The sequence below is a fragment of the Halostagnicola kamekurae genome (assembly GCF_900116205.1).
In the GTDB taxonomy this organism is placed as follows: domain Archaea; phylum Halobacteriota; class Halobacteria; order Halobacteriales; family Natrialbaceae; genus Halostagnicola; species Halostagnicola kamekurae.
Genome location: NZ_FOZS01000004.1, coordinates 1 through 57457 on the forward strand (window position 1 = coordinate 1; position 57457 = coordinate 57457).

General features: G+C 60.0%; 55 protein-coding genes and 1 pseudogene (1 of these 56 cut by a window edge). 23 read left to right on the top strand and 33 right to left on the bottom strand.

All coding sequences use genetic code 11. The features are described 5' to 3' along the window. Window positions 1–358: 358 nt before the first annotated feature. From BM348_RS16265 to BM348_RS16275, 3 genes and pseudogenes are all read right to left on the bottom strand, one after another. Window positions 359–790: pseudogene (locus BM348_RS16265) on the bottom strand (fumarylacetoacetate hydrolase family protein); the annotation flags it as partial. A 601-nt stretch (window positions 791–1391) separates the two neighbouring features. Continuing rightward, window positions 1392–1949 (bottom strand): hypothetical protein, encoded by a 558-nt coding sequence (locus BM348_RS16270; protein WP_092906469.1) that lies wholly within the window; start codon window positions 1947–1949, stop codon window positions 1392–1394. A 180-nt stretch (window positions 1950–2129) separates the two neighbouring features. After that, entirely contained in the window at window positions 2130–2735 is a 606-nt protein-coding gene (locus BM348_RS16275; RefSeq protein ID WP_092906471.1) for a hypothetical protein, read from the bottom strand. 696 nt (window positions 2736–3431) lie between these two features. On the opposite strand from BM348_RS16275, the gene BM348_RS16280 reads away from it, so the two are divergent. From BM348_RS16280 to BM348_RS21475, 7 genes are all read left to right on the top strand, one after another. Further along, a complete protein-coding gene (locus BM348_RS16280; RefSeq protein ID WP_092906473.1) occupies window positions 3432–4511 on the top strand; it encodes a PstS family phosphate ABC transporter substrate-binding protein in 1080 nt (359 codons plus the stop codon). Between the two features lie 119 nt (window positions 4512–4630). Further along, window positions 4631–5698 (top strand): phosphate ABC transporter permease subunit PstC, encoded by a 1068-nt coding sequence (gene pstC, locus BM348_RS16285; RefSeq protein ID WP_245779507.1) that lies wholly within the window; start codon window positions 4631–4633, stop codon window positions 5696–5698. Then, a complete protein-coding gene (pstA, locus tag BM348_RS22575; RefSeq protein WP_175507226.1) occupies window positions 5695–7884 on the top strand; it encodes a phosphate ABC transporter permease PstA in 2190 nt (729 codons plus the stop codon). The genes pstC and pstA overlap by 4 nt, the downstream gene beginning before the upstream one ends. A gap of 11 nt (window positions 7885–7895) precedes the next feature. Beyond that, window positions 7896–8807, top strand: a complete 912-nt coding sequence (pstB, locus tag BM348_RS16295) for a phosphate ABC transporter ATP-binding protein PstB (RefSeq protein ID WP_092907194.1) — start codon at window positions 7896–7898, stop codon at window positions 8805–8807. A gap of 5 nt (window positions 8808–8812) precedes the next feature. Continuing rightward, a complete protein-coding gene (phoU, locus tag BM348_RS16300) occupies window positions 8813–9490 on the top strand; it encodes a phosphate signaling complex protein PhoU (RefSeq protein ID WP_092907198.1) in 678 nt (225 codons plus the stop codon). A gap of 1 nt (window position 9491) precedes the next feature. Beyond that, window positions 9492–10559: a phosphate signaling complex PhoU family protein gene (locus BM348_RS16305; RefSeq protein ID WP_092906478.1), complete on the top strand. Its 1068-nt coding sequence runs from the start codon at window positions 9492–9494 to the stop codon at window positions 10557–10559. 139 nt (window positions 10560–10698) lie between these two features. Next, window positions 10699–11379, top strand: a complete 681-nt coding sequence (locus tag BM348_RS21475; protein ID WP_175507227.1) for a DUF4013 domain-containing protein — start codon at window positions 10699–10701, stop codon at window positions 11377–11379. Window positions 11380–11432: 53 nt separating this feature from the next. Here the strand turns inward: BM348_RS21475 and BM348_RS16315 are convergent, their stop codons facing one another. From BM348_RS16315 to dgoD, 5 genes are all read right to left on the bottom strand, one after another. Further along, window positions 11433–12602 (bottom strand): ABC transporter ATP-binding protein, encoded by a 1170-nt coding sequence (locus BM348_RS16315; protein ID WP_092906482.1) that lies wholly within the window; start codon window positions 12600–12602, stop codon window positions 11433–11435. A gap of 40 nt (window positions 12603–12642) precedes the next feature. Continuing rightward, on the bottom strand, window positions 12643–13554 hold the full coding sequence (locus BM348_RS16320) for a carbohydrate ABC transporter permease (RefSeq protein WP_092906484.1): 912 nt from the start codon (window positions 13552–13554) through the stop codon (window positions 12643–12645). Next, window positions 13551–14519, bottom strand: coding sequence for a carbohydrate ABC transporter permease (locus BM348_RS16325; RefSeq protein WP_092906485.1), 969 nt, complete (start codon window positions 14517–14519; stop codon window positions 13551–13553). Before BM348_RS16325 ends, BM348_RS16320 begins: the two co-directional genes overlap by 4 nt. A gap of 12 nt (window positions 14520–14531) precedes the next feature. Continuing rightward, a complete protein-coding gene (locus BM348_RS16330; RefSeq protein WP_139231217.1) occupies window positions 14532–15803 on the bottom strand; it encodes an ABC transporter substrate-binding protein in 1272 nt (423 codons plus the stop codon). Between the two features lie 141 nt (window positions 15804–15944). Next, window positions 15945–17099 carry a galactonate dehydratase gene (gene dgoD, locus BM348_RS16335; protein WP_092906488.1) on the bottom strand — a complete coding sequence of 385 codons (1155 nt, stop codon included), beginning with the start codon at window positions 17097–17099 and terminating at the stop codon, window positions 15945–15947. A gap of 183 nt (window positions 17100–17282) precedes the next feature. Between dgoD and BM348_RS16340 the strand changes: the two genes are divergently transcribed. Together BM348_RS16340 and BM348_RS16345 are read left to right on the top strand one after the other, a co-directional pair. Then, entirely contained in the window at window positions 17283–17996 is a 714-nt protein-coding gene (locus BM348_RS16340) for an IclR family transcriptional regulator (protein WP_092906490.1), read from the top strand. Window positions 17997–18634: 638 nt separating this feature from the next. Next, entirely contained in the window at window positions 18635–19741 is a 1107-nt protein-coding gene (locus BM348_RS16345) for a tyrosine-type recombinase/integrase (protein ID WP_092906492.1), read from the top strand. A 103-nt stretch (window positions 19742–19844) separates the two neighbouring features. On the opposite strand, the gene BM348_RS16350 is transcribed toward BM348_RS16345, so the two are convergent. The 10 genes from BM348_RS16350 to BM348_RS16395 form a co-directional block, all read right to left on the bottom strand. After that, window positions 19845–20168, bottom strand: coding sequence for a hypothetical protein (locus tag BM348_RS16350; RefSeq protein WP_092906494.1), 324 nt, complete (start codon window positions 20166–20168; stop codon window positions 19845–19847). A 124-nt stretch (window positions 20169–20292) separates the two neighbouring features. Then, window positions 20293–22119: a Na(+)/H(+) antiporter subunit D gene (locus BM348_RS16355; protein ID WP_092906496.1), complete on the bottom strand. Its 1827-nt coding sequence runs from the start codon at window positions 22117–22119 to the stop codon at window positions 20293–20295. Further along, the gene (locus BM348_RS16360; protein WP_092906498.1) at window positions 22116–24038 is read right to left on the bottom strand and encodes a proton-conducting transporter transmembrane domain-containing protein; all 1923 of its coding nucleotides are present in this window, start codon (window positions 24036–24038) and stop codon (window positions 22116–22118) included. Before BM348_RS16360 ends, BM348_RS16355 begins: the two co-directional genes overlap by 4 nt. Then, a complete protein-coding gene (locus tag BM348_RS16365) occupies window positions 24038–25579 on the bottom strand; it encodes a proton-conducting transporter transmembrane domain-containing protein (protein ID WP_092906500.1) in 1542 nt (513 codons plus the stop codon). The genes BM348_RS16360 and BM348_RS16365 overlap by 1 nt, the downstream gene beginning before the upstream one ends. Beyond that, window positions 25572–25943: a cation:proton antiporter subunit C gene (locus tag BM348_RS16370; RefSeq protein WP_092906502.1), complete on the bottom strand. Its 372-nt coding sequence runs from the start codon at window positions 25941–25943 to the stop codon at window positions 25572–25574. Before BM348_RS16370 ends, BM348_RS16365 begins: the two co-directional genes overlap by 8 nt. After that, on the bottom strand, window positions 25936–26430 hold the full coding sequence (locus BM348_RS16375; RefSeq protein WP_092906504.1) for an MnhB domain-containing protein: 495 nt from the start codon (window positions 26428–26430) through the stop codon (window positions 25936–25938). The genes BM348_RS16370 and BM348_RS16375 overlap by 8 nt, the downstream gene beginning before the upstream one ends. After that, the gene (locus tag BM348_RS16380; RefSeq protein ID WP_092906506.1) at window positions 26430–26969 is read right to left on the bottom strand and encodes a DUF4040 domain-containing protein; all 540 of its coding nucleotides are present in this window, start codon (window positions 26967–26969) and stop codon (window positions 26430–26432) included. The genes BM348_RS16375 and BM348_RS16380 overlap by 1 nt, the downstream gene beginning before the upstream one ends. Beyond that, entirely contained in the window at window positions 26966–27319 is a 354-nt protein-coding gene (mnhG, locus tag BM348_RS16385; RefSeq protein ID WP_092906508.1) for a monovalent cation/H(+) antiporter subunit G, read from the bottom strand. Before mnhG ends, BM348_RS16380 begins: the two co-directional genes overlap by 4 nt. Then, window positions 27316–27597, bottom strand: a complete 282-nt coding sequence (locus BM348_RS16390; protein WP_092906510.1) for a cation:proton antiporter — start codon at window positions 27595–27597, stop codon at window positions 27316–27318. The genes mnhG and BM348_RS16390 overlap by 4 nt, the downstream gene beginning before the upstream one ends. Continuing rightward, the gene (locus tag BM348_RS16395) at window positions 27594–28625 is read right to left on the bottom strand and encodes a monovalent cation/H+ antiporter subunit E (RefSeq protein ID WP_092906512.1); all 1032 of its coding nucleotides are present in this window, start codon (window positions 28623–28625) and stop codon (window positions 27594–27596) included. The genes BM348_RS16390 and BM348_RS16395 overlap by 4 nt, the downstream gene beginning before the upstream one ends. Before the next feature lie 310 nt (window positions 28626–28935). Between BM348_RS16395 and BM348_RS16400 the strand changes: the two genes are divergently transcribed. Both BM348_RS16400 and BM348_RS20745 read left to right on the top strand, forming a co-directional pair. Then, on the top strand, window positions 28936–30000 hold the full coding sequence (locus BM348_RS16400) for a quinone-dependent dihydroorotate dehydrogenase (protein WP_092906514.1): 1065 nt from the start codon (window positions 28936–28938) through the stop codon (window positions 29998–30000). Window positions 30001–30095: 95 nt separating this feature from the next. Next, window positions 30096–30299 (top strand): hypothetical protein, encoded by a 204-nt coding sequence (locus BM348_RS20745; protein WP_139231218.1) that lies wholly within the window; start codon window positions 30096–30098, stop codon window positions 30297–30299. A 94-nt stretch (window positions 30300–30393) separates the two neighbouring features. On the opposite strand, the gene BM348_RS16405 is transcribed toward BM348_RS20745, so the two are convergent. Both BM348_RS16405 and BM348_RS16410 read right to left on the bottom strand, forming a co-directional pair. Further along, window positions 30394–30834, bottom strand: coding sequence for a hypothetical protein (locus tag BM348_RS16405; protein ID WP_092906516.1), 441 nt, complete (start codon window positions 30832–30834; stop codon window positions 30394–30396). A gap of 62 nt (window positions 30835–30896) precedes the next feature. Next, window positions 30897–31649 (bottom strand): HFX_2341 family transcriptional regulator domain-containing protein, encoded by a 753-nt coding sequence (locus tag BM348_RS16410; protein WP_092906518.1) that lies wholly within the window; start codon window positions 31647–31649, stop codon window positions 30897–30899. Between the two features lie 99 nt (window positions 31650–31748). Between BM348_RS16410 and BM348_RS16415 the strand changes: the two genes are divergently transcribed. After that, a complete protein-coding gene (locus tag BM348_RS16415) occupies window positions 31749–32087 on the top strand; it encodes an ArsR/SmtB family transcription factor (protein WP_092906520.1) in 339 nt (112 codons plus the stop codon). A gap of 81 nt (window positions 32088–32168) precedes the next feature. Here BM348_RS16415 and BM348_RS16420 read toward each other — a convergent pair whose 3' ends face one another. From BM348_RS16420 to BM348_RS16435, 4 genes are all read right to left on the bottom strand, one after another. After that, window positions 32169–32924 carry a helix-turn-helix transcriptional regulator gene (locus tag BM348_RS16420; RefSeq protein ID WP_092906522.1) on the bottom strand — a complete coding sequence of 252 codons (756 nt, stop codon included), beginning with the start codon at window positions 32922–32924 and terminating at the stop codon, window positions 32169–32171. A gap of 179 nt (window positions 32925–33103) precedes the next feature. Then, window positions 33104–34117 (bottom strand): phosphatase PAP2 family protein, encoded by a 1014-nt coding sequence (locus tag BM348_RS16425; RefSeq protein WP_092906524.1) that lies wholly within the window; start codon window positions 34115–34117, stop codon window positions 33104–33106. A 2-nt stretch (window positions 34118–34119) separates the two neighbouring features. Beyond that, window positions 34120–35847 (bottom strand): ABC transporter substrate-binding protein, encoded by a 1728-nt coding sequence (locus tag BM348_RS16430; RefSeq protein WP_245779508.1) that lies wholly within the window; start codon window positions 35845–35847, stop codon window positions 34120–34122. A gap of 296 nt (window positions 35848–36143) precedes the next feature. Next, entirely contained in the window at window positions 36144–36362 is a 219-nt protein-coding gene (locus BM348_RS16435) for a hypothetical protein (RefSeq protein WP_092906528.1), read from the bottom strand. Between the two features lie 96 nt (window positions 36363–36458). Here BM348_RS16435 and BM348_RS16440 point away from each other — a divergent pair, with 96 nt between their 5' ends. Both BM348_RS16440 and msrA read left to right on the top strand, forming a co-directional pair. Beyond that, window positions 36459–37121 (top strand): 2,5-diamino-6-(ribosylamino)-4(3H)-pyrimidinone 5'-phosphate reductase, encoded by a 663-nt coding sequence (locus BM348_RS16440; RefSeq protein WP_092906530.1) that lies wholly within the window; start codon window positions 36459–36461, stop codon window positions 37119–37121. Between the two features lie 113 nt (window positions 37122–37234). Then, window positions 37235–37762 (top strand): peptide-methionine (S)-S-oxide reductase MsrA, encoded by a 528-nt coding sequence (msrA, locus tag BM348_RS16445; RefSeq protein ID WP_092906532.1) that lies wholly within the window; start codon window positions 37235–37237, stop codon window positions 37760–37762. A 147-nt stretch (window positions 37763–37909) separates the two neighbouring features. Here msrA and BM348_RS16450 read toward each other — a convergent pair whose 3' ends face one another. Then, complete coding sequence (locus BM348_RS16450) at window positions 37910–38458, bottom strand: hypothetical protein (RefSeq protein ID WP_092906534.1); 549 nt, start codon at window positions 38456–38458, stop codon at window positions 37910–37912. A gap of 196 nt (window positions 38459–38654) precedes the next feature. Between BM348_RS16450 and BM348_RS16455 the strand changes: the two genes are divergently transcribed. The 4 genes from BM348_RS16455 to BM348_RS16470 all read left to right on the top strand — a co-directional run bounded on the left by BM348_RS16455 (window position 38655) and on the right by BM348_RS16470 (window position 42845). Beyond that, on the top strand, window positions 38655–39068 hold the full coding sequence (locus BM348_RS16455; RefSeq protein ID WP_092906537.1) for an acyl-CoA thioesterase: 414 nt from the start codon (window positions 38655–38657) through the stop codon (window positions 39066–39068). Between the two features lie 426 nt (window positions 39069–39494). After that, complete coding sequence (locus BM348_RS16460; protein ID WP_092906539.1) at window positions 39495–40469, top strand: M48 family metallopeptidase; 975 nt, start codon at window positions 39495–39497, stop codon at window positions 40467–40469. Window positions 40470–40715: 246 nt separating this feature from the next. Next, entirely contained in the window at window positions 40716–41870 is a 1155-nt protein-coding gene (gene pdhA / locus BM348_RS16465; RefSeq protein WP_092906541.1) for a pyruvate dehydrogenase (acetyl-transferring) E1 component subunit alpha, read from the top strand. Between the two features lie 6 nt (window positions 41871–41876). Further along, entirely contained in the window at window positions 41877–42845 is a 969-nt protein-coding gene (locus BM348_RS16470; RefSeq protein WP_092906543.1) for an alpha-ketoacid dehydrogenase subunit beta, read from the top strand. A 24-nt stretch (window positions 42846–42869) separates the two neighbouring features. Here BM348_RS16470 and lpdA read toward each other — a convergent pair whose 3' ends face one another. The 4 genes from lpdA to BM348_RS16490 form a co-directional block, all read right to left on the bottom strand. Further along, complete coding sequence (gene lpdA / locus BM348_RS16475) at window positions 42870–44291, bottom strand: dihydrolipoyl dehydrogenase (RefSeq protein ID WP_092906545.1); 1422 nt, start codon at window positions 44289–44291, stop codon at window positions 42870–42872. Continuing rightward, window positions 44291–45967: a 2-oxo acid dehydrogenase subunit E2 gene (locus tag BM348_RS16480; RefSeq protein WP_092906547.1), complete on the bottom strand. Its 1677-nt coding sequence runs from the start codon at window positions 45965–45967 to the stop codon at window positions 44291–44293. The genes lpdA and BM348_RS16480 overlap by 1 nt, the downstream gene beginning before the upstream one ends. Before the next feature lie 469 nt (window positions 45968–46436). Continuing rightward, window positions 46437–47195 (bottom strand): IclR family transcriptional regulator, encoded by a 759-nt coding sequence (locus BM348_RS16485; protein ID WP_092906549.1) that lies wholly within the window; start codon window positions 47193–47195, stop codon window positions 46437–46439. 120 nt (window positions 47196–47315) lie between these two features. Continuing rightward, window positions 47316–48779 (bottom strand): YjiH family protein, encoded by a 1464-nt coding sequence (locus tag BM348_RS16490; RefSeq protein WP_092906551.1) that lies wholly within the window; start codon window positions 48777–48779, stop codon window positions 47316–47318. Window positions 48780–49767: 988 nt separating this feature from the next. Here BM348_RS16490 and BM348_RS16495 point away from each other — a divergent pair. After that, window positions 49768–50043 carry an MTH865 family protein gene (locus BM348_RS16495; protein WP_092907200.1) on the top strand — a complete coding sequence of 92 codons (276 nt, stop codon included), beginning with the start codon at window positions 49768–49770 and terminating at the stop codon, window positions 50041–50043. A 334-nt stretch (window positions 50044–50377) separates the two neighbouring features. On the opposite strand, the gene BM348_RS16500 is transcribed toward BM348_RS16495, so the two are convergent. Next, complete coding sequence (locus BM348_RS16500) at window positions 50378–50749, bottom strand: winged helix-turn-helix domain-containing protein (protein ID WP_092906553.1); 372 nt, start codon at window positions 50747–50749, stop codon at window positions 50378–50380. Between the two features lie 225 nt (window positions 50750–50974). Between BM348_RS16500 and BM348_RS16505 the strand changes: the two genes are divergently transcribed. Further along, on the top strand, window positions 50975–51664 hold the full coding sequence (locus BM348_RS16505; protein WP_092907202.1) for a cob(I)yrinic acid a,c-diamide adenosyltransferase: 690 nt from the start codon (window positions 50975–50977) through the stop codon (window positions 51662–51664). A 118-nt stretch (window positions 51665–51782) separates the two neighbouring features. After that, window positions 51783–53408 carry a cobyric acid synthase gene (locus BM348_RS16510; protein ID WP_092907204.1) on the top strand — a complete coding sequence of 542 codons (1626 nt, stop codon included), beginning with the start codon at window positions 51783–51785 and terminating at the stop codon, window positions 53406–53408. A gap of 64 nt (window positions 53409–53472) precedes the next feature. Here BM348_RS16510 and BM348_RS16515 read toward each other — a convergent pair whose 3' ends face one another. Beyond that, complete coding sequence (locus tag BM348_RS16515) at window positions 53473–53874, bottom strand: CopG family transcriptional regulator (protein ID WP_092906555.1); 402 nt, start codon at window positions 53872–53874, stop codon at window positions 53473–53475. Between the two features lie 181 nt (window positions 53875–54055). Between BM348_RS16515 and BM348_RS16520 the strand changes: the two genes are divergently transcribed. Both BM348_RS16520 and BM348_RS16525 read left to right on the top strand, forming a co-directional pair. Beyond that, window positions 54056–54307: an MTH865 family protein gene (locus BM348_RS16520; protein ID WP_092906557.1), complete on the top strand. Its 252-nt coding sequence runs from the start codon at window positions 54056–54058 to the stop codon at window positions 54305–54307. A 285-nt stretch (window positions 54308–54592) separates the two neighbouring features. Continuing rightward, window positions 54593–56587 carry a bacterio-opsin activator domain-containing protein gene (locus BM348_RS16525; RefSeq protein WP_092906559.1) on the top strand — a complete coding sequence of 665 codons (1995 nt, stop codon included), beginning with the start codon at window positions 54593–54595 and terminating at the stop codon, window positions 56585–56587. A 147-nt stretch (window positions 56588–56734) separates the two neighbouring features. On the opposite strand, the gene BM348_RS16530 is transcribed toward BM348_RS16525, so the two are convergent. Together BM348_RS16530 and otsB are read right to left on the bottom strand one after the other, a co-directional pair. Next, window positions 56735–57082, bottom strand: a complete 348-nt coding sequence (locus tag BM348_RS16530) for a winged helix-turn-helix domain-containing protein (RefSeq protein WP_092906561.1) — start codon at window positions 57080–57082, stop codon at window positions 56735–56737. Window positions 57083–57269: 187 nt separating this feature from the next. Then, window positions 57270–57457: the end of a trehalose-phosphatase gene (otsB, locus tag BM348_RS16535; protein WP_092906563.1), read on the bottom strand. The gene runs 664 nt beyond the window's last position; only the last 188 of its 852 coding nucleotides appear in the window; its start codon lies off the right edge, out of view; its stop codon occupies window positions 57270–57272.

Consider the following 57457-nt stretch of genomic DNA (forward strand, 5'->3'; position numbering starts at 1 on the left):
ACGACGAGCGAAACGAACGCCGGGAGGTCGAGGATGACCAGCATGAGTACGATTACCACAATGCCCGCTACGAGCGAGACAAGTGGTGCCTGTCCGCCCAATTGTAGTACTGTGTTACCAAACATCATGCGGACATAGATAACTATCACACTTTACTGTTTCTATAGTCTCACAATAATGAATCTACAGCGCCCCGTCACCGCGGCCGCTACTCGTAGACGAGCGTTCGAGACAGGTCCACAACTCCCTGGAGATGCGACCGAAAGTGGCCGAATAACGGGTCAGGATAGCGGTTCGGGAGCAGTTTCGTTCGGTCATTCCACGGCGATAACGGAACGAGTTGGGACATTGAGTCCGTCTAGACTTCGACGACCGGGTTCGTGAGTTCGCCAATTTCGTCGATCGCGATATGTACCTCGTCGCTCGGCTCGAGGGTGAAGCCATCATCCGGAACCAACGAGGTGGCGGTAAGCAAGACGGCGAGCTCGGAAACGACATCGGGATCGCGCCAATATGTAACGAGTTCGTCGCAGCTGCGGGCCATATTACCGGTCGAGGTCTCGTCCTCGTAGAGTATCTCGCCGTCACGGCTGATCTCCATCGAGATCGTTAGCTCGTAGGGATCGTCGATAGAGCCGACGGAAGCGACCACGGGCCCGATCGAACAGCACCGCTCGTACGTCTTCGCTTGCGGAAGGTAGAGCAGGTTGTCGCCCTTGATCGCTCGACTGCTCACGTCGTTGCCGACGGTGTACCCGACGATCGATCCGTCGTAAAAGACGATTCTGAGTGTGTAGTAGCGAAAGCTGTATACACTCGTTTCAGCTCTCACCGATAAGTTGCTGAAAATTTAACTAATGATATAAATGAGAGTGAGGAGAGTGGGGAAAAGACAGAATGTCGTATATCGGAAAGAGACGATATAACGGCGATACACCGGCACAGAGGTGGTAACGGAATATAAATACTACAGTCAGTAATACTATAGTCAGTAATTCTAACTGAGACGGTTATACTCGTCCGGTTCAGTATAGAAGACCAGTTCGGATTCGAACGGGGCCGAGTAACGCCTCCGTTCCTATACACCTAATTCATATTTCATAAGTTTGGATTTGAGGTTTTTCTTATCTATACGGGCTATACAGTGAATCTGGCCTGATACCGGTTACCGGTAAGAAGACAGGAACAAAGAAGACCGCGACACAGCCGAGCACTTTGATCGGACCCGATTACTCAGAGGTACCGCATTTCATAGACAGTGTAGTCCGGGAGATCTGTGGCTCTCGAACGGTCGTTGTCGTGTCTGAGACATCGGTTCCGTCTAGCCTTCCGTTCGAGGATCCGCCCACCAGCGAGCCACTGATCCAGAAGCGTATCCCGGTGTCGACCCGTTATGTTTCCGCCGAAAGGTCACCGAGAATGCGGTCGCCGAATGCGAGCACGAGAAATGCCCCGACCAGGTCGAAGATGAGGTCGAGTGCGGTGTCTTTCGCTCCGTAGGTAACGAGGATCGGTTCGACGCCGGCGCGTCGAGCCACGACGTGAATAGCGTACTCGAGGAGTTCCCAGAGGAGTCCGAGCGCGGCGACGGCCGCGATGACTCGCGGCCGCGGATCGGATCCCCGTCGGCGGCTGATCGCGAAGACAGCACCGCCCAGTATCGTCGCCGAGTGAGTGTGAGTCAGGTGATCCCACCACCAGACCTCGTCGTAAGGACCGAGCATGCCGACGGCGTGGGTGATCATCGCAGTGTCGACGTACAACCGCTGCCACGGACGGAGTTCGACGTCGAACACCCGCTCGACGACGTCGGGGAGATACGTGCCGATCGCGGCGACGGCGGCGTTGACGACTGCGCCAGGGTTTCGACGGCGGACGCCCGCGATGAGCACCGATACCAGTGCATACCGAATCCCGCGTTCCATCGATCGCCCGAGAACGTTCCCCATGGTCTAGTCAATACTGACTGTCGAGAGCACATATCGGTATCGGGTCACGAACGAACGACCGATAGGCCAGAACCGAAGCTAACACGGACGTCGCTTCGGAGACGCTGACGTTCGAACCGGAGTATCGGTCGAGAGTTCGCCAGTGGCGGCCGAGAAAGCACCGTGCGAGCGTCGAAACGGTCAGGCCCCGCGATACCGCTCTGGAAGGTACGGGTGGAGCGGAGCGGGGGCGAACGCCGCGAGGCGCTCTGCGGCGGTCGCGAGGTGCTTTCGAAACAGAACGTAGACGACCGACACTGCCAGGAGCGCGGCCGTGAGAACGGTGAGCGGTCCGTCTCCCGCGATGATGACGGGGACCGCCGCGAACCCGGCGAGGGCGAGATCCTCGGGAGCACCGTCGTAGCGAATCCAGCGGCGGGGCCGGATCCACCGGCCGTGGTAGTGACTGTAGACTGCCCGCTCGGAGCCTGCACGCCACGGCCGCAACTCGAGGCCGCCACCGACGGCGTCAGTCGCCGCGTGGAGCGCCGCGGCCGCGAGCGCGACGGCGAGAACGATGGTCGACGCCGAGGGCACCAAGACCGCGAGCACAAGCGCGAGGACTGCCGCGATCGGCGCGTAGACAGGATAGTGAAGCGTCTTCCGGTGTCCGGCGTAGAGATCGAGATCCGGAGCGACGCCGCCGACGAGCCCCGCAACGAACGCGGGCGGGGCGAGCTCGGGGGCAGTCGCCAGCACCGGCAGCGCGAGCGCCATCCCCATGAACGCGTGCGTCGTCGCCATCATTGTGACCTCCCATAGAAAACGAAACGGTAAATATGTTTCTGGGACAGAAGTGGCCGCTCGAGCAAACCTATCGAGAACAAATAATGAACTAGATATAGATAGGTAGGCGAATGAGATCAAGGCACGATGCCACCTCTCTCCAGTGAACGGCCCACCACTGATCCGATTTTGAACTAGTCGGCGTCATTCGTCAGTAACGGATCAGAAAAACGGGTGCGTATTAACTCCACGATCCCCCGTTTTGGGCAGATCGAAATCCATCCCATACGGACCCTTACTATAGTAATAGGTAGCTCAGTTAGACTATTATTAATAGGTGCAATTTATTTGGGCGCGTAATTCGAACGATCCGACGAGCTGTTCTTGCTCAAGTAGGGCGGATCGGACGGAGGTACGGCACGTACGACCAGCGAATTATAGCGGACATCATGCAGACGAACGGATTTTGGTATAGTGTTAATCATTCATATATGATTATATTATTATAATACAAGTTATATTGTTTGCCACTGCAGTTCGTGACGAGATCGCTCGCCCGTTCGGTCGAGATAAGGGGGAAAAGTAGAAACGTATCTCTATATAGCCGACATAATGTCCATGTACGGCTTTGAACGGATCAGATCGGACCGGACCGCTCAGAACCGTCCGTACCTCTATTATAAACCGCTTTAATTACTCACTGTCCGTCTTCAGTCGATGGCACACGACTCAGATCGTCTGTCCAAGGTGGTATCGCGGCGAAACTTCGTGCTTGCTTCTGGTGCAGCTGGCGTGGCCACACTCGCGGGATGTTCGAGTCAAAGCGACGAGGAAACCGGAAACACCTCGAGTAACTCCGATATCGCGCCGCTAACAGCGGATGGCTCCTCGACTGTATTTCCAATCACGAACGGCGCCGCACGGCTGTGGAATGGGAATCCGCCGGCAGACGATCAGGAATACTGGGGGCCCGGGCAGTACGACATCGACACGGACCAGAACCTCGCAGATTATTGGGCCGGTATGTACGGTTTCGAGCCAACCGAAGAGCGCAGTGTTCCACCGTTCAATGCGCAGGTAGCACTAAGTCACTCGGGAACAGGTGTCGAGGCAGTTACCAGCGGACGGGTCGACATCGGGGACGCAAGTTCGACAGCGGAATCCATTCTGGGTTCGGACCACGAGGAGTTAGAAAACATCGTCGACCACGTCGTCGGCGTCGACGGCCAGCCCATCGTCGTTAGCCGAGAGATCCGCGACGCTGGCGTGAGCCAGATCACGGGTGATGAACTTCGGGCGATCTACAAACAGGAGATTACGAACTGGAGCGAAGTCGGCGGACCGGATCAAGAGATCTACGCGATCGGACGCGCAGAAGATTCCGGGACCGATACCGCGTTCCGATCCAACCTCTACGGTGATCCGGAAGCACCGATCGAACCGGACACCCGTCGGGGACAGAATCAGCAGGTGGTAAATCAGGTCGAGCAGACCGACAACGCAATCGCCTACATCGCACTCGCGTTCGTCGAGCCCGATGGTGCAACGCCCCCGATCGGACTCGAGCTCGACGGAACACTTTACGAATACGGCGAAAACCTCGGTGCGAAGGAGTACCCGCTGAGCCGCGATCTCCACTGTTATACGTACGACGGAACCGACGACCGGGAGAGCGCATTCATCAACATGATCCTCTCGGAGTTCGGCCAGCAGAACTTCGTCGAGCCGAATAATTACTTCAAGCTTCCCGAGGCGCGCCGAGAGGAAGAGCGATCGAAGCTCGCGGATCAATCCTGATCTGTAAAATATTTTGATTCTTCACCCAACTGTCGGCTACCGGCTGGGTGGTGACTCGAGAATATGACAGACTCATCATGTTAGGAACACACGCAAAAATTTTGCAAACGATACCGTGGATGCGAGACCGAACGGCCGCGTTGGTCCGGACGGTGGCGGACTTAGACAGACTAAGTCTGTTTCTCGCGGCGGCACAGATACTACTGATAACTGGCGCGTTTGGTAGCCTTCTAGCCCAATCGAACTGGACGATGGTGCTCCTGTACGGCTTCCTGCTGGCGGCGGGGGTCGGCTGGATCGTTCGGCAGGCACTGACAGCGAAGATCGTGACATTCTTGATGACGGCGACGACCCTCGTGACGCTCGGGCTTATCGCCGCGTTTCTAGTTCGCGAGTCGATCCCGGTGGTTCGTCACAGCGGTCTCGGCCTCATCTCGCCGTTCGGATCGAACGAGTGGGCCGCGTCACAACAGCAGTTCACGCTCGTCCCGATGATCTGGGGAACCGCGCTGACGACCGGTGTCGCGATACTGGTCGCTGCGCCGTTCGGGGTCGCAGGCGCGCTGTTCATCAGCGACATCGCACCGGATTGGCTACGGGAAATCGTCAAGCCGGCGGTCGAACTCCTCGCTGGAATTCCCTCGATCGTATACGGGTTCATCGGCGTTACGATTATCGATCCGTACGTTGCCAACTTGCTCTCGATCAGTCCGGGCGCGTTGTTCGTAATCGGACTAATCATCGGGTTCATGGCACTTCCCACGGTCATATCCGTGGCTGAAGACGCGCTCTCGGCCGTACCGGAGTCGATGAAAGACGGATCACTGGCGATGGGGGTAACGGATTGGCAGACAATGAAGAGCGTCTCCATCCCGACGGCCTTCTCCGGAATATCGGCGGCCGTCCTGCTCGGAGTCGGACGTGCTATCGGAGAAACGATGGCCGCGACCGTCATAATCGCGCACAGTCGGCGACTGCCCGGTCCCGAACTGTACAACGTTTTCGACAGCACAGAAACGCTCACCACCTTGATCGCCTCCAGTTACGGGAACGCAACCCCGGGAAGTAAGTTCATGAGCGCACTGTTCGCCGCTGGAGTCCTGTTGCTGGTGATCGTCACGGGGCTGGGGATCGTCTCACAACTCATCGAACAACGGATGCATCGCAAACTGGGTGAAGGACAATGAGCGGTGCTCACGAGTTTCGCCTAGTCAACGACAGAAGCACGACCTACGAACAGTTCGCACAGAGTATCGTCGCCGGAGCGCTCGCTGCGTTCGTGCTCGCGGCGGGAGCCCTGTTCGGATGGGTATCGATCGACGGATCCGTCGGCGGCTTCTCAGTCGCAAGCTACGTTGGCGGAGTGGTTTTCGCGCTCGGCATCGCAACCGGAGCGATCGGTGCGCTCTCCCGGTGGGGTGGCATACGAACGACCCCCGACCGTTCACCGGGGCTCGGCGTTGGACTCATCCAGACAGGTCTCTGGATGACTACCGCCGGCTTATTCGCCAGCAAGACCATCGGTCTGGGTCGGATCGGTTGGCTCGTCGCCGTTCCCATCGGGCTGTTCGTCGGCTATCTCACGATCGGGACGCGAGAAGACATCGGCGCGACGTTCCCTGCCGCTGCGTTTCTCTGTCTCGTCGGCATCGTCGTTCTATCGGGAATGATCACTCCGACATGGACCTGGGAACCCGATGCCTTCGATGCGATCGTTCCCGGAACGGTCGTGATCCCGCTGCTAACGATGTTCGCCAGTCTACTTGCCGGCTGGGCCGGTGCATCGGCCAGCAACAGGTTCGGAACGCGAGGGAGACAGAACGGTGCGTTCCTGCTGATTTCGCTTTTCGTGTTGCTCGTTCTCTCGGTGCTCGTCTACCTCTTCGTGTTCGTATTCGAACGGGGAATAATGGTCGTTCTCGAGAATCTCGCAATCGGTGGCGGAAGCATACTCTTGCTGACTGGAACGGCCCTGGTTCTGGGAGTCAAATCCGCGAATATCAGACCGACGCTGGCAGATGGAACCGACAAAATCGTCGCGTTCGTCAACTTGGCAGTGATGATCCTGCTTGGGTTAATCTGTGCTGGCCTGATCTACACGATCGGTGTGGGAGAACCGATATCCGGGTATTCGGTGACGATCGAACCGACAGCGGTCGTCGGTGGGGTCCCGGGTCTCATCGTCGGTACAATCTTCCTTACCATTCACCGCCGGGCGTATGCTGACTGGCAACCCGAGACCGATCTAGAACGGCGATTCGATGCGAGCGTCCGCCTCGCCATCGGTGCGCTGATCGGAACGGCGCTCGTCGAGGTCATCACGCAGTCCGAACTCGCGTTCGCGGGGATAGCCGTCGTGCCGACTCTGGTGATCCTCGTCGGCGGTGTCGGACTCGGGCTTTTCGTCCTGCGGGGACTAGCCGACCAAACCGAATCGAACATCGTTCCGGCGGGGATTCCGCCCCTGTTCCGTCTCGGAGACGTTCTCCTGTGGGCGTTCGTCATCGGTTGTCTGCACGTCGCCGTAACCGGCTACCCCCTCGGCGTCGGCCCGATCGACGTCATCACGAGCGGGACGATCGACTGGCCGTTCGTGATGAATCCCTCACAGGGCCTCGGCATCCAGAAGGGTGTGATGCCGGCGATGTTGGGAACAGTATGGATCGTTCTCGGGGCCGTTACGTTCGCGGTCCCGCTGGCCGTTGGCGCCGCCGTATTCCTGACGGAGTACGCCACGGATAGCCTGTTCACGAGTGCCGTCGACGTCGCCACGAACGGGCTCTGGAGTACGCCGAGCATCGTGTTCGGCCTCTTTGGACTCGCATTCTTGGTCCCACGATTCGGCGGAAACACCTCGATATTCGCGGCCCAACTCGTGCTGGGATTCATGTTACTGCCGCTCGTGCTCATCACGAGCCGCGAGGCGATGAAAAGCGTCCCCGACGAGTATCGAGACGCAAGTGCGGCCCTCGGCGTCTCGAAGTGGGAGACGATCAAAAGCGTCGTCATCCCCGCGGCCATGCCGGGCGTCGTCACCGGCGCGATCCTCGGCGTCGGTCGGATCGCGGGAGAAACTGCACCGCTCTTGCTCGTGCTCAAGGGGCCGAACTTCCCGACTTCGTCACCCGGAATCTTCTCGAGTTTCACGTTCACGGTCGGGCTCGAACCGCCGTTCGTCCACGTCTCCAATCCGGCACTGCTCGAGCGAGCCAGCGCGCTCCCCTACCAACTGTACGCAGTTATTAAGGCTGGTGTCGGCGGATCGGAAGCCTTCGGCTGGGGGACGACGCTCGTCCTGTTGGGCGTCGTCCTGTCGTTCTTCGGAATGGGAATCGCGACTCGACGATACTTCAGGAAGAAACTTCACCAATGACAGAATCCAGTATGGACACTACGACGACGGAACGAACCGACGCGGAAACAACGACCACCGCTACCGAAACGACGACGGGCGAAAGCGACGAACGGACGAACCCGGCGTGGCGAGAGTACTCGTTCCCCGGCGATCCGGTCCTCTCAATCGAGGACCTGAACGTCTGGTACGACGACGATCACGCGCTGACGGACATTTCGATCGACATCCCCGAGCAGAGCGTAACGGCGCTGATCGGGCCGTCGGGCTGTGGGAAGTCCACGTTCCTTCGCTGTCTCAACCGGATGAACGACCGGATCAAGAGCGCGCGTATCGAGGGGACCGTGTCGTTCAACGGGCAGAATATCTACGCCGACGGAGCGAACCTCGTCGAACTCCGAAAACGGATCGGCATGGTCTTCCAGCAGCCCAACCCGTTCCCGAAATCCATACGCGAAAACGTCGCGTATGCTCCGAGAAAACACGGCGATATCGAGCGGGGGCTCGTGCCGAAGTTACTCGGCCGCGAGGACGTCCAGAAGGAAGACGAACTGGTAGAGCGGTGTCTTCGCGACGCCGCCCTCTGGGACGAGGTCGACGGACGCCTCGAGGACAACGCGCTCGGGCTTTCTGGCGGCCAGCAACAGCGGCTCTGTATAGCTCGTTGTCTCGCCGTCGACCCGGAAGTCATCCTGATGGACGAACCGGCCTCGGCGCTCGATCCGATCGCGACCGCTAAAATCGAGGATCTCATCGACGACCTCGCCGAAGACTACACGGTCGTTATCGTCACGCACAACATGCAACAGGCCGCGAGGATCTCCGACCAGACGGCCGTCTTCCTCACCGGCGGCGAACTCGTCGAGTACGGCGACACCGATCAGGTCTTCGAAGATCCGGAGAGCCAACGCGTCGAGGACTACATCTCCGGTAAGTTCGGGTGATCGATGTGACTCGAGAAACGTACCAACAGTCCCTGGACGACCTCCGGGACGACGTCCTCGCGATGGGCGACCTCGTCGCCGAACGCCTCGAGATGGCCCTCGAGAGTCTGAGTACGCGAGACGAAACGCTGGCTCGCGACGTTATCGGTGGAGATAGCGAAATAAACGAGACGTATCTCGCCATAGAACAGCAGTGTGTCGACCTCGTTGCGCTCCAACAGCCCGTCGCGAGCGATCTGCGCTTCATCACGGCCTCGTTCAAGATCATCACCGACCTCGAGCGCATCGGGGATCTGGCGGTCAATCTGGCGGAGTACGCGCTGGCAGCGACGCGCGAACTCGCCCCCGACGTCGAAATCGACGAGATCGGACACAACGCGACGGACCTCCTCGATCGGAGTCTCGAGGCATACGAAACGGAGAACGCCGACGCCTGCCACGACATCGCACGGAGTGACGACGACATCGACGCGCTCTGCCAGCGCGCGAGCGAAAGGGTCACTCGAGACCTGATCGAGCGGGAAGCCGACGGCGACACGCCGTGGGCGCTCGAGCAGTTGTTAGACGACGTCTCGCGCGTACTGTTGACGATCCGTGACATCGAACGGATCGCAGATCACGCCGTGAACATCGCGGCTCGGATCCTGTATATGGCAGAGAACGACCCCAGTCTGATCTACTAACATGTATACGCGCAAAGTGCAGACCGTCGGCAGCGGGACCTACACCGTGTCGATCCCGAAAGACTGGGCCCGATCAGCGGACATCGACGGAGGCGACACCGTCAATCTCCACGCGCATATCGACGGAGTACTCGCGCTGCAAGCTGAGGAGCGCGAGGACGAGACGCCAGGCCGGGCCACGATGCGAGTTGGCCCCGACGATGTGACCAGTCTCGAACGAACGATACGAGCGGCCTACGCAGCCGGGACGAAGGAGATACAACTCGAGACGACGGACGGATTCACAGCCGAACAGCGACGCGTCGTCGATCGAGTCGCACGGACGCTAACAGGCGTCTCCGTCACCGAAGAATCCGAGTCGAAACTGACGGTTCGAACGCTCCTCGATACGGAGGAGGTGTCGGTTCGACAGTCGGTGCGCCAGCTCGCGTTCGTGGCGCTGTCGATGCACCGCGATGCGACAGCCGTGCTGACAGCGGGGACAAGTTCCGGCAACGTAGCTGACCGAGACGAGCAAGTCGACCGGCTCTACGCGATGATCGACCGCTCGTTCGCCCGCGGGCTCGCCCGTCTCGACGAAGTCGATTCGCTCGGACTGACCCGTCCGGAACTGTTCGAACTCTGGGCGACGACCCGCGAACTCGAGCGCGTCGCCGACCACGCCGGAGGGATCGAAACGGCCGCCGGACGCATCGCCGACTCGATCGACGCATCGGTCACGGAGGAGGTTCGCGAAATCGCACAGCGCGCACGCGATATCGTCGCGGACGCGGTGGACGTCGTTCTCGGTGATTCGGACGCCGAGACTGCGCGGCAGGCGTTGGATGCTCGCGATCGGCTCCGCGAAGACATCGCCTCGTTCGAGCGCCGGTTGGACGCCTCGTCGGCCGACGAATCGCAACTCGAACGCGTCCTCGAGCGACTGGGACGGACGGCCGAACACGGCGCCAATGTCGCGGAGTACGGGCTCCGCCACGCCATCTACCGCGGGGAACTCTCGGAACCGCCGTTCGTCCCGAACCACGCGGACGACTCCGAGCAAGAATCCCACGCCTCCACGGGTGGATGAGGGCGACGACAATCACAGCACACTTACACCGATAGAATCTACCACGCGATATGAACACATCGGGGCGGGCCCGTTGGAGTGGATCGAGGACGCTCGAGCGTACTCGAGGCGGCCGATTTCGCGGTGTGAGGAGAGAGACATGCTCATAGATGCACTTCGATATCCGACGAGTGGAACCTCCACGGTCGCCGTCGCGGGGCTGGTCGTCGCGATCGCGATCGGCTATCGGTACACCGCGGCGTTCGTTCCCTCGATAGCCGCCCTGCTTCCCGGAACGGTAACGGCGATAGCGGCTATCGCGCTGGTCGGCTACCTGTCGCAGGTGCTCGTCGACGAGAGCGACTCGCCGCCGCACATCGACGTGAGCAGGTCGTTTCGGATCGGTTGCAAATCGATCGCGATCACCGCGGCGTATCTGGTCGTCCCCGTCGCGGTGCTGGTGACGACGATCGGTTCGTTCGCCCAGACGGGCGGAGACGCCGGCGTCCCGGCGTTTTTCCTGATTAGTTCCACCGCGGCGCTGTTTTTCTTCCTCTCGAGTGCGTACGCGCTGCCAGCGGCGCTGGCGGCGGCGACGCAAACGGAGAGCGTTCGGGCTGCGTTCGATCGGGAACGAGTGGGGCCGCCGCTCACCGATCTGTCCTACGTCACCGGATGGATAACCGGCTTCACCCTGTTCGGGATCGGCTTCGTTCCCGTGTCGGTCACGATCGACTCCGGGACCGTCGCCGGATTGCTCGCAGCGCTGTTCGGCGGGTATCTACTACTGGTCGGAAGCCGAGTTATCCACACCGGCTACCGGCGGGCGATGGGACGATAGTTCGTCAGAAAATCGGGCACATTCCGAGCGCGACGGAAAATCGATCTCGCGAGTTAGAGCTGTGGCGGCTCCGACTCGACCGGTTCGAGTCGTCGGTTGTGCAGCGCCTCGCCCGTCGACGCGTCGAAAATGTGAATCGCGTCTTCGGGGATGTGTGCTGTCACCCGCTGGCCGCTTTCGAACTGGCGCATACCTCCGACCGTCGCGATCATCGACTCCGTCTCGAGGGACGCATCATCGTTCTCGAACCTGAGGTAGACGATGTTTTCGTCCCCCATCGGCTCGATTACGTCGATCGTTGCCTCGATATCGTGTGCGTCCGTCGGGGCCCCGTCGCTAATCGCGATATCTTCCGGCCGAATGCCAAGGACGAGATCCGACGATCCGTCGACGTCCGCCGCGAGTTCGTCCGAGATCGGGTACTCGAAGCGATCGGACTGCAAGACGGTTTCGCCCGCCTCCGTTCGGCGGTTCATGTCGACGAAGTTCATCGACGGTTCGCCGACGAATCCGGCGACGAACAGATTCGACGGCCGGTGATAGCAATCAAGCGGCGTGCCGACCTGCTGGAGCGTCCCGTCGTTGAGGATCGCGACTCGGTCGCCCATCGTCATCGCCTCGGTCTGGTCGTGGGTGACGTAGACCGTCGTCGTGTCGAGTTCCTCCTGAAGACGCTGCAGTTCAGTTCGCATCTCCGCGCGAAGTTTGGCGTCGAGGTTCGACAGCGGTTCGTCCATGAGAAAGACCGCGGGATCGCGGACGATCGCACGACCCAGCGCGACGCGCTGTTGTTGGCCGCCCGAGAGTTCGCCGGGTTTTCGATCCAGCAGGTCTTCGATTCCCATCATCGCCGCGGTGTCTTCGACCCGTGCAGCGATCTCGTCGTCGCCCATCTCCGTCGACTCCTCGAGTCCGAAGGACATGTTCTCTCGCACGGTCATGTGCGGGTACAACGCGTAGGACTGGAACACCATCGCGATGTCTCTGTCCTTCGCGGGCGTCTCATTTATGACGCGGTCGTCGAGGTTGATCGTGCCGGAACTTACCGTCTCGAGTCCAGCGACCATTCGAAGCGTCGTCGACTTGCCACAGCCGGAGGGGCCGACGAGGACGAGGAACTCGCCGTCGTCGATATCGATCGATACGTCGTCGACGGCAACGATCTCGTTCCCGTCGTCTTCCGTGAATACTTTCGTGACCTCGTTGAGTTTCGTTTGAGCCATGATTAGTACCTCGTGGTAGAGATAGTTAATTGTCGAGTGATCATACGCGAACTCCCTCCGCGAACTCGTCGGCGAACAGGAGATAGACCGCAAGCGTCGGCAGCGCCGTGAGCAACGCACCCGCCATTCGGAGCGGATAATCGATTCCCTCGAGGGAGGTACCGAGACCCGAGAGGATCAGCGTCGCGGAGGCCGCCGGATCGTTGACGCTGCCGATGAGCGTCAACGAGAACAGGAACTCGTTCCAGATCTGTGTGAACTGGAAGATAAAGACGACCGCGAACATCGGGAGCGACAACGGCAGGACGATACGCTTGTAGATCCGCCAGACCGACGCCCCGTCGAGTTTCGCGGCCTCGATCATCTCCCAGGACATCGTCTTGTACTGCGAGCGGAACAACAGCGTACAGATCGGGATCCCGTACGCGGTGTGGGTGATGATGAGTTCCAGGATCGTCGCGAACCGCGGTGTCAACAACAGCCCGAGGCGGTGATCGAGCATTGCGATGTTCGACCAGAACTGCGTCAGCGGAATAATGACGGCCTGGTAGGGGATGAAGATCCCCGCGATGAACAGGACGAACACCGCGACCTGTCCCCGCCAATCGACGAGCGTCAGTCCGTACGCCGCCATGCTTCCGAAGACGGCACAGAGGATCGTCGCCGGAACGGTGAATATCAGGCTGTTTACCATCCCCTGTGCGAGGGCGTCGAACGCGAACGTCCAGCTCTCGACCGTCGCACCGGTCGGCCCCGGTGGAGCGAACGGCTGGGTGTTACCCACCGCGTCGGAGGTCTTGATCGACGTGACCAATCCGGACTCGATCGGAATCAGGTAGACGATCGCCAACCCGACGATCGTCACGTAGAGGAGGATCCGATCGAATCCGACCCCCTCGAGAAGACCTTCGTCGTCGGTACGGCTCCCCGCTGACAGTGTTTCTTCACTCATAGGTTACCTCGTTTGTACTCCGTGTACAGATACGGCGCGATCACGGCCAGCGAGAGGACGAACAGCGTGAGACCGATCGCCGAACTGTAGGCCCACTCGCTGCTGTTGAATCCCTCCCGCATCATTTTCGTCGCGAGAATGTCCGCACCCTGTCGCGGGCGGTAGCCACCGAAAATCGCGTACAGGAAGTCGAAGGCCTTCAGTGCGAACAACACGAGCGTCACCGTCGCGCTGACCATCGCAGGTTTCAGTTGCGGAACGATTACGCGCCAGTACATGCGAAGCGTCCCCGCCCCGTCGACTCGCGCCGCTTCGTACTGCTCGGACGGGATCGAACGAAGCGCCGCGAGATATATCACCATGGCATAGCCGCTGAACTGCCAGATCAACGCGATGATGACCGACCCGAGGACGAGTCGCGGGTCCGCCAGCCAGTCCGGCGTGAATCCGAACAGACCGAAAAACTGGTTGATAATTCCGTCCTGACTGTTGTACATCCACTGCCAGAACTTGGCGGTGACGATGAACGAGAGGCTGAACGGGAGGAGATAGATCGTTCGGAACGACCGTCCGAACCGGATCTCCCGGTCGAGCAGGATCGCAAGCACGAGGCCTATCGCCAGACAGGCGACGGTAAACGCGACGAGTAACACGAGCGTGTTCCGGGTCGCGTCCCAGATCGCCGGATCCTCGAGCATCCGGAGATAGTTGGACAGGGTCAGATTGGAGTAATCCGGCTCGCCGAATCCGGAGTAGTTAGTCAGCGAGAGGAGGAAGTTCCATCCGATCGCTGCGTAGACGAAAAAGCCCATGAGCACGAGCGGGGGGCCCCAGAAGGGCATGGACTGAACGAAATCGCTATCCAGCCAGCTCCTCGTCGAAGACCGTTCGGTGACCGTTCCACCGTCCGTCTGGACCCGGCGCTTGTCCCGTATGGAACGCAAAAACGCTACAAGACGTTTCATTTGAGTTATCAGTTAGACGTTATTCATGAAGCCTTCGGTTGCACCGTCGACGTCGTACGGATCTGCGAAGTTGTCGTTGAGAACGCCCTCGAGATCCGACTGCGTTTGCTGATCGACGGCGAGACCGTGGGCGAGCGTCGGTGGTTTGTCAGAGACCTCGTTGAAGTCCTCGATCGTCTCCGTGAGGTAGGGGTTGAACTCGTCCGTCGGGACGTCCGTTCGAGTCGGGATCGAACCCTTGTACTGGTTGAACGCGACCTGCGCCGTTTCGCCGCCGATGAATTGCAGGAAGGTCGCGGTGTCCTCCGGAGTCGGGTTCTCTCCGGGGTAGATGAACGAGTCGATGTGCAACCCGTACATGTCTTCCGTCCCCGGGAATCGAATCGCGTCCCATTCTTCGCCGTACGTGAGTTCCTCGCTGATGTACGCGCCCGCGAGCCAGTTGCCGCCGTGGATGAACGCCGCCTCGCCGTTCATTATCTCCTCGTTGACTGAGGTGAAACCAACAGATGCTGCGTCGCTGTTGATGTAGTCCGACAGCATCTCCTCGAGCGTTTCGAAGGTCTCGCGGACGGCTTCCTCGTCACCCTCGCCATTGATGAAGTCCATGTAGGCTTGGTATCCCTGCGTACCGAGCATCACGACGGCCCAGGTCTGGAGAATAGCCCACGGCTTGAGGGACATCCCAAGCGGCGTCGCATCCGTCTCGGACTGGATCGTATCGAACGCCTCGATCAGCGCGTCGGCGTCGTCGATCGATTCGGGATCGACACCGGCCTCCTCGAGGACGCTCACGTTGTAGAAGATGTCGTTCATCCGGTGAGAGCCAAGCGGCACCGCCGAGTAACCGTCGTTGTGCTGGCAGGCCTCGACCGCCTCCTGTATGTGGGAATCCTCGAATCCGGCTTCCTCCCACACCTCGGATTCGATATTTCCGAGCGCATCACCGTAACGCTCGAGGTTCGCTCCTGGCCAGCCGGCGAACGAACTCGGCGGGTTGCTGTTTCGCAGTCTGGTAGCGATGGTCTGGTCGAGGCTTTGGTTGCCACCCCCGCCGATGGCTTCGTCTTCGAAGTCCATGTCCGGGTACTCCTCGTCGAACGCGTCGAACAGCGCTTGCTGGGCTCGTTTTCCGTCGCCCCCCGTCCACGCGTGAAGCACTTCCACCGTGGTGCCGCCATCTTCCCCCGTGAGACAGCCGGCGAGTCCGAGCATTCCTGCGGCCCCTGCTGCACCTGCACCCTTCAGTACGCGGCGTCGCGAATGTGTGTCATTGTTGGACATAGTTCGCACATATAGAGCGAGGGATCAATCTCACTTAACTTTTATGATGATGAACGATGACTGTGATCGAAATCGTACATACAAACGGGATACAGTACCCAAAGGCGTTTATTTCGATTCAGAAAACGAACGGTCAGGACCTCACCACTCGGCGACGCTGCCATCGTCGTGTCGCCAGACTGGATTGTGCCAGTCGACATCGGTCTCCGATTGCTTACGAATGTAGGATTCGTCGAGTTCGATCCCGAGGCCCGGCTTATCGGGGACCGTCACGTATCCCCCCTCGTACTCGAAGACATCGGTATCCTCGAGGTAGTCGAGTACGTCGTTGGTCTGATTGTAGTGGATGTCCAGACTTTGCTCCTGAATCAGGGCGTTGGGGGTACACATATCCACCTGCATACACGAGGCGAGCGCGATCGGACCGAGCGGGCAATGGGGTGCAAGCGCGACGTCGTAGGCTTCCGCCATCGACGCGATCTTTTTGACCTCGGTGATGCCCCCTGCATGCGATAGGTCTGGCTGGATAACGTCGACGGCTCCGTCCTCGAAGATCGGCTTGAAATCCCACCTGGAGAACATTCGCTCGCCGGTCGCGATCGGAACGGTGGTATGGGCGGCGATCTCCGGCAGCGCGTCGTTGTGCTCTGGGAGGACCGGTTCCTCGACGAACATTGGTTCGTGGGGCTCGAGCGCTTTGACCAGTCGTTTGGCCATCGGTTTGGCTACTCGCCCGTGGAAATCCACCCCGATATCGATCTCGGGACCGACGCGTTCGCGAACCTCGCGGAGTCGATCGACGGCCGACTGTACGGACGCCGGATCGTCGAGGTGTTCGATCTCGGAGGTTGCGTTCATCTTCAGGGCAGTGAAGCCTTCGTCGACTTTTTCGGCCGCGGACTGACCCACGTCCGACGGGCGATCGCCGCCGATCCACTGGTAGACCCGAATGCGGTCTCGAGCGGCGCCGCCAAGCAGTTCGTAGACCGGAGCGTCGTAGTGTTTGCCCTTGATGTCCCACAGCGCCTGATCGATCCCGGCGATCGCGCTCATCAGGATCGGCCCGCCTCGGTAGAATCCACCGCGGTACATCGTTTGCCAGTGGTTTTCGATGTCGAACGGACCCTCGTTCAGAAGGTACGTGTCCATCAACTCCTCGACCGCCGTCCGGACGGTCTTGGCGCGACCCTCGACGACCGGTTCGCCCCAGCCGACCAGACCCGTGTCGGTTTCGACGCGCAGGAACAACCACCGCGGCGGCACTTCGAACAGTTCGTAATCGACGATTTCGGTCATGTGTAGCAGCGTCGTTCTGATGGTACGAGGCGCGTTACATGTAGCTGTCGGTCATTCGAGAAACCACTCGGCTGCGCCGTCGAAGGACGCACAGAAATCTCGAGCGGTGAACGATCTCCGGTCCGTCGGGCCGTTCTCGAGACGAGAACAGGCTTATCACGCTCGTAACCGAAGCACTGTCCAATGGGAGACGAGACGAACACGATCAACGCAACGCAGACGAGTTTCGAGATTCTCGAGCTCCTCCGCGAGGACGGACCGCTCACGACGACCGAGATCGCCGACGAGATCGGGTTCGCCAAAAGCGCCGTCCACAAACACCTCCAGACGCTACTCGAGTTGCAGTACGTAACCAGAACGGGATACCAGTACTCGCTGGGAATGCAGTGTTTCACGCTCGGAACCGCCGCCCGTGACGCGCATCGGTTGTTCGAACCGGTGACGAGCGAAGTCGACAACCTCGCAAAGGTGACCGGCGAACACGTAAGCGCCGTCGTCGTCGACGGGGAAACGGGCTATCACATCTACTCGCGGACCGGTGAAAACCAGCCGAGCAGAACGGAACGCGACGGAACCGCGTTCGATCCATCCAGATCGGCTGCCGGTCACGCCATCATGAGCGACGATGCGGACGAGTCCCACCGTTACGAGACGCAGGCTCCGTCACGAACGCAAATCACCCACGAGCAGGGACTCACGTTTTCGATCGACGGCGAGACGTCGGGACAGAACTCGATCGCCATCTCGGTAGTCGGACCGACAGATCAACCCCTCGGGGCCCTCGAGATCTCCGGTCCGGCTCGCAGAGTCCACGGAAAGCGGTTGAAAGAAGACTTCGCCGGGTTACTCGTGAGCGCCAAGTCGTCGATAGAGACGGCCCTGCGAAACCGATCCTAACGCCACGCTCGAAATAGTAACTATTATAGTTGTATACGTTCTTGGCTTAACTACGCGAGAGGTCGTGTTAGACGAGGGTGTGGAGTTATCGTTACACATATATGGTTGTAATAGATATCCATATCGCTCCGAGTGTCAGCAGAAAATAGCTACTTGTTCTCGAGCGAGGAAATATTCCAATTCTAATACTGGAGAAATAAGTAGAGTAATCTGTGAGATTTATCCCATTAACAATAGTAAAATATATACATAATAGTAATTTAGTAATTACTATCTTGTTCCATATATTTTTGAATAGATGCTAATACACTTCAAAGCCCAAAATCTGACATAGATAGCAAATGATAGAGTACAACCATAAACTATTTTATTATAAATTAATCTTATTCCCTTGTTATTCATAATAATTTTATCTATAGATAGGTATGGTGATGATGTGTAGCCACGTCGATCGCCATTCGAGCAGATCAAAAGAGGGTGCCACCGAAACGCAAATGTATTGACCACATCCGTTCTGGAAACGAACGTATGACTCGAGTTGGACGGGACCGACCGATCTCGGATCGAGTCTTCGGGAGCGAGACTAACGAAACGCATCTCGGTTCGAATACTACACGCTGGAAATCCCATCCATCGCAATGACGACCGTCGCAATTTCGGACGCCGTCGATGCGTACCTTCGACGCAAATCGATCGGAGGCGCGACCGGAGCCGGTTCCGGAGCGTACGCCTCGAACGCCGAGTCGATCCTCCGCCGGTGGACAAGCTGGCTCGAGACCGACCGTGAAACGGCGAACCTCGCCGAACTCACGGACGACGACCTCGTCGCGTACGCTCGAGAACTCGCCGGCCGCGTCGAACGAGGGACATACGTCTCGTCAACGGCACGAACCTATTACGCGGTGGTCCGCGCGTTCCTCTCGTGGTGTGTCAGCGGCGGTCTCCTCGAGGCGAACCCCGCAGCGATTCGACGGGCGCAAGTTCGACTTCCCGCAGAGAGCGATCGCCAACGGACCTGGACTGACCGCCAGCGGGAAGCCCTCGAGGAGCACGTCAGACGACGAGCCCTGTCGTCACTCGAGGACGCCAGCGAGGACCGGTGTCGTCGCCTCCGCGAGTACGCCATCGTTTCGCTACTGGCACATACGGAAATCCGCGGCTCGGAACTGTTTCGCGCTCCGGACGACGCGCGACGGACCGGCGCGACCTGGGAAGACGTGGATTTCTACACCGGGACGATTCGTGTCCTGGGAAAATCCCAGCGCGAGGAAACCGTCCCGCTGCCAGCGCCGGCGCGAACACCGCTTCGGCGGTACCGAATCGCCCTCGACCCGCCGACCAACGAGTGGCCGCTGTTCCCGACGCGACACGCGCCCTCGATCGCGCGTCACGTCCGCTCGAAACTCGAAGACCGCGGCTACGGCGAGACTGAGATCGAATCACTGCTCGAGGAGTCGACGGCGAAGTCGCTTCTGCGGGAGTACGCGCTTACACCTCCCGCGATAACGACCGAGGGGGCTCGCTCCGTCCTGAAACGGCTGTGTGAAGACGCGGGGATCGACGTCGACGGCGAGTACCTCACGCCGAGCGGCGTCGGTCGAGACGTCGAACACTCTCGCCGACGCGCCGCGACCGCGCCGACGAACGCCCTTCGGGTCGCCTTTCTCGAGCAATCGATCGCGCGCGTCGAAGACGACCCCCGCGTGATCGACGTCCCCGCGCCGTCGTTCTCGCGGGAGGAGTGAAGGGCGTTCGCTCGGGTTCGAATCGGGGACGAGGAAACAGGAGTAGTATTGAAACCCGGTAGAAGATGATTGCTCTGGGACCGCTGTGGTAAGTACAGGGAAACTATTGCTCGAATCCCCTATTCAGATAGGTATGTACTCCCAAAATAACCCCCCAAATTCCGACAAGAGCAAGAATCACTACGGCGAGGAGGCTCCAATCCCGTACAAGTAGCAACCCGGAAAGAGCCACTGAAAGGATACCAATCCCTGTGATTACTATTGGGTATGCTTTTGGCTTGATAACAATACTGAGGAGGCCAACACTACCGATAAAAGGGTAGATGGTCGCTATAGGGGAACCAAGGTACCCTCCGATACTAGACAGTCCCAAAAGGACAATCCCCAAAATAATCCACGGGTATTGCCACCGCTCAACTTCGACCATAATTTGTCTTTTGACAATCGAGTTATATAGATGTTCTCTCTCGTATTCAGTTTGCACCTGTAGTAGACATGTGCTTCACGCCCAAATACTGCTGAATAAGAGGATTTCAACAGAACAAACTCGCCTAGACGAGCAAGAGCAGCAGAATCGTCAGAATCGCCGTCAGCACCAGGATTGTAAAGCCGATACTCGCCCGAAGGTGGATCGTCGAGGGGCGACCGCCGTCGGCTGGCTGGCGCTCCTCGAGTTCGACGACCCAGTTTGGAAGCCGTCGGAAAACGGCGTCGACGGCCAATACTGGATTGTTACCGATCCAGTAGACGCGTCGTACGAGTCCCACCGCGACCGAGTCGACCGCACGATACGTTTCCGTGACAGCCAGCATCGAACCGCGTCCGGTGTAGTACCCGATGGGATTGACGATCATCGCCGGATCGCCGAGATCGAGTTTCGAGAGCGGTTTCCGAATCAGGACGAACGCGACCGCGGCGATCGCGAACAGGATCACGGCGTCCTGAACGTGACCCGGACTGTAGGGGTGGAGATGGTGTGATTCGGCACCCCCACCGACGATAACCGACGTGCCGTCGATGAATGGGAGCAGATTCGTGAAAAACGGCCAACCTATCTCGGGCAGTCCGAGCGCGAGACAGGCACCGCCGACCGAGAGCATTGCGACGGTCTGGCCCGGTCTAGCGTCGTCGACCTCCCGGTCGCTCGGCCCGTGGAGGAAGACGTAGTAGCCGAGTTTGATAAACGAGAGGAAGGTGCCGACCGCGCCGATGAAAAGCAGCCAGTAAAGCGCCTCGTACTTCGGTCCGCCGAAGTACCCGGACGCGGCGTCGAGGACCATTCCCTTGCTAATGAAGCCGCTGAACCCGGGGACTGCGGTGATCGAGAGTGCCCCCAGGAGGTACCCGATGGCGGTGATAGGCATTTCCTTCCAGAGCCCGCCCAGTTTGTACAGATCGTTCTCGCCGGTTCGGTAGATCACGACGCCGACGGCCATGAACAGGAGGCTCTTATAGAGGATATTGTTGAACAGGTGCCCCATCGCGCCGGCGACGCCGAGCGCGGAGCCGAGACCGATCCCGGCGACGATATACCCCAGCTGGGCCTGAATGTGATAGGACAACAGCGCTCGCATATCGTGCTGGAGCAACGCGAACCCGGCTCCGTAGACGGCCATCAGTCCGCCCATGTACGCGAGAAACAGATTCGTCTCGGGGAACGCGCGATAGAATATCAGCGCGCTGGTCTTCGTGGTGAACACCGAGAGAAACACCGAGGCCGCGAAGTGCGGCTTGGGATACGTATCCGGGAGCCACGTGTGGAACCCGATAAAGGCGACGTTGATCCCCATCCCGAGCGTGGCGAACATCGCCGGAAGGCCGGACGCGATCCCCGATCCGTAGGCGAAGTTGCCGACCGCCGCGTAGTGTGCGGCGACCGCCAACAGGACGAGGTTCCCCGCGATACCGTGGGCGATGGCATAGCGGTACCCCGAACGGACCGCGTCGCCGCCGTAGTTCCAGACCACGAACGTACTCGTGACGGCCATCAGTTCCCACATGAACACCAACACGAGCCAGTCGCCAGTGAACGCCGTTCCGATCGCCGAGGCGACGTAAATCAGCGCGTACGATCCCATCGTCCGGGACGCCTCGCTCGAGTACGCGTAGATCACGGCGAACGTGCCGAGGAATCCGAGGCCGAGGCCGACGAGCCGACTGAAGTCGTCGACGAAGAACGGCTGGATTTCCGTAAACCCGAGGAACTCGGTCGTAAGGTGGGTTCCCTCAGGAACGAAGAACGCGATCGCCGTCACGGCAGCGAGACTCAGCGTCCCGATCGCGTAGCCGAGTCGACGCGGCAGGACCAACATCAGGAGCGCCGCCGCGAGGACGATAAACGGCGGGTACGCGTAGGTGAGTAGTTCCGTCTCGATCATGGGACGGACACACCCGTTACGACTCGCACTATTTCACTGGCGAGGTCGAGAAAGACCGCGAGGTCGGGAACGACCCCGAGGACGATCCCGCCGGTCGCGATAACCGCGATCGGCACGAGCATGAGCCAGGTGCTCTCGTCGAACGGAGAACGACGGTCCCATCCACTCGGTGGCGGACCGCCGTGGTGGTGATCGTGCTCATCGGCCTGGGGAGTCACGGCGGTACCGTGGTCCCCGCTGGGACCGGCAACCTGTCCATCAGCGCCGTTGTCAGCACTGTCGTCGGCAGACGCGCCGAACGGAACGTCGGCGTCGCTCGGATACTCGTCGACCGCGAAGCCGTCGTCGGTGTCACGGTCCTGGACGTTGGTATCGTTGCGGTCGCCGTCGTGAGTGTCCTCGTGGTCCCCCCCGTCGGTCGCGACGTCGTGTTCGGACTCGCGCCGATCGGCTCCGCCGAGCGTTCCACCCGGCGGGAACTCGAGCAGCGGTTTGGCGTCGTGTCGATCCTCGCTCTCGAAGAAGGCCGTGTAGACGACGGGCCAAAAGTAGACGATGTTGAGAACGCCCGAGAGCACGAGCGCGACCGCGAACGGCCAGTAACTGGCCTGCATCCCGCCGACGAGCATGTAGAACTTGCTGACGAATCCGGCGGCGAGCGGTATGCCGGCCATGCCGGCAGAGCCGACAGCGAAGGCGGCCATCGTCAGCGGCATCCGTTTTCCGATACCAGCCATTTCGCTGATATAGTCGGTGTGAGTTTCGACGTGGATCGATCCCGCACAGAAAAACAGGGTGAGCTTTCCGAACGCGTGGGCGGGGATGTGAAACAGTCCGCCGAGTATCGCCATCGGATGGAGCATCGACAGCCCGAGGACGATGTAGGACAACTGCGCGGTCGTCGAGTACGCGAGCCGCCGCTTGAGGTGGTCCTTTCGTAACGCGATGATACTCGCCGCCAGAAGGGTAAACGTCGCCAGTATCGCGACGGGAATGTTCAGTCCGACCTCGCCGATGCCCGGAACCGACAGCGGGAGGTCACGAATCGTTTCGACCCCGTAGACCTCAAGGATGACGCGGGCGATACCGAACGCGCCGGATTTGACGACCGCGACCGCGTGGAGCAATCCAGAGACGGGTGTGGGCGCGACCATCGCGTCGGCGAGCCAAGAGTGAAGCGGCATTATCGCGGCCTTCACGCCGAAGCCGGCGATCAGGAGGAAAAACGCCGCCTGCGCGTACGCCTGCGCGCCGTCTGCCGTCGCGGCGCTCGCGAGGGCGTCCATCCCGCCGGACTGGAACGCGACCGTCGGATCGCCGACGCCGCTCGTAAGCCAGTAGATCAGCACCGTCCCCGCCAGCAACAGGACGCCGCCGCCGAAGAACGTGTACGTGATGTACTTTCGCCCGGCGATCCGAGCCTCGGCGTCGTCGTTGTGCGCGACCAGCGGGTAGGTGACCAGCGAGAGCAGTTCGTAGAAGACGAAGAGGGTGATTAAATTCGCCGAGAACGCGATCCCGACTGCGGTCGAGAGACTGGCCGCGAACGCCGCGAAGAACCGCGTCTGGGAGTGCTCGTCTAACCCCCGCATGTAGCCGGCCGCGTAGAACGAGGTGAAGATCCACAGCAGGCTCGCGAGCAACGCAAACAGCATTCCGAGCGGGTCCGCCTCGAGCGCGAAGTCGATGCCGGCGATGAACTCGACGCCGGTCGCGGCCTCGAGGCTCCACTCGTAGGTCTCGCCGGAGAGCACGCCGGGGAGCATGCTCGCGATGATGCCGAACTTCGCCAGTGCGGCCGCGACCGACCAGCTTTCGCGGACGTTCGGATAGCGATACGACGCGATAATCAACACCACCGCGATCGCCGAGACCAGAACGGCCGCGAGCGGGCGGATGGTCGGGATCGGATCAGCCATCAGTGAAACACCTCCGAAGTGAACGGCTCGAGCAGATCGAACAGCGCACCGCCGGCAAAGCCGAAGGCGACCGCGAGAACCGCGAGGACGACCACGAACGCTATCATACCGAACGAAACGCCGTCCGGCGAATCGGTCATCTGATCACCGGTTCCGCCGTCGGTCGCCACCTGCGACGTCCCCGCACTCCCGTCGGAGCCGTGCGCTGTCTCGGCCGGTGGGGTGAAGTACATCTTCTCGAGCACTCGAGCGGCGTAGGCGAGCGTGAACATCGTGCTGAGGAGGATGACCGCGGCGACCGGCCAGGCCTCTGCCTGAACCGCTCCAAGTGCGATGTACCACTTCCCGACGAAACCGGCGGAGGGTGGAATACCGACGAGCGCGGCGAGTAAGACGCCGACGCCGGCCGCCGAGACTGGTCGCTCGCGTGCCAGACCAGCGTACTCGTCGACCGTCCGCGCACCGTATCCCAGCGAGACGACGCAGGCGGCACCGAACAGTCCCGCCTTCAGGATGCCGTGGCCGATCAGGTGGATAACCGCACCCGTAAACGCCGTCTCCGTGACGACGCCGTAGGCGGCGACGACGAGGCCGAACTGCGAGACCGACGAGTACGCGAACATGCGTTTCACGTCGGTCTGGATCGCGGCGAGCGCACTTCCCGCGACGACGCTTACCGAGCCGACGGTGACGATTATTTCGGAGGCGTAGGGCGTCTGTATCAGGAATTCCGGACCGAAGACGTCGAACAAAATTCGGCCGAGCGCGTAGGCGGCGACCGTCGAGACGAGCGCCGCGATAAGTGGCGTGACGCCGTCGGGCGCGTGCTGGTAGGCGTCGGGTTGCCACGTGTGCAACGGCCACTGGGCGACCTTGATCGAGAAGCCGACGAAGATGAACGCGAACGCGGTTCGAACCAGACTCAGTTGCTGCTGGTCCAGCGTCCCGTTCTGTAACACATCGGCGAGTTCGGCCATGTTCAACGTTCCCGTCGCCATGAACAGGAACGCGACCCCGATCAGGTAAAACGACGCGCCGATCGTCCCGAGAATGAGGTACTTCAACGCCGCGACGGCCGACTCGGGACCGTCACCGCTCGAGATCAGCGCGTACGTTCCGAGGCCGACGATTTCAAGGAAGACAAACATGTTGAACACGTCGCCGGTAAGCGCGAGGCCGAGCAAACCGCCCGTCAGAAGCAAGTAGCCGGTGTAGAAGACGTTCCCCCGCGGACCGCCGAGGCGAGTGATCGCCAGCACGCCCGCCGCGATCAATGTCACTAGGAGCACCACGAGCGTCGAGAGGGGATCGGCGACGAGTTCGATTCCGTACTCGGGGGGGAAGTCGCCGAGCTCGTGCGTGACCGAGGCGCCGTCGACGAACACGGTGGCCGCGAGCGAGACGCTCATCGCGAAGAGACCGGTCGTCGTGACCGCTGCGACCGACCAGCCGGTCCGGTCGTAGCGAAGGCCAAGTGCGATCGGAACGACCGCAGCGATGATCGGCACCACGATGAGCAACACCGGAAGGGCGCTACTCATCGGAGCGCACCTCCCGAAGCGTGTCCTCTCGGAGCGTCCCGTACTCCGAATAGATCCGGATGATCAACGCGAGACCGACCGCGGTGAGCGCGATTCCGACGACGATCGCCGTGAGGACGATCACCTGCGGGAGCGGACTCGCGACGAAGAGTTCCCCTTCGGTCGGATGGGGAGGAACGATTGGCGAGGAGCCACCGTCGACGTAGGCCATCGAGACGAAAAACAGGAAGATCGCCGACTGAAAGAGGTTGACGCCGATCAGCTTCTTGACGAGGTTTTCGTGTGCGATCATCATGTAGAGCCCAATTCCGAGTAGAACGAACATGAGCGCGTACGCGTAGCGTGTGGTGAGTATCTCAATCATCCTCAGTGACCTCCTGTGAGTTCTCGGCCTTGCGTTCGGGGGTGAATCCCGCAGCCGTCGCGAAGAACAGCGTGATGACGACCCCCGCGACGATCAGCGTGATCCCGCCGATCTCGATGGCCTCCATCGCCCACTTGCCGCCGTTGGGAATCCCGAGTGCGGACTCGAAGCGCCCGTACTCGAGGAATTTGCCGCCGAGCACCATCGTCACAGCGCCGATGGAGAAGAAAATCGCGACACCGCCGACGACTAACCCGACGATAGCCGAATTACTGAGCCACTGTCGGGTCGGTTCGATGCCGAACGCGAACGCGATCATCAGAATCGTCACCCCGACGATCGCGCCGCCCTGAAATCCGCCGCCGGGGCTGTCGGCACCGTGCAGTGCCATGAACATGCCGTACGTGAGCGTAAACGGCGAGATGATCTTAACCGTCGTCAAAATCACCTGACTCTCCGTGTACCTGTCGTCGTATCGGTCCGCCATCAGACGAACACCTCCCGTTTGAGGACCAGCAGGACGGCGATGCCGGCCGAGAAGACGACGACCGCCTCCCCGAAGGTATCGAAGCCACGGTACGCGGCGAGGACGGCCGTGACGGTGTTTTCGACGCCCGTCTGTTCGTACGCGTGTTCGATATAGTGCTGGGAAACCTCCTCCGTCGCCCAGGCGGGGGCGTCCTCGAACCCGATCGGGTACATTTCGGGCAAGACGGCGACCAGCAAGACGAGGACGAACGCGCCGACGACGAACACCGCCGGAACGTCGACCCGTTCGAATAGTCGATCGGTCGACGGCCGCGACGTCCGTGCGATCGTCAACAACAGCAGAATCGTCGTCACTCCGGCCCCGATCGCCGCCTCGGTCATCGCGACGTCCGGTGCGAGCAAGAGCGTGTACAGAATCGCCATTCCGAGGCTGTAGGCGGCAAAGACGATGATCGTCGAAAGGACGTCGCGGACGATCGCCGTCGCGACGGCAGTCGCGAGGATGAAAAGCGCGAGCGTGTACGCGATCGCACTCATTTCTCATCACCGTCGGTTTGCTCGTCGGTCGTTTCCCACGGCGTTGCACCCGTTTCGGCGGCGGATCGAGCGATCGCGTGAGCCGCCGTCGGATTCGTGATGAACACGAAGAACAACAGCAGGACGGTGTACGCCGTCGTGTCTTGCCAGCCCAACGCCAGTGCGACGCCAGCGAGCGTCAGTCCGGCACCCAGCGTGTCGGTCTGGGAGGCCGTGTGCGTCCGCGCGAATAAATCAGGCAAGCGGAGCACGCCGACCGTCGAAACGAACGTAAAGAAGACTCCGAGAGCTAGCAGAACGACGATGGCGGCGAACCGAAGATCCGAAAGGACCGCCGCGAGGGCGCTCACAGGACGCCACCCCGTTCGACCGTGAACTTAGAGATGGCAATCGCCATCAGGAAGTTAAGCAGCGCGTAGATCAACGCCACGTCGAGGAACCACTCCTGGTCGAGTCCGACCGAAAGCAGTGCGAGGATGACGACCGTATTCGTTCCGATGACGTTCACGGCCAGCAGCCGATCCTGCGTCGTCGGACCGACAACCGCGCGATAGAAAAGCGCGATCGCGAGAACGACGAACGATACCGCAGCGGCGATGAAGATGTGACTCAGGAGTTCGCCAGTCATAGCTCATCACCGCCGACGATCTCGGCGTCGTCGCGCTCTTCGGGCGTCGGAATCGACGCCGAGTCCCGGCCGTAGAACACGAACCGAACCGCGCGCTCGAGACCGCCGTCGAAGAGGTCCTCGCGAGCGCTCGGGATGAGCGTGTGGACGAGCAACCGCTGGTCGTTCGCTCTGACCGTGAGCGTTCCCGGCGTAAGCGTGATGCTGTTTGCCAGCGCCAGCAGCGGCAGTCCGCCTCCGACGCGAGCATCGAGGCGCGTTAGCGTCGGTTCGATCGGCATCGACGGCCGCAAGATGACGGCCGAAATCGCCAGATTCGCTTTGACGATTTCGTACGCGAGATACGGCACGTAGAGCACGAACCGGACCGTTCGAAGCGGCGACTGAATCCGGTCCGGCGCGACGGTAAAGGTCACACTCGAGAGCGTGACCGACACGATGGCGGCGACCGCTGCCCCCGTGAGAAGGTCGAACCAGTACGTCGGATCGCCGAGGACGAGATAAAAGCCATAGGAGATCCAAAACAGCGCGAACATCCGGTCGAAGCTCTCCTGTCCGACGAGGCGCTCGTGTTCGGCGGGCCGCTCGACTGGGGCTTCGTCGTACTCGAGCCCGACGTTCGAGAGCTCGCGCTCGAGGGGCTGGAGCATCGGCGCGGTGACGCCGGGACGGTACTCCGGATCGAGGACAATAGTCTCGAGCCCGTGTTCGTCCGCGTAGGCCGCGAACGCTTCAGCGTACTCCCGGGGTCCAAAGAGGTACTCGTCCGCACCAAGGACGCTCGTTTCGACCGTCACGTCGTCGCTTCCAGCGTCCTCGTTGGCCCAGCTTTCGGCCCGCTCGAGGAGGCGTTCGGCTTCCTCGAGTTCCGTCTCGCCCGTTGGGCTATCACCCTCTTGCGGGAGCGCGACGACCAGATGACAATCGAGTTCGTCGGCGTCCTCGAGGGCGGATTGAACCGCGTACCCGACCGTCTGGCGGACCGTGACGGTGTCCGACAGCGGGACGAGGATCCCGTTAGCCGCCACGGGGCAGGCCTCCGTCGTACCGTCGTTTAGTTGTCATTTCGTTACTGTCGTTACTCGACCCAAGCGGAACCGGTAGGAAAACTATTTCGTTATGTGACGGACACGAAAACGCTGTCCCGCAGACGTGAAGACGACACAACGCGTCCCATTGAAGTGAGAGTCTATTTTCGAGGGCGATTCGAATTCCGGCGGGCGTGGGAGGCGACAGTTCGGAGGGAAAACCGGCCGACCCTGCGAATAGAATCGCCTGTCCCTCGAGCATAGCGGTATCTTCGAGAGGTTTACCTGTCCACCGAACGCATCGGCTTCCATGAGCATCTACTCGAGGATCCGGCCACTGGCGTTCAGACTCCCGGCCGAGACAGCCCACGAACTCGGGAAAGGACTGCTCCGGACGGCACAGTCGACCCGACCGACGAAGGCCGGGTTGGCCGCCGTCTACCAGTACGAGAACCCGACCCTCGAGATCGAGCGGTTCGGCACGCGATTCCCGAATCCGGTCGGTGTCGCGGCGGGATTCGACAAGAACGCCGAGGTGACACACGCCCTCTCGGCGCTCGGATTCGGGTTCGTCGAGATCGGAACCGTCACGCCGTACCCACAGCAGGGGAATCGACGACCGCGCCTGTTCCGACTTCGCGAGGACGAGGCGATGGTCAACCGAATGGGGTTCAACGGCTACGGCATGGACCACGTCAAAGAGCAACTCCAGCGCGACGGGCTACCGCCGGTCCCGATCGGGGTGAACGTCGGCAAGATGAACACCTCGAGCCAGCGGGAGGCGATCGAAGACTACCGCCGCGTCTTCGATCGCCTGTCGCCGTTCGCCGACTACGTCGTCGTCAACGTCTCGTGTCCGAACACGCCCGAGGAGTTCGACGAATCCTCGCCGGAACACCTCCGCGAGATATTCGAAACCCTCGAGGACGAAAACGAGCGAGACGTGCCGATCTTGGTCAAGATCGGCCCCGACTCCCCCACCGAGTCGGTGCTCGAACTCGTCGACATCGTCGAGGGCCTCGGCGTCGACGGCATCGTCGCGACGAACACGACGACCGAGAGAGACGGCCTCGAGTCGCCCAACCGGGAGGAGTGGGGCGGGCTGAGTGGAGCGCCGCTCGAGGACCGATCGACCGAAGTAATCCGAACGATCGCCGGCCACACCGACCTCCCGATCGTCGGCGTCGGCGGCGTCGACTCCGCCGAAAGCGCCTACGAGAAGATCAGGGCCGGCGCGTCGCTGGTCCAACTGTACACCGGATTCGTCTACAACGGGCCGGCGACTGCCAGGGAGATCAACAGAGGCCTGGTCGAACTACTCACCCGCGACGGCTTTCGATCGGTCGAAGAAGCGATCGGCGCGGATCTCGAGTAACGTCTCCGTGAACCGCTCGGCCTGCGCCGCCTGAATATGAACGAACGTCTGACTATCCCTATCGGTTTTGAATCCCGAGCGGATATGCTCCCGATGTGAACAGACAACTCGCGTGGGGAATCGGGACGCTCGTGCTCGGTGTCATCTGTCTCGTGGCGCTCGGTGTTTCCGGTGCGTTTCAGGACCCGTTCGGGTCGGGCCTCCAAAATAGGCCGGTCAATTCGACTGCAATCGGCGGGAGCCTCCTCCTCACCGTCGCAGGAGGCGTAACGATTGCACGGGCTCGTAGTTCTGAGTGAGATCGCCACTCCATTCGTATTCCTCTCAGCCTAACGTCTGTACAGGTACTTCTGCGACAGTTCGAACGTGAATCATAGCGAACGATTATTCGAACTAGCCCGACAGAACGGGCGCGTATCTCCGAAGGGAGGGACGAAGCAAGTACTCGACGAATCCACAGAAAAGAGCGACGGCGAGTAAGAGAGCCCAGAGAGTAAGCACCAGTTCGAACATCGTCATGGTTGCGCTTACGCCGGCAGAGCGAGCGGAGTCGACCAGATTCGGCCACGAAGTGACGAGGGAGAGCAGATAGCCGCCGCCGGAGACGAGAATCGGCGTTCGAAGCTGGTATCGGACCCACGCGACGGCCGGAATCGCCCCGAGGAGAGCGGCCCCAGCGAGTAGCCAACCGAGTTCGAGGGAACTATCCGCGAGTCCATCCCCATACTCGAGGCCGGCGAGAAAGAGGTGGACGGTGACCGTACACAGACAGAGGGCGAGTCCGAACGCTGCCGGTACCGCGATCGACCTCGAGCGGTGGAGGGGGTTGGCCATACGAATACTACTAATGCAAACACAATGAAGTTTTCTCCCGAGATACCTCTCAGGAGCGTCGCCTACAACTTGTGACGGAAGGCCCGCAAGGCGTTCGTCCCGGTCTCGGTCAGCGAAACCTGTTTCGAGCGACCGACCGATTCGACCTGCAGGTAGCCGTTTTCGACCAGCGGGGAGATGATGCGGTTGTTCAAGAGGGCGAACTTCGCCTTGTCGTTTGCGGGCGCCGATTTCGTCATGAAGTCGAGTTCGGCGTCCTCGGCGAACGTGATCAGATCGCTCTTTTTCGGCGTGTAGGCCGGGTCGTCGGTTTCCTCGACGTAATTCAGGATCCGGACCTGATCCTCGGTCGGCGTTTCGATGGGGTAGGAGGGCAGCTGTTCGGCCATTTTCATTCCTTCGGTTCGGGGGGTTTCGACAACGGGATGTGAACGAGATTCCGGATGGACATGGTATCCGCTCGCGTCCGCCGCCATGCACGCAAGCGCTGCCCCGATGGCGGCCAACTTCGGTCCGCTCGAGACGTTTATCCGTACGATGTCGTCGTCGTAGCTAGCCGCGATGGTCGTAATCTCACCCAGCACGTCGTACATGTCACCGAGATCAATCTGCCGAAAGTGGACGGCAACGCCGTGGTCCGTGAGTGTCTCCGCTAGGTCCTCGTGGTAGTCCAGTCGCTTCTGGTGTCTATCCCGAAGCAGGTGCAGAACGTCGGCGTCGTACTCGAGAACCGGGTCCTTGATCCGGTCGAGCTCGTACCCGAGCGGGGCGATGTGGACCTCGTCGATCGATCGAAGCTCCGTATCAGGTGTCATTATAGATAGTATTGAAGGTAGTAATACTATAATAGTATCGTTTGTACTGGTAGTAAGGGGATAGAATTGAACATACCCCTCGCTGTACGATTAGTTGTCATGCAGACGATGGAAACACAGGAACCAGACGTCGACGTCGAAGCCGCCCTCTCGCTGTTCGGCGACGAATACGCGATGGACATCCTCGAGACGCTCAAAGAGAACCCATCGACGGCGGCCCAGCTCCGGGAGCGCTGTGACGGGTCGAAGGTGACGATCTACCGACGGCTCAACAGCCTCGAGGACGCGGGCCTCATCGGGTCCCGGCTGAAGGTACGGTGTGGCGGGAACCACTGCAAGCTGTACTACCCGGCCGTCGAACGCGTCACGATCGCGATCACGGATGACGGGTTCGACACGGAGGTCCACGGTCGGAACGACCGGCCGCACGAATCGTAGCGCGAACGCCGATCCGCGTCGACCCCGCGAACCACCACACGCGGCTCGATCCCCAGAGAGTGGAGTCGACAACGCAGTTCGTTACCGAAAGTCCCAGAGGAGTTCTGCGGATGCTTTCCGCTTTCGATACTGCGTTCGAGCCCACGAAACCGCGTTTGGAGCGTCGTTGTAGATCACACCGCTGAACCCACCCGAACTGTAGACGGTGATGCCTGCGTACTCCCTGTCTGCGTACTCGAGAATCCAGATCGCGAACGAATCGGTCAGCTCGGTCCGCAGCAACGTGCCCTCAGCGCGTCGGAGCAGTTCCCGTAGCTCTTCGCGTTGTGCCGAGTCCAGCGATTCGAACACGGCTTCGTCGATAACGAGTTCACAGGTGAGACCGTGGTTTTCGACCGATCGGTCGATGTCGTCGTAGAATTTTCGAAAGACCGCCGGGCCGGTGCCGTACATCGTCGTCGCCTCGTCGACCAGGGCGCTGCTCTGATCGAGAACCTTCCACGGCCGCCGCGGATCTGCTACGTTGACCGTCGCCCCCCGGAGGAACTCGAGCGAGAGCGACTCGAGATCGATCTCCGCCAGTAATGGGCCGGCAGTCTGAATCTGATCGATTGCACGTTCGTACTCCAATCGGGCCTCGAGCGCCAGCCGTCCCGTCTCGGTCAGTCGAAACTGGGAGTCGACCTTCCTGACACATCCCCGGTCGACGAGCTCCGTAATGCCGCGATCGACCGTCGACCGGGAAACGGCGGTTCTGTCGACGATCTCGGGCTTGGGGGACGGATTGTCGCGTAGCGCCTCGAGCAAATCTCGCCGCCGTCGCAGTACCCGTTCCATTGTGTCTTCGACCACCGGTATTGATCGTAGCGTTCTCTGTGGATCGGTATATATCCCGCGGCCGCGTACACGAGTGCGAAATCGGCGACTCAACGATCGCAAGAGAGAACGGGTACTAGCAACTGTCGTCTCAACGGATCAACGGGGATGGTGCGCATTGAGCGTGTGTACTCCGAGTATCAGTCGCTTTCGCCGTTTTTCCCGCCCGAATCGGGGTGGGACTGGGGCTCAAGATTCGATGTCGTATCACGGTGCGGCGTGTCGCTCGGTGTGTCCGTCCGTGTATTCATCGCCTGATTTTGATCCGTACTGGCTCCAGAGTCGTCTGAATTTTTTTCCCTCCCGAGAGCCGATCGAAGCCGATTCTCGTAGGCTTCGAGGTCGATACCGAAGTCCTCCTCGAGCGACCATCGGCCGACGAATCGATCTGCGGCTTTGACCGTGACGATAGCCAGAATGATTCCGAAAACGACGTCGATGGCCCAGTGCATACCGAGGTACATCGTCGAGACCGCGACGCTCACTGCCAGCGGAACCGAGACGAGAAACCAGATCGGATAGGACTCTCTCGTTCGGTACGCGAACAAGGCGATGGTCGCAGAGAGAGACGTGTGCAACGACGGAAAGACGTTCGTCTTGTGGTTGACCTCGCTAGTGAGTGTCATATACTGCGGATTGAATTGATACAAGGCAGTTCCGATGGCATCCGGCATGAGGTTTCGTGGTCCGTAGGCCAAGACGAACAAGTAGAGGATCAACCCGAGAACGTAGTTGAGCGCGTACGCGGACAACAGTTCCCTGAACGGTCGCGTATCCGAGAGCGCGAAGTACGCGATCACCGGGAATATCAGCATAAACGCATAGCCGTAGATATAGACGAACGAAAGGTACTGTGTGAGCGCTGGCGTCGCGAACGACTGGAACCAAAGGACAGTCTCCCCCTCGATGTTGTAAAAAAGCGGGGTCAAGTTCCAGTCGATCGCCCGCGAGAGGGGCGGGATCCGCGGTCGCGCGATCCGATTGAGCAGTAACACAGCGATAACGATGACAACCACGGGTGCTGACTGGCGCAATCTATCCGGCCACTCTCGGCGGGTTCGTCGAAGGCGCTCGCGACCGACGCAGACGGTGGTAAAGACGGCGAGCATGAGCGAAACCACGATCAATACCTGAGCGACAAGTTCGGCGAGCACGGCTATCTCACCAGGCGTTCGCGGTCGTCGCTGTACTGAAAGCCATAGCCTTCGAAGGCTCGTTTTGCCTGTTCGACATCGAGTGTATCCGATCCTTCGGACCTTGTTTCATCACTCTTGCGGAAAAAGGGCGCGTAGGGCGCGGTTCCGTCCCACTCGAGTTCCTTGGGTGTCCACTCGTCCGTAACCGGAGTGACGATCGGTGTGGCGTATCCGCCAAACACGTCAGAAACGATCATCTCCCGGTCGATCAAACCTGCAACGACTTTCCGGAAGTTCGGATTGCTGAAGGGGGCATTCCGGACGTTGAACCCGATGTGATAGAACTGCCACGACTGCGGTTCGACGAGCTCGAGGGCGTCGTCGGTGATCTCGCCGATCTCAGAGATTGCCATCGGCATCGCCGTCATATCCCTGGGTTGGGTTGCGCTTTCACCACTGAGGCCCCTCAGGACTAGCCCGCTGTTGAGTGCTACTTCGAAACGGATCTCGTCGGCGGACGGCTCCGGGAAATCGACGGTATCGCGGGTCGTGAAGTGTCGGTCAAACCGCTCGAGTCGGAGCCGCTCGCGCTGTTCCCGTTCGACGAAGGCATACGGGCCGCTACCAATCGTTGAGATTCCATCCTCACTCACTATACTCCAGGTGCCCTGAATGGGGTTTTGACCGTTCTCGAGGCGCGTCTCGACTTCAGGCTTCCAGACGTGTCTCGGAAGGATCGGGATCGTGAGCGCGCGTTCTGCGACATCGGCGTGTGCATCGACTTCGATCTCGACGGTCTGTCCGTCGAGGACGCTGGTGCTCTCGACGATGTCGATCAGTCCGCGATGTCTGGGTGCCGGCGATCGAACACCCTGTTCGTCTCCGAGCGATGTGTCCGCAAAGAATTCGTAGGTGAACTCGATATCCTGTGAGGTGACCGGTTGTCCGTCGTGAAACTGACAGTCAGGCCGGATAGTGACGGTCGCGGTCGATTCGTCCCACTCCCACGATTCGGCGAGCCACGGACGGAACGACCCCCCGTTCGGAACCGCCAGCGAATCGTACAGCAGATCGATTATCGTCCCCTGATCGCGTTGGGTTGCAGCGAGCGGGTTGAGATTCCGCGTCGGTCGGGTATCAGTGATAATCCCCCGCAGGATTACGTCCTCTCCATCGTCCCATTCGTGTTCGATCGGCTCGAGTCCGAGATAGCCCAGTTTCCGGCCGAGCGGGTGCTCACTCCAACCGTCGAATCGATCGGTTCTGACGACTCTGCGGTCGTCTGTCCGGCAGATCGGAACAATCGGGTGGGCCTGTGCGATCCGGGTGAGGAGGTCGGTGATCGCCTCCGTTCGTTCGTCGCCGTCCATCGAACGCTGTCGTTCGAGCAAGTCGTCGACTTCGAGGTTCGTAAACCCGTAGGGGTTTTGCCAACCCGCTTCCGGATCGTACGTCGAGTGGAATAGTTCGTACAGATAGTCCGGATCTGAACCACCGTGTCGGCTGGCGACAAAACAATCGAAGTCGTGCTCGAGTAAGACTGCGCGGAGCAGTTGGGATCGAGATCGCGGTTCGATCGTGGCATTGATCCCGACCGCACTGAGGTTTTTTTCGAAGGTGCGAGCAATCTGACTGCTCCGCCGATCGTTATCCGCCGGCAGCGTGAGAATCGTTACGGACATCTGCTCGGGCGAATCGTTCGTGAGTACTCGGCGTATCGCAGTGCCGCCGACTGCACCGGCTACCACACCCCCACCGGCGATCAGCGCCGAACGTCTGCTTACCCGTTTATCCAGTTTATCGGACATTATTTACACTTGTGAGAATTCGACAAGAGAGATTCGAATACGATGAGTCTCGGCGCCACTATCATAGTTACCAACGTATGTCAAGGCGCGTAATCAAAGTAATACCGCACAGAGCGATGTTCATTTAGTGTGATGGGCTTCAAACTGAACCGTATTGAAATTTATGGGGTGTCTCGAAAACGCATAGCGTTCGTGTGGGCGCATGAAATCCCGCGGACTCAAGGGCGTCACAGCGATCACGCATCGTCCTCGAGCAATCCCATATCGTCGGCGACCAGATCGGCCAGCGAATCCGCGACGTCCGGGTCGACGACCGCTCGTTGCCGACCGTCGTGCAATCGATCGTTGTGCCCAGCGAGCGTTTCCGCTAACTCCGACAGCGGGACTCGGGCCGTCGTCTCGCACTGATCGCACACGATCGGCACGCGGGGCCCGCCTTCGTCATCGTTGGCCATAGTCGATCGGTCCTTGCGCGGTGGCCGACAAAACCTCCCCGATTTGTCCCGCTACGGGACACGGGATTCTTTACCGAACGCGTTAGAGAAACGAGTATGAACGTCGTCGTCAACGCCGCGATGAGCGCGGACGGAAAGCTGTCCTCGAGACGCCGCGAGCAGGTCACCATCAGCGGGAGCGAGGACTTCGAACGCGTCGACCGGCTCCGGGCCGACAGCGACGCCGTCGTCGTGGGTATCGGAACGGTGCTGGCCGACGATCCGCGCCTCACAGTCAAAGACCGCGACCGGCGTGAACGCCGACTCGAGAACGGCGAGCCGGCGAATCCCGCGCGCGTCGTGGTCGATTCGAACGCCCGAACCCCGCCGGACGCGCGGATCGTCGACGAGCAGGCGGAGACGTACCTCTGTGTCAGCGAGAACGCCCCGGTCGAACGGCGGATGAACCTCTCCGATCGAGCGACGCTGGTCACCGCGGGGGAAAAACGAGTCGACCTGCTGCGGGCGTTCGCAATGCTCCAGCAAAACGGGCTCGAGCGACTGATGGTCGAGGGCGGCGGCGAACTCATCTTCTCCCTGCTGGAAAACGGTCTGGTCGACGAACTGACCGTCTTCGTCGGTCCACAGATCATCGGCGGACGCGACGCCCCGACGCTCGCCGACGGCGACGGGTTCGTCGAGAACTTTCCCGAACTCTCACTCGAGGAACTCGAGAAGGTGGACGACGGCGTGTTACTGCGTTGGACGGTCCAGTACTGACCGCTCGATCCCGAACGCACCAACCGATGACGTGGTCCCAATCACACCACTGACGTACCGTCCCGAACGCACCGACCCGTCACACCTTTCCTCGTCGAACGCCGAGTACGAGTATGGCCCGAGCGACTTTCGGCGGCGGTTGTTTCTGGTGTGTCGAGGCGGCGTTCGAACAACTCGAGGGCGTCGAATCGGCGACGTCAGGCTACGCCGGTGGCGATACCGAGAACCCCTCCTACCGGGAGGTATGTACCGGACGGACCGGACACGCCGAAGTCGTCCAACTGGAGTACGATCCGGGGACCGTCGGCTACGACACGCTACTGGAGGTGTTCTTTACGATCCACAATCCGACGACTCGCGACAGGGAAGGACCCGACGTCGGCTCGCAGTACCGGTCCGCGATTTACGCCCACGACGAGGATCAACTCGAGCGCGCGAAGGCGTTCGTCGAGGCACTCGAGGCCGAGGAGGCCTACGAGGACCCCATCGTAACGGAGATCGAACCGCTGGAGACGTTCTACGAAGCAGAGCAAAAACATCAGAACTACTTCGAGAAGAACCCGAACGACGCGTACTGTTCGATGCACGCCGCGCCCAAAATGGAGAAGGTTCGCGAGCGGTTCGAGAAACAGAGCGCGTGAGCGCGCCTCGCACGACTGGTCTCCGAATCACCATCATATTTACTACACATACTAGTTACTGTCGGAGTTCAGATAGTAGTTCAGGACGCTCGCGAGTGAAACACAAGAGACGTATCAGGACGTGAACTCACCCGAAAGAAAGTATCGTCAGGAATCGCCGTACTCGAGATACTGGCGTCCCTCCTCGGTTTCGGCGAGGATGTCGTCGAAGATCGCCGCTTCGGTCTGGAACTTGTGAACGCTGTGGAGCATCGTGTTGTGGAACCCTGAGAGGAGATCGCCGTGCGTTTTGAAGAACTCGTGTACCCATCGCTCCATCTGATCGTTCGTCCTGAACTGAGCGATGCAATGCCAGTGATAGTTGCTGTCTGCGGTGAAAAATACGAGAATGTGCGGATCGTTCATCAGGTCTTCGTAACACGACCGCCAGTGGTCCTCGAAGTTGGGGAAATTAAACGAGATTCGGAACTGATAATGGCGAAATATCTCCCGGTTCGGGAGAATCGTTTCCCGAAAGATCTCTTCTTCGGACAATGTCCGAAGGATCTCGTTTATTCGGTTGTGTGAGAGGGTAATTCCGTACTCCGACTCGAGAACCTGGCTGAGTTTCCGGGTCGATGCCGTCGGGTTATCGACCCTCGCTTTGAGGATGACGATATCCCGTGGAGAGACGTCAAACGATTCGTCGTCTACCATTATCGTCTACGTGGGAGAGTCGTCGTAAAAAGGTATCTACACCTGTAGCTTCACGCCGGTCAAAGAGCTCGTCAGTGTGTTCATACCATTTTCGCATATAGATACATTATATGATATTCTTGGAACAGAGATATGTGCCAGGCCGGCGAGGATGACACTACATTTATATTGAGTCGAAAGTACCAATCTAGCATCGATGAGTTTTACGCGAACCTGGACAGTGCGGTTTTCGGATACGGACCCGTTCGGCATCGCTCACTACCCGCGAATGATCGACGCGATTCACGAATCGTCGGACATGCTAATGGAATCGATCGGATGGCCGTTCTGGCAGCTGTCCCAAGAGGAAGGGTTCGGGCTACCGCTCGTCTCGATGGACTTCGACTTCGTCGGACAGGTCAACGCGGGTGACACGGTCGAGATCGAAGTGACGCCGACGGTCGGCGAAACGAGCGTTCAGTTCGAGTACACGGCTACCCACGACGGCGAAGTCGTGTTCAACGGCTCCGAACACCGCGTCTGCGTTCCGGTCGGCGAAGACAGCGGAATGGAAGTACCCGACGGGTTGCGAACGGCACTGAAAACCGTCGACACGCGGTACGACGAGTAGTTCAAGCAACTTAGTATGCATTGAGCACAGCTTGCGTTGTTGTATCGGTGGTTTTTGCGACTTTGAGGATCTGAAAGAGCTAATTCCTTCGTTGGTGGTGGCGGCTTGCACGGGCTTGTTCACGGAGTGTCGCAGATCTCCTTGAGATGGTGTTACGATGAACACGAATATAATTATAAATACTTTCCATGAATGTATCACCATAATCTATTGGATTCGTCCATATTTCGGCTCACTCGGTGCAACACTCATTCTTTACCCATCAAAAACAGAAATTAGTGCAAATATAGGAATGTTGAGATGTGAGTGTCGTGCGATTATAGCAGAGAGTAGTAAAACGGAGTCTTTTGCCCAAAAACCGTCGGCCAAGTCGCTAATAGTTTCTAATCGGTACAAAAAAGGACCTCCGGAAGATCACAGAAACTAATGCATAGATCAATTGAACAATCACTCGCACTTCGGATGGGACTTTCTCTGTCGCTGTTGCTGATAGCTACTGGAGGATTTATTGGGATGATCTGGGGTGTCTTTGTCGCCATTCTTCTTTTGGCTCGAGTATCTCTCTCTACAGCCATGATACTCTCAACCGTTCCGGCGCTCATAGTGCTTCTGTGGATCATTATCGTCGAGTATCGTGACGGCGTGACGATTGAACAGGGGGCGACTGCTACCCCAGTAACCGCCAAAGAACGTCCTCCCCTCCACGCTACGGTAAACCGAGTTTCATCGATTCTCAATGTACCAACGCCGACAATCGCGATTTCGGACAGTCAAGTGCCCGAAGCGATGGTTGTCGGCGTTCGACCAACGAACAGCCGACTCATCCTTTCGGAGGGAACGCTTGAAGCGCTCAACGAAGATGAACTCGAAGCCGTAATCGCTCACGAACTGGCACACGTGAAAAATTACGATGCCTCCGTAATGACGGTCATTTCAGTACCGGTAGCCCTCGCGGATGGGCTTGTTGCTCGGGCACGGGAGTTAGCACGACATCGCGGCGACCTCGCCATCGTACTCGGCGCTGTCGGCCTCGTGGGGGTGGCGGTCACGCAAGCAATTACCTCTGTTTGTTCCCGAACGCGAGAGCTCGCAGCGGATCAAGCTGCCGTCGAAGTACTCGGATCAGGTGCACCGCTTGCGAGCGCACTCCTAACGTTGGATCAGCGAATCAAACAGGCACCATCCCAGGATTTGCGAGATGTTCATGCAGTATCATCGCTCTCAATCCTCCCATTTGAGAGGTATGACCGGGATCTACCATCGGGATATTGGGAGGAAGTTAATGTCAATCCATTTTTGGGATTTGTTCGAAAACCAGTGTCCCAGTATACCTCATGGGTATTTCGTACACACCCAACTACTGAAAAGAGACTCCAATTACTGTCTGAGCTTGAGGAGTGATCGATACTCATTCGATAAAACGTATCGAAGCGAATTCAGAACAATGAGGGGAAATGAGGGCGTAGTCGACGAATCCACTGCCACCGCTCAGAATGGTGGATTTATTTGGTCACGAAAACCGAACTCTTCCACTTCAACACCTTTGATCTACTAACCTTCCCTGAGGCCGTCTAGTGATTCAACGTAGCCAACGATAGTGACCAAAAGACAAGAGTATTAACGCTTTAGGCCAATTCCGAGTACACCATGGACAACAGTCCGCGGTCAGTTACACCTGTGGGAGACGTGGGTGTCGATCCCCTCTCACAGGGCGACCTCGAGATCGACACCTACCAAGTGGTCCGCCCGGACGGGACGTTCGACTCCGATCGGGTACCGGACGTAGACGACGAGTCGCTTCGAGACCTCTACCGGTGGATGCTCGTACAGCGGCTGTACGACGACCGCGCAACCAAACTCCAGCGTCGGGGGAAACTCGGGACGGTCGCGTCCGGACGCGGACAGGAAGCGGCCATCGTCGGCAGCGGCTTTTCGCTCGCGAAACAGGACTGGATCTTTCCGTACGGGCGGGAAGCGGCTGCCTTGTTGATGCACGGACTGTCGTTGCGCGACCTGTTGTTGTACTGGCGCGGCATCGAAGACGCCTCCCGGATGAACGGCGCGAACGTCTTCGGACTCGCCATCTCGATCGGCTCTCACATCCCGCTCGCGACCGGCAAAGCCTGGGGGATGCAACTGGCGGACGAATCGGCGATCGCGTTCGCGAACCTCGGTGACGGCGCGACCTCGACGGGCGCGTTCCACGAGGGCATGAACCTCGCGGGCGTCCTCGAGGTTCCGGCCGTCTTCTTCTGTCAGAACAACCAGTACGCGATCTCGCTGCCGTTCGACGGACAGACGAAGGCTAACACGGTTGCACAGAAGGCGCTGGCGTACGGAATCGACGGGATCCGCGTCGACGGCAACGACGTACTCGCCGTCTACAACGCCGTCTCGAAAGCTCGAGAGCGGGCCCTCGAGGGCAATCCCGTGTTAGTCGAAGCGGTGACCTACCGCCGCGGCGCCCACACGACGAGCGACGACCCGACGCGTTACCGAGACGACGAGGAAGTCGAGGCGTGGAAAGACCGCGACCCGCTCGAACGCTATCGGTCGTTCCTCGAGAAGACCGGCCGCTGGGAGGGGATCGACGAGGAAGCGATCCGCGAGGACATCGACGCGAAATTCTCCGACGCCGTCGAGGCGGCCGATGCGTTCGAAGAACGCGACGTCGAGGAAATCTTCGACTACCTCTACGAAGAGATGCCGCCGGAGCTCGAGCGCCAACTCGCGGACTTCGAAGCGCTGCTCGAGGAGCGACCCGAGCTGTACGACCACATCGAACGACGACCGAAGGGGTGAGCCAGTATGAACGCCACAATCATCGAAGCCATCAACGACGCACTACACGAAGAGATGACAACCGACGAGAAGACCGTCGTCTTCGGACAGGACGTCGCCGAATCCGGCGGCGTCTTCCGGGCGACCGAGGGCCTGCTCGAGGAGTTCGGCGCCGATCGCGTCCTCGATACGCCGCTTTCGGAGATCGCCATCGTCGGTGCCGCCACGGGCCTCGCGACCCACGGCTATCGGCCGATCGCCGAGATCCAGTTCTCGGGCTTCCTGCCGCCCGCGTTCGACCAACTCGTGACGAACGCCAGTCGCATTCGCTGGCGCACTCGCGGCGAGCTCACCGCCCCCATGGTCGTTCGGACACCCTACGGTGCCGGCGTCCGCGCACTCGAGCACCACTCCGAGAGTCTTGAAGGAGCTTATGGACATATCCCCGGCCTGAAACTCGCGATCCCTTCGACGCCCCACGACGCGAAGGGGATGCTCATCAGCGCCATCCGGGATCCCGATCCGGTCCTGTTCATGGAGCCCAAACACGTCTATCGCTCGATCCGCGAGGAGGTTCCCGAGGGCTCCTACACTGAGCCACTCGGCGAGGCAGCGGTGCGACGAGAGGGCGAGGACCTCACCGTGATCTCCTGGGGCGCCATGATGCACAACACCCTCGAGGCGGTCGACGAACTCGAGGGCGTCGACGCCGACGTGATCGACCTTCGGACGATCTCGCCGTTCGACAAGGAGACCGTCCTCGAGTCGGTCGAGAAAACGGGTCGATGTGTCGTCGTCCATGAGGCGGCCAAAACTGGCGGCTTCGGCGCCGAAATCATCGCCACCATCAACGACGAGGCCCTGATGTACCTCGAGGCACCCGTCAACCGCGTCACCGGTTTCGACGTGCCCGTGCCGCTGCTCTCGATGGAAGACTACTACATCCCGCACCCGCCGCGGATTGCGGCGGCCATCGAAGAAACGCTCGAGTACTAAGTGGATCGGTTCGGCTCGATATCCCTATCGGTTCAACGTGTGAATCGCCTTCTCCTGTGCGTTTTCGGCTGCTTCCATCACCGCCTCCGAGAGCGTCGGGTGCGTGTGGACGGTGCCGGCGATATCCTCGAGTTTCGCGCCCATCTCGATCGCCAGCCCGACTTCGGCGACGAGTTCTGATGCCTTGGGGGCGACGATCTGTGCACCGAGGACGAATTCCGTTTCTTCGTCGGCGACGATCCGGACGAAGCCTTCGGACTCGTCCATCGTGAGCGCCCGACCGCTCGCGCGCAGGGGCATCGTTCCCACTATCGGATCGAAGCCAGCGCCCTCGGCTTCGGACTCGGTCATCCCGACTGTCCCGATTTCGGGGTCAGTAAAGACGGCGGCGGGGATCGCCTGCTGATCGAGCGCCGCCGGCTCACCGGCCGCGACACCGGCGGCCACGAGCCCTTCGGCGCTGGCTTTGTGCGCTAACATCGGCTCGCCTGCGACATCGCCCACCGCCATTACGTGCTCGAGATCGGTCCGAGTATGGTCGTCGGTTTCGAGAAAGCCGCGTTCGTCGGTCTCGAGGCCCAAGGCGTCTACCTCGAGCGCGTCGGTCACGGGTTCACGCCCGACCGCGACCAGCACGCGGTCGGCGTCGAAGGCCGACTCCTCACCGTCCTCGTCGGCGACGACTTCGATCCCGTCGTCCGTCCCGCGCCACTCGCTCGCCCCGAGGCCGAACTCGAAGTCGATGCCGAGTTCTTCGGCCCGATTTCGGACGACGCGCGAAATATCGTCCTCGTAGGTCGGCAGCGCGTTCTCGAGCATTTCGATAACTGTCACATCCGCGCCGGCTTTCGCGAACACCGTCGAGAGCTCCATCCCGATGTAACCGGCGCCGACCACCACGAGTTCCTCGGGAATTTCGTCCGCTTCAAGCGCCTCGCGCGAGGACCAGACTTGGTCGTCTGCGAAGTCGAAGCCGGGAATAGACATCGCTCGGCTTCCCGTCGCGATAATGGCGTGCTCGAACTCGATGGATTCGCTGCCTTGGCCCTCGCCGCCGTGGGCGACGCGAACCGTCTCCTCGTCGACGAACGTCGCCGTCCCTTCGAGCAGCGAGACGCCGTTTGCCTTACACAGTTTCTCGACGCCGCCGGTGAGCTGGTCGACGACGCCGTCTTTCCACTCGACGAGCGCTCGCATGTCGATCGAGGGGTCGGCACGGATGCCCATTTCCTCGGCCGACGCCGCGTCGTGGGCGATATCGGTCGCGGTGATCATCGCCTTGGAGGGGATACAGCCGTAGTTCAGGCAGGTGCCACCGTAGGCGTCGCGCTCGACGAGCGTCGCGTCGAGGCCGTGTTGGGCGGCGCGGATCGCGGCCACGTAGCCGCCGGGGCCGCCGCCGATTACCAGTACGTCAGTCGCCGTCGTGATATCTCCCATAACCATTATTCTAAGAGCAGCAGTTCGGGGTCGTTCAGGTATCGCTTGACCTCGTTCGTAAACCGTGCGGCCTCCGCGCCGTCGACGATCCGGTGATCGACCGACATCGAAATCGGCAGCGTCTCTCGAGCGACGACCTCGCCGTCCTCAGCCCACGGCCGTTCTTTGAGCGAGCCGAGCGCGAGGATGCCCGCCTCGGGGTAGTTGATGATCGGCGAGACGTACTCGCCGCCGATCGCCCCCACGTTCGTGATCGTAAACGTCCCGCCCTGCATCTCCTCGAGCCCGATCGACCGGTCTCGGGCTCGCTCGGCCTTATCACCGATCTCGTCTGCCAACTCGAGCAACCCCTTCTGATCCGCATCGTCGATCACCGGCACCATCAACCCGGCGTCGCTGGCGACCGCGATTCCGATATTGTACTCGTCGTGGAGCACGATTTCCTCGTTCTCCTCGTCCAGTTCGGCGTTGATCGCCGGCACTTCTTTGAGCCCGGCAACGACTGCTTTGACCGCGAACGGGAGATAGGTGAGGTCCGTACCGCGCTCGGCGGCCGAAGATTTGAGCCGACTTCGTACCTCGACGAGAGCCGAGACCTCGACCTCGTCGTGGTGGCTCACGTGCGGAGCCGTATACTTCGAGGTCGCCATCTGCTCGCCGATCGTTCGCCGCACCCCGGCGTAGGGAATCCGATCGCCGGGTCCTGCTCGAGCCGCGCCGTCGGTCCCGCTCGTCACCGAATCTGAGCTGCTCATCTCTGGGCCAGAGCCGCCCATCTTCGGATCTGAGAGGCCAGCCGCGGACTCGTCGCCTCGAGCGTATCGGTCGACGTCTTCGGGTGTCACGAACGGGTCGCCGTCGCGTCGTTCGCTCGCTGGCACGTCGTCAATGTCGACCTCGTGCTCGCGTGCGAGTCGCCGCGTTGCCGGCATCGCGAGCGTCCGGTCTCGGCCGGCCTGCTCGAGTCGGTCGGCCGCCTCGGGTCGCTCGGTCGCTTCGAGGCGGTCGGCCCCTCGAGAACGCGACACGGTGGCGCTGCCGCTCGAAGCGCTCGCTTCCGAGTCCCGCGTAACCGAATCGGACCGTTCAGGTTCGAGGCGCTCCCGCGCGGGCGGTTCGCTCGACTCCGCGTGGCCGTCCGCGAAAGCGTGAACGTCCGATTCCGTGAGCCGTCTGTCGGCGGCACCCACCGCACGGCAAACGGCAGCCGGTTCCACACCCAGTTCGCGAGCGAGGCGTCGAACGCTCGGCGGGGCGAAGACCCGGCCGCTGTCGGCAGGCACGACCGACTCAGTCACCTCACCCGAACTCGCCTCCGACTCCCCCTCTCCATCCGAACTCCGCTCTGACTCCGTCTCACCGTCCGTACCTGTCGCGTTTGATTCCGTGGTGTCGTCGGAACTCTCCGTACTCGAGGACGACCGCTGCTCGAGTTCGGACTCGTCGACGTCGAAGACGACGAACGGTTCGCCGACCTGGATCGTTTCGCCTTCTTCGCCGCGATGTTCCGCGACGACACCGTCGTAGGGCGAGGGGATCTCAACGAGCGCCTTGTCCGTCTCGACGGTCGCGATCGGTTGGTCTTCCGCGACTCGGTCGCCTGGGTCGATGAGCCAGGTGACGAGTTCGCCCTCGGCGACTCCTTCGCCAACGTCGGGTAGTTCGAACGCCGTGCTAACCATGCGTGAAGTCATCTCTCCCCCCGAGTACCATACGCTCTTCGGTACGCCTGATCGAGCTCGAGAGGGCGGTCAGGGCCGTACTTTCACCGTAGTTCGATCCGATCGAACGAACGGCTATTTTCGTCCGACACCGCGCCCCAGATCGGCGGGGAACGCGTCATAGCTGCAAGGGAGTAGCGATAAGCACGGAATTGTTCGACAGAGGAGGAAGGTAAGGAGTCTGTGCCGAACGCGGTCCTGCCCACTCATCCGTGTATGGCCCACCGGCTGGGAAGTGGGCGTTTGACCGTCTTGGCGAGTAGCGCGACAAGGCTGCTCGAGCCATTACAAGTATAGCGTTGTAATTTGATGAGAACACTCGGGTCAGCCACGCCACGATTGGCGACGCACGCTCACGCCGACGATACTCTGCTCTCTCACCGAGTCGTTCGAGTGTAGAAAACGATCGTTCTCTAGAATCTGACGAGAGTTACGAGAAGATAAATTGGAGTTCGATGACGTTCGCTATTTCCTCGACCGCCTCGCAAAGCTGCTCCTTTCGAGGCGCGGCAGTCAGCCGACTGACCGGGCCGGAGACGCTGATCGATCCAATCGCGCGCTCGTCGACGACGATAGGGGCGGCGATACAGAAGAGACCGTTAACCGTCTCCTCTCGGTCGAAGGCGAGTCCGCGCTCACGAACGCCCTCGAGTTCCGATTCGAGCGCCGGTCGCGATGAGATGGTCTGATCGGTCAACTCCGGGAGACCATGACGCTCGAGGAGTGCCTCGACATCGGGGCCGGGCATGTGCGCGAGAATCGCCTTTCCCGTCGCCGAGGCGTGCATGTGATTTTGCTGGCCGGCGGACATGTACACGTCGGGCGAATCCCTGGGGTTCGTCGCGTAGAGACAGGTCCCCTTCCCGTCCTCTTCGATCACGAGGTTCGAGGATTCGTCCGCCTCGTGCGCGAGTTCGTCGACGTGTCGTTTTCCCACGCGATAGAGTTCGAATCGTTCCTGCACGGACGACCCGATGTCCAAAAACGTACAGCTCAATCGATACTCATCGTCCTCGCGAATAACGTACCCCGCGTCAGTGAGCGTCGCCAGATGCGTGTGGACGGTACTCTTCGAAACCGACACGTTCCGTGCGAGGTCGGAGACGCCGACGGGTTCGAGATCGCGAATGGTCTCGACGAGCTCGAGCGTTCGCTCGACGGCGCGTATCTTCTTGGTGTCTGTCGCCATTGTCGAAGACTCGTTCGCCGCTCTCTAACGTCTTTCCTTCCGCGACGGCTCGAGTAACGAACGGTTCGACGGCTAGCCGTGAGACGACGAAACCAGCGCGTGGAGAAAGTGACTGAAGACCTAGAGCAATCCGAGTGCGGCTGCGGCGTGTGTGAGCGCGGCCGCGATCGGGACGAGGACGACGGTTCGCTGGACGAACAGGACGAACAGATCGCGGAATCGGATCGGGACGTCGTCGAACATGTCGACCATCATCGGCGCGGATGCCGCGAAGAAGATGGCCTGCGAACTGACAACGATCACGATGAAGACCTGCGTGATCGTGCTCGCTTCGACGACCAGCGTCGCGGCGATGAACATCTCAGCACCGCCGATAATGATCGCCGAGGCCGCCAACTGCGGATCGGGGATACCGAACGCGCTCATAACCGGGACGATCGGGGTCGCGACGATTTCGAAAAACGGCGTGTAGACGTTGAGTACGACCACGCTCATCCCGATCGTGAGGATCGTTCCGAGCATCATCGCGGTCAGTTTCAATCCGTCGATCAGCCCGATAACGGCGGATCGAGTAATCGACGACCCGTCTTCTGCGGTTTTGACCGCTTCGTTGAACGCGAACCGCAGGTAATCGGAGACGCTCCCCGAAAACACCGGTTCCGGGTCTGGTTCCGCGACGAACTCTTTCGGGATCGTCGACAGGGGCGGAACGCGAACGAGGATAACGGCGGCGAGAACGACGCTAATCAGATAGAGCACCACGACGACCGGGAAGATGTCGAGGATACCTAACACGGCAGCGATTCCGCCGACCGTGCCGAGGTTTCCGGTCGCAAAACAGGTGCAGATCACGAACACTTCCCGCTTGTTGTACCCGCCACGGTCGAACACGTTTCGGGTCAGATAGTAGCCGATACTGAACGAACCGGCCCACGAGGCGGCGCTGTCGAGGGCCGCCCGCCCGGGAAGATTGAACATCGGTTTCATCACCGGCTGTGCGAGCGTTCCGACGAACTGGAGGCCGCCGAGTTCTGCGAGCAGGTTGACGAAAACCGCACCGATGGGGATGACGAGCGCGATCGTCAGCAACAACGCCCCCCAGACGACTCCCGAAGTGTCCCCGCTGAGAAGCCACTCCGGACCGAACTCGAACAGGATCGGAACCGCGAGAACGATCCCGACCAGCCGAAACAGCCAGAATATGTTTGATGTTTGCCAATAATCTAGTTCGAGGCGGTCGACCGTCGACTGATCCAACGAAATCCACCCCTTGTAGTGGGCCATCGAAACGGTCGTAAAGAGTCCGCCCGCGGCGATGAGCAGGAACGTCAACACCTCCACAAACATCGGACTCTGGGCCTGTATAAACGAAACGACGATGTCGAGTGGTATCGTCGTTTGACCGTCGCTGGTCTGAATCGGAAAGAGGAAGAAGAACACGCCGATCGAGAACGCGGCGATGAACTTCGCTGTCGGTCTAATCCGTTTTTTAATCAGATCGATGTCATCGATCGTCTTCGTTTCGGGATCGACCGTTCCCTCTGATATTGAATCGTCATCCTCCCAGGCATTACTACCGAACATAGAACGAGAATACCACACACATACTATAAAATTGCCGATTTTATCTGGTTATTCATTACCATACTTCGGGGAGGAGAAGACGGAGTCGAGTCGGTTGCGTCGGGCACAGTCAGGGTAATGGACGGCGAGCGGCCTGTCAACCGGCCAAATTCGGACCACAGAAACTCGAATCGACAGATGGGTTCCGGTCGCTGGGATCGGGAGATAGCGTCTAACTCGAGACCACGTGTAGCAGTCGACTCGATTAAAATACGAAACGAGGGTAACGGAGGATAAGTACCGTAGAACGACATGTCTCGAAACTTTCGTCCGTGGTTTTTTCGTTCTGTAGTAATATCTACGCAGTATTGATTTTTAATCTCCAGTGCGTTCGTACTCTCGAGAACGCGTGGTCAAATGCCGAAAGCGAGTACCATACGGGGAGATTATACTGTCACAATCAATACTGAGTGTTTTCTATTACAGGTGTAGGTGTGTAATTCAACTTCGGGAACGCATGGTGATTAATGGTGATAGAAAAGTTGGCAGAGACAGACGCCCGTTCCAGACCGTGGGTACGACCAGAGGTCTATCGATTCGATGTGCAACCAGTGGCCAGAAGTAGTGGATAGAGCTACATTGGTTGGGAGGGATGAAAACACTATGGCGTACTGCGACCCCAAGATGGCGATGGCGAAGCTGATTAGGTCAAACGTCACGCCGCCATCGACTATCGCGCTTCAACGTCGTGGCGGAACGTGATCGGGAAGAACCGTCCATTACGCCCGTGTTGCGAGCACGTGCGTGCGTTCCGCATCGCCGACGGACCGACCAGTTCACCGGCAGGCGATCGCCAGACACGCGTTCGAGGACGTCTACGACAGCGATTTCGAGAACGTGTTGTGATTCGACCAAGACCGCGGGATCGAGGCGCTCGAGGAGTCCGACACGACGGATTCGACTCGAGAACGCAAGCCGTTTGAGAGCGAGCAGGGAAGTGTGGACCACGATGACCGAACCTGATACCGAAGCGATTCGACGGCAACTGATCGACGCGTTCGAAGGCGCGGACTATCCCGTTTCGAATCCGATAGAGCTCCTGCCGGCCCTTCCCAACGGCCCCGCAACGACGTTCGAATCGGGGGAGTTCTCGATGTCGGTCCTGGAACTGCGAGACGGCGCACAGCGTACCGACGGCGCGACCGACGGGTTTCCCTACGAGACGCCGGAAGCGCTTGCCGACGACATCATCGACGGCTTGCAGGACGTGGGGAAACTCCCCTGAAAGAGCGCGCGTTCGGTCTCCCGATTCGGCGCAAGCGAGCGACTCGAGGTCGTCCCGTTGGTCAGTAGTTGCTTCCAAATTATACAATACTATTCGCATAGAGTGTTTGTGTTGATGTTTTCTTATATATTTGGATTCCAATATCATACATTTTGGCCGACAATTATGGACATACCCCCATATACAAGTGCAATATGATATATAGATCGAGATCGTTATCTATCACTCCTGATTCGGATCTCCAAGAGTGTTATTGATATTGTCCCATGGGAGAAATACTACACAGCTATCGAGATACTATCGGTAGGCGATGAACCGGTATCCGCGAGGGCCGTTACCGCGAGAACTCCTCGACGAGTTCCGGCCAGACGCCGTCGGGACCCGCGGGGGATCTATCGACCGAAACCTGGAGCGAGCGTTCCTCGTCGAGTTCGATGACGATTTGGCTGAAATCCGTGACGTACCGCGAGGTTCGACTTCGACCGGGGCGAACTTCGGCCGTCTCGCGCACGAGCGACGCCTCGGACAACATATCTAATTTCTTGTACGTCGACGAGAGAGGGATGTCTGCGGCGGTCGCGATCTCGTTCGCGGACATCGGTTCGTCCAGCGTCGAGAGTATTTTCCGGCAGGCGGCATCGTCCAGAACCGTGACGACACGCTCGAGATCTGCGTCGTCTTCGGACGGCGGAAACTCGACCGACATGACCCCACGTTGAACGCGGAGCCTAATGACGTAATTGGTCGTGAGATCGAGTAGTGTACGCCGACCCTACCCGAGGAAATAGCCTATTTCCTGGACGTAATACCTCTCGGCGGTCGTTTTGGAGCGAGATATCGCCGGTGTCGTTCCCCATATCCGTTGGTCGGACTCGAGTATCGAACCTCGAGAGGAGAATATAACTACCAGCGACAACAAAGCGGAGAAACGATGACCACCGAGCGCACTCCCGAAGCGAGCGCCGAGCAGACGCCCGGCCGGGGGCGGTCCCCCGAAGCAGCCGAAATCGAGCCCGCAGCGCCGGAGGAGTTCGGACTCGTCCAGGTCTGGTGGGGCGACGGCAAAGGCAAGACGACGGCGACGCTCGGCATGGGAATGCGCGCGGCGGGCCACGGCTACCGGGTGCATCTCCTCCAGTTCATGAAAGGGGGCGCCGCGAGCGTCGACGCGGTGCGAGGCGAGTACAACGCCATCGCCGCCCTCCCCGGGATTTCCTACGAGAACCTCGGCCACTACGGGTGGCACGGGATGAACGACGGCAGCGAGGAAACCGATCACGAAGCCGAGGCTCAAGCCGGCTTAGAGCGCACTCACGACCTGCTCGAGTCGGCCGCCGACGCCGATCTCTCGACGCCGTTCGCGCTGGATGGACCGGCAGACGACGGCATCCACATGCTCGTGCTCGACGAGGTTCTCTACGCGGCTGATCGCGGGCTGATCGAAGAGCGAGACGTCCTCGAGGTGATCGAAACCAAACCCGAGGGGCTCGAACTCGTCCTCTCGGGCAGCCACGACCGTCCGGCCTATCTGCTCGAGGAGGCAGACCTCGTGACGAACGTCAGCAAGGAGAAACACCCGATCGACGAGAACCAGCGCGCGAGACGCGGCACGGAGTACTGACCCCGAACGGCCCGCATATCCGATTGTAACGTCGAACGTCTCCCTGTTCTCGAGCGTAGCGATCTGGCCGTGAAATCGATAGGACGATAGGATCGCACACGCGATGCAAACCAAGCGGATGACACGAACGATTCTGGTTGCGGGGACCGCGAGCCACGTCGGGAAGTCGACGGTCGCGGCCGGCTTGTGTCGGTACCTCGCGAACCGCGGCGTCTCCGTCGCGCCGTTCAAGGGACAGAACATGAGTAACAACGCGCGCGTCGTCGTTCGACCGACCGCTGTCGAAGAGCCGCCTGTCACCGAGCGGGGTTCCGACGAGACAGCGACGCACGCGGATCAGTGGGGTGAAATCGGCGTCTCGCAGTACGTTCAAGCGAAAGCGGCCGGAATCGCCCCCACGACCGACATGAACCCGGTCCTGTTGAAGCCTCGCGGAGACGGCGAGAGCCAACTCGTCGTCCACGGGAGCGCGCGCACGCATCTCGCAGCCGGCGAGTACTACGAAGACTACTGGGGCCTCGCGCGCGAGGCGGCACGCAAATCCTATCGGGGCCTCGCGGCGGATCACGACGTGATCGTCGCTGAAGGCGCGGGGAGCATCGCCGAGATCAACCTCCACGACCGAGATCTGGCGAACGTCGAAACCGCACACTTTACCGACGCGACGATCGTGCTACTCGTCGATATCGAACGAGGCGGCGCGTTCGCGAGCCTCTACGGAACCCTCGAGTTGCTTCCGGACGATATTCGCGAGCGGGTTGCAGGCGCGATCATCACCAAATTCCGCGGCGATAGATCCCTCCTCGAGCCAGGGATCGAGTCGATCGAACGGCGAACGGGCGTCCCAATTCTGGGCGTGATTCCGTACGACGATCCGGGGCTTCCGGAAGAAGACAGCGTGTCGCTTCCCGGGCCCGAGACGCGAAAAACGATCGGCGTCGACGACGGGACCCAGCGCGATCGATACCTCAAAATCGCCGTCCCCCGACTGCCACGTATTTCGAACGCGACGGATCTCGAGGCGCTCGCGGCCCACCCCGATGTCGCGGTCGAGTACGTCCCGCTCGAGGGAGGGGCTATCGACTCCGATGAGTCCGACGCCATCGTTCTACCCGGCACAAAGAACACGGTCGACGATCTACTCGCGATCGAAGCGTCGGGACTCGGTGCTGAAATTGCGGATTTCGACGGCCCGATCGTCGGCATCTGCGGCGGCTATCAGATGCTCGGCGAGCGGATAACGAACGCGTCAGTCGAGGGAACCGGCGACCGTGACGTCGTCGAGGGGATCGGCTTGCTCCCGATCGAGACCGCTTTCGACGGTGAGAAGGTGGTAGAGCAGACCACCGTCGAAATCGACGGAAGCGAGTCGACGCTGCTGGCGGAGGCGACCGGGACCGCGTCGGGATACGAGATCCACGTCGGCAAAACCACCGCCCTCGAGCGCGTCGGACGCCCGCTGGGCGAGGCGAGCGCCGCACGCGGAAAGGTCCTCGGAACCTACCTGCACGGACTCTTCGAGAACGACGCCGTTCGCCACGCGTTCGTCGACTACCTCCGTGCTCGAGCGGACGACTCGATACTCCAAACCGACGGAGACGCGGCCGAACGATCGGGATCGGCGGACGGCGCTCGAGCGAGCGACCCAGATAAAACGCACGCGGCGAAATCGCCCTACGACCGCGCGGCGGCGCTCGTCGCCGACCACGTCGATTTATCGGAACTCGGAGTTGAATTCGACTAACGGGCGTGTACAGTTCGCGCCTAGTAAGACCGGTTTCGAACCGCCCGCGTCTAATCCGTATCGATTAATTGGTAGTAGAACTCGACTCCTGACGATACGTGCCGAGTAACTCCTCGAGAATCAGACACTCCTGGTCGGTCTGATCGTAGTGGGTGTCGATAAACCGTTCTGCGGCCTCGTAGTTGCCGCGGAGGCCGTGCTTTCGAACGGCGATCACCGACTCGAGGAAGAAGGTTCCGCCGTCGGCGTTGGCCGTGGGTTTACGGTTTCTGTCAGCGAAGTTCAGTTCAGATTTGATCTCGTCGAAGTTGAAGGTCTCGACTTCGTGGTCCGGATCGAGCAGGGTGAGTACGTATTCGGCCGAGAATCGATAGAACTCGGATTTGCTCTCGAACATACCGTCTTCGACGAGGCCGTCGATCTCCTCGACCACGTCGTCCGGATATCTGACGGTATCCTTTGCCATGTAAAGTCCAATACAGCGAGAGATAATGATAGTTTTGGGCCGCGCGGATGGAGGGTGCACGGAAGCAAACTCCGTGTGGTGTATCGGACTCGGTCGAAACGTCTCGCACGAACATACTGTAAATTATCCTATAGTATGTATAAACAGGTTTATTATTTATCATACGGTACTAGCGCTCGCAATGGTAGACGAATCCGAACTCCGAGACCAGATGACAGAAGCGTTCGAAGGCGCAGACTACCCCATTTCCAGTCCGATGGACCTCGTCCCGGCACTGCCGAACGGGCCCGGAACGAAGTTCGAGTCGGGGGACTTCTCGATGACGGCGATGGAACTGAACACGAAACTCTCGGGTGGAGACTTTCCCTACGAGTCCGTCGACGCGTTCGTCGACGACGTCATCGAGAATTTGAAAGAGCAAGGAGAGATCTAACGGCGTTGGCAGTTCCTGATCGATTCTGAATATTCGACTCGATCGACCACTTCGTTGAGTATACACGACAGCCGGCCCCGGATCGGTTTCCGATGACGGATTTCGAACGAGTTCGATAGCGATGGATTCTCGGCGGTAGACAGCCTCCCCTCGCTTTGATCGCTGCTGCCTGCCGGCGGCCCGACGAACAGACCACTACCTTTTTGTTTCATCACGACAATCCATTGATAGAAATGAATGGTGTGTTGGTGCGTCGGCCGTCCGTTCGCTTTACCTCGAGAGCGTATGAGTGATGTCCTCGACGGCGACATCGTACTGGTTTCACCAGCTGATCGGGGACGACTGGAGTCCACGTTCGAGAACGACGATCGCGTGACCGTCCGGCGAGTCGTCGAACCGGCAGAGGTTTCGCGATCGATCGTCGACGGCAGTTCGACATCCCTCGTCCTCGAACTCGACGATCCGGAGACCGTTCAAACGACACTCCGACGGATCGACCCGGTGACGACTTCGTCGAGCGTGCTGGTCGCACCGAAGGCGGGAAGCGAGAAACTCGCAGCAGTCGCATTTCGGAACGGAGCCACGGACTACATCGTCGAGGACGCGGAGGCGCCGACCGGTGATCGAATCGTAGACAGTCTCCAACGACGACGAGCCGCCACCGACCCGGCGGTCGGCGTTTCCATGGGTCACGCGGTCGAGAACGACGAGCGGCTGTTCGAGCGGGGGCTCCCCGAAGAGGCGTTCGTCATCGACGAGGACGGAACGTATCTCGACGCGCAGATCAGCGAAAACGCCTCGGAGCTGTACTCGTTTCCCGCGGAGGATCTCATCGGACTACAGTTCGACGACGTCTTCTCGCCGACGGTCGCGTCCAAGTTACACGAGTGTGTCACGCGGACGATCGAAACCGGCGAGATCCAATCGATCGAATACACGGCCCAGACGGCTGCCGGCGCACGGAAGTTCGAGGCGCGCGTCGTTCTGGTCGACGAGGAGAGACGGGGCGACCGAGCAGTCGTCTGGCTCGCTCGGGACATCACCGATCTACGAGCCAAACAGGAGGCAGTTCGGTCCCGCCAGGAGCGTCTCGAGCGGATCAACGAAATCAACGAGGTCATCAAAGAGGTCGTCGGAACGGTCGTCGAATCACCGACCCGGTCTGCGATCGAACGAAACGTCTGTGAGCGACTCGTCGAATCAAACCTCTATCGCTGTGCTATCGTCGGTGGTATCGGACAGGATACCGACGTGTTCTACCGGACCGGACGCGGCGGCACTGACCCCGAACTCGAATCACTACTCGAGGAGGACCTTGGATACGAGACGGTTATCGAGACGGCCGAAGCGCGTACGTTCAGCAACGGTGCTCACGGATATCAGCTTCCCGAATCGCTCGGAAAGACCGAACCGCACCTCGAGAGTAACTCGGCGATCGTCGTTCCCATCGATCACGACGAGGTCGTCTACGGTGTGTTGGTGGTGCTCGCGACCAGAGCGAACGCGTTCGGATCGAGAGAGCGCGAGTGCTTTCAGTTGTTGGGTGAATCCGTGGGCTTTTCGATCAACGCTGTAAAGAACAGACGGCTACTCTTTTCGGATTCGGTCGTCGAACTCGAGATCAGGATCGACGGCGGCGATTCGATCTCGTTTGATCTGACGGAAGAGTACGACTGTACGTGCTCGCTGAAATGGGCTGGAGTGACGACCGACGGCAAAACGTATCAGTACGTCGTGGTCGACGGAATCGACGGCGAGACCGTTCGCCAGGAGGCGACCGACCACGACTCCGTACAGGAGTGTCGTGTGATCCACGACGGGGACCGCCGGTGTATCATCGAACTCCGACTCGTCGAATCGGCCGTCCGAGCGCTCTCGAATCTCGGGGTCACGATCCGAGACATCACGGTCGAGGATACCGTTGGAACCTGCATCCTCGACGTTCCCGGAGAGGCGGACATCAGGGAGATACTCACGACGCTCGGACAGATCTACCAGCGCACCGAACTCGTCGCCCGACGCGAAGTCGACCGATCGATACGGACGACCGCGCAAAAACGGGATCGAGTACTCGACGCGTTGACGGACAAACAACTCACCACCCTCAGGGTGGCCTACTACGGCGGGTACTTCGATTGGCCGCGCGGGAGCACCGGCGAAGAAATAGCAGCGGCGATGGACGTCGCACCGCCGACGATGCACCAGCATCTGCGGAAAGCATTACAGGAACTGCTCCGCGAATTCCTCGAGGAAGGGACGAAAGCGGATTTCGGTCGCTGAGTCGCTACAACTTCACACTCGATTCGGGGTACCACCGTATGGCAATTGCGTCTTCCAGTACGGTTTTGCGCTACCGACAGAGGGCGAGACCGGTGCTCGAGAGTTGGCACTCCAAGCTGCGGGTCGTTGAGAATAGCCAGTGGCTCGTTATTCCTCGTCAGAATCTTCGTCGCCGCGTGCGAAGCTCGCCGCAGTGTTCGACGCTTCGCCGGCACCGGCGGACGGTCCTTCGATGAGTTCCTCGAAGTCGTCCACTTCGTTGTACTGATCCTGATAGACCAGCGCTGCTTTTCCGAGCGACGTGATCTCGTACAGTCCGGAGCGCTCGGCGGGTCCGATTTTCTCGACGAGACCGTAGTCCTCGAGCACCGGCAGTCGGGTATTGATGTTCTTTCGGCTCTTGTCGGTATGGGCAGACAAATTCGTTGCGACGTTTCGGCCCTTGTCTTCGAGCGCCTCGAGAATCAGGAAGTCGGTTGGTTGTCTCAGTTTCATCTCTTGTTCTCTTGTACTGTACTCTATTTCCAGTGGTAACTAATACTTTCGGCTTCGACCCGACAAAAATTGTGAAAAGATTTAGAGTGTTTCGCAGAAATGTTCGCATTATCGGGCAGTTATACACGATTTTGTGTCGATAAAACCCGTCAATTCCGGTGTGTAGTCGAAGAGCGTACAGTATCTGTCACTGGACGGTCCGCTGGGAGGGCCGTCCGACCGCGTTCATCTGAGAACGCTTCGAGCGCGCGAGCGCGTCTGACTCGAGCCAGTGTAAGAACGATGCAACTGCGGCTGGCGAATCGAGCCGCGCAGACGCCCTGGACGGGGCTGGCTCGCCGACGAGGATTCCGATCCCCTCGGGTTCGACGGCCT

Bases quoted from the DNA above. Each gene is read 5' to 3' on its own strand.
- BM348_RS16515 (WP_092906555.1), bottom strand. From the start codon at position 53,874: ATGGCAAAGGATACCGTCAGATATCCGGACGACGTGGTCGAGGAGATC.
- BM348_RS16460 (WP_092906539.1), top strand. From the start codon at position 39,495: ATGCATAGATCAATTGAACAATCACTCGCACTTCGGATGGGACTTTCT.
- BM348_RS16415 (WP_092906520.1), top strand. From the start codon at position 31,749: ATGCAGACGATGGAAACACAGGAACCAGACGTCGACGTCGAAGCCGCC.
- BM348_RS16530 (WP_092906561.1), bottom strand. From the start codon at position 57,082: ATGAAACTGAGACAACCAACCGACTTCCTGATTCTCGAGGCGCTCGAA.
- BM348_RS16410 (WP_092906518.1), bottom strand. From the start codon at position 31,649: ATGACACCTGATACGGAGCTTCGATCGATCGACGAGGTCCACATCGCC.
- BM348_RS16345 (WP_092906492.1), top strand. From the start codon at position 18,635: ATGACGACCGTCGCAATTTCGGACGCCGTCGATGCGTACCTTCGACGC.
- BM348_RS16490 (WP_092906551.1), bottom strand. From the start codon at position 48,779: ATGTTCGGTAGTAATGCCTGGGAGGATGACGATTCAATATCAGAGGGA.
- lpdA (WP_092906545.1), bottom strand. From the start codon at position 44,291: ATGGTTATGGGAGATATCACGACGGCGACTGACGTACTGGTAATCGGC.
- pstB (WP_092907194.1), top strand. From the start codon at position 7,896: ATGGACACTACGACGACGGAACGAACCGACGCGGAAACAACGACCACC.
- BM348_RS16525 (WP_092906559.1), top strand. From the start codon at position 54,593: ATGAGTGATGTCCTCGACGGCGACATCGTACTGGTTTCACCAGCTGAT.
- BM348_RS16420 (WP_092906522.1), bottom strand. From the start codon at position 32,924: ATGGAACGGGTACTGCGACGGCGGCGAGATTTGCTCGAGGCGCTACGC.
- msrA (WP_092906532.1), top strand. From the start codon at position 37,235: ATGGCCCGAGCGACTTTCGGCGGCGGTTGTTTCTGGTGTGTCGAGGCG.
- BM348_RS16340 (WP_092906490.1), top strand. From the start codon at position 17,283: ATGGGAGACGAGACGAACACGATCAACGCAACGCAGACGAGTTTCGAG.
- BM348_RS16510 (WP_092907204.1), top strand. From the start codon at position 51,783: ATGACACGAACGATTCTGGTTGCGGGGACCGCGAGCCACGTCGGGAAG.
- BM348_RS16380 (WP_092906506.1), bottom strand. From the start codon at position 26,969: ATGAGTGCGATCGCGTACACGCTCGCGCTTTTCATCCTCGCGACTGCC.
- BM348_RS16320 (WP_092906484.1), bottom strand. From the start codon at position 13,554: ATGAGTGAAGAAACACTGTCAGCGGGGAGCCGTACCGACGACGAAGGT.
- BM348_RS16485 (WP_092906549.1), bottom strand. From the start codon at position 47,195: ATGGCGACAGACACCAAGAAGATACGCGCCGTCGAGCGAACGCTCGAG.
- BM348_RS16370 (WP_092906502.1), bottom strand. From the start codon at position 25,943: ATGATTGAGATACTCACCACACGCTACGCGTACGCGCTCATGTTCGTT.
- pstC (WP_245779507.1), top strand. From the start codon at position 4,631: ATGCGAGACCGAACGGCCGCGTTGGTCCGGACGGTGGCGGACTTAGAC.
- BM348_RS16405 (WP_092906516.1), bottom strand. From the start codon at position 30,834: ATGGCCAACCCCCTCCACCGCTCGAGGTCGATCGCGGTACCGGCAGCG.
- pstA (WP_175507226.1), top strand. From the start codon at position 5,695: ATGAGCGGTGCTCACGAGTTTCGCCTAGTCAACGACAGAAGCACGACC.
- BM348_RS16280 (WP_092906473.1), top strand. From the start codon at position 3,432: ATGGCACACGACTCAGATCGTCTGTCCAAGGTGGTATCGCGGCGAAAC.
- BM348_RS16365 (WP_092906500.1), bottom strand. From the start codon at position 25,579: ATGAGTAGCGCCCTTCCGGTGTTGCTCATCGTGGTGCCGATCATCGCT.
- BM348_RS16355 (WP_092906496.1), bottom strand. From the start codon at position 22,119: ATGATCGAGACGGAACTACTCACCTACGCGTACCCGCCGTTTATCGTC.
- BM348_RS16325 (WP_092906485.1), bottom strand. From the start codon at position 14,519: ATGAAACGTCTTGTAGCGTTTTTGCGTTCCATACGGGACAAGCGCCGG.
- BM348_RS16275 (WP_092906471.1), bottom strand. From the start codon at position 2,735: ATGATGGCGACGACGCACGCGTTCATGGGGATGGCGCTCGCGCTGCCG.
- BM348_RS16455 (WP_092906537.1), top strand. From the start codon at position 38,655: ATGAGTTTTACGCGAACCTGGACAGTGCGGTTTTCGGATACGGACCCG.
- BM348_RS16435 (WP_092906528.1), bottom strand. From the start codon at position 36,362: ATGGCCAACGATGACGAAGGCGGGCCCCGCGTGCCGATCGTGTGCGAT.
- pdhA (WP_092906541.1), top strand. From the start codon at position 40,716: ATGGACAACAGTCCGCGGTCAGTTACACCTGTGGGAGACGTGGGTGTC.
- BM348_RS16500 (WP_092906553.1), bottom strand. From the start codon at position 50,749: ATGTCGGTCGAGTTTCCGCCGTCCGAAGACGACGCAGATCTCGAGCGT.
- BM348_RS16305 (WP_092906478.1), top strand. From the start codon at position 9,492: ATGTATACGCGCAAAGTGCAGACCGTCGGCAGCGGGACCTACACCGTG.
- BM348_RS16450 (WP_092906534.1), bottom strand. From the start codon at position 38,458: ATGGTAGACGACGAATCGTTTGACGTCTCTCCACGGGATATCGTCATC.
- BM348_RS16375 (WP_092906504.1), bottom strand. From the start codon at position 26,430: ATGGCGGACCGATACGACGACAGGTACACGGAGAGTCAGGTGATTTTG.
- BM348_RS16495 (WP_092907200.1), top strand. From the start codon at position 49,768: ATGACCGAACCTGATACCGAAGCGATTCGACGGCAACTGATCGACGCG.
- BM348_RS16480 (WP_092906547.1), bottom strand. From the start codon at position 45,967: ATGGTTAGCACGGCGTTCGAACTACCCGACGTTGGCGAAGGAGTCGCC.
- BM348_RS16470 (WP_092906543.1), top strand. From the start codon at position 41,877: ATGAACGCCACAATCATCGAAGCCATCAACGACGCACTACACGAAGAG.
- BM348_RS16390 (WP_092906510.1), bottom strand. From the start codon at position 27,597: ATGACTGGCGAACTCCTGAGTCACATCTTCATCGCCGCTGCGGTATCG.
- BM348_RS16505 (WP_092907202.1), top strand. From the start codon at position 50,975: ATGACCACCGAGCGCACTCCCGAAGCGAGCGCCGAGCAGACGCCCGGC.
- BM348_RS16400 (WP_092906514.1), top strand. From the start codon at position 28,936: ATGAGCATCTACTCGAGGATCCGGCCACTGGCGTTCAGACTCCCGGCC.
- BM348_RS16270 (WP_092906469.1), bottom strand. From the start codon at position 1,949: ATGGGGAACGTTCTCGGGCGATCGATGGAACGCGGGATTCGGTATGCA.
- BM348_RS16520 (WP_092906557.1), top strand. From the start codon at position 54,056: ATGGTAGACGAATCCGAACTCCGAGACCAGATGACAGAAGCGTTCGAA.
- BM348_RS16330 (WP_139231217.1), bottom strand. From the start codon at position 15,803: ATGTCCAACAATGACACACATTCGCGACGCCGCGTACTGAAGGGTGCA.
- BM348_RS16350 (WP_092906494.1), bottom strand. From the start codon at position 20,168: ATGGTCGAAGTTGAGCGGTGGCAATACCCGTGGATTATTTTGGGGATT.
- BM348_RS16440 (WP_092906530.1), top strand. From the start codon at position 36,459: ATGAACGTCGTCGTCAACGCCGCGATGAGCGCGGACGGAAAGCTGTCC.
- BM348_RS21475 (WP_175507227.1), top strand. From the start codon at position 10,699: ATGCTCATAGATGCACTTCGATATCCGACGAGTGGAACCTCCACGGTC.
- dgoD (WP_092906488.1), bottom strand. From the start codon at position 17,099: ATGACCGAAATCGTCGATTACGAACTGTTCGAAGTGCCGCCGCGGTGG.
- BM348_RS16360 (WP_092906498.1), bottom strand. From the start codon at position 24,038: ATGGCTGATCCGATCCCGACCATCCGCCCGCTCGCGGCCGTTCTGGTC.
- BM348_RS16315 (WP_092906482.1), bottom strand. From the start codon at position 12,602: ATGGCTCAAACGAAACTCAACGAGGTCACGAAAGTATTCACGGAAGAC.